This window comes from Listeria valentina (genome assembly GCF_011800755.1).
Taxonomy (GTDB): domain Bacteria; phylum Bacillota; class Bacilli; order Lactobacillales; family Listeriaceae; genus Listeria; species Listeria valentina.
Window position 1 is genome coordinate 1 of sequence record NZ_JAATJW010000010.1, and the last position, 57,671, is coordinate 57,671.

Here is a 57,671-nt window from a genome sequence, read left to right on the forward strand (position 1 = left end):
CTGAAAAAGCTTGCTTTATGGACATGGAAGAAGTCCTGTTTGGCTTCTTCTTTTTCCATTTTTATAGAAAAAAACGCCCATCCCTCTTCTTTCTCATGGAGGGATGGGCGTTTTTCGACAGTCTGAGACAAGAAGTCCCTTTTGGAACTTCTTGTCTTTTATTTAAATAGCTTAAATATAGAACATGTAACCTTCTTGTAGCATAGTTTCTTCTGATGTATTTTCGAGCGCAATCAAATCCTCGAGTGAAGTTTGATCCAGTACATTTTTTACAGCATCACGCATTCGTGTCCAAAGTTCGCGCTGAGCGGCTTCTTCGTTTTCAATGCTTTCGACAAGTACAATCGGTCCTTCAAGTGTCCGAATGATATCGCCAGCAGTGATTTGCTTTGGATCCCCATTTAAAATGTAACCGCCGTGAGCCCCGCGAATACTTTTGACTAGTCCGGCATTTCGAAGTGGTCCGATGAGTTGTTCTAAGTAATGTTCAGATAAATTCTTTTTCTTTGCAATGCTTCGGAGGGAGATAGGTCCATTTCCAACCTCGCGCGCAAGTTCAAGCGCAATGGTTAACCCGTAGCGACCTTTAGTAGTAATTTTCATTTTTGATAAACCTCCATAATTCGGATAAGTAAACTTTGAATTCTCTTTTAATTATAGCGAACTCAGAAGTTAGTTTCAATGAAAGAACTGCTTGTTTTCTTATGATATAATAGAAATAAGAGAAAAATTGGAGGAATTTTGTGTTATGGCAATGGAACCTTTAGCATACCGGATGCGCCCAAGAACGCTTGATGAAGTGATTGGGCAAGAACATCTAGTTGGAAAAGACAAAATTATTTATCGTATGGTTCAAGCGAAAAAGTTGTCGTCGATGATTTTATATGGTCCGCCAGGAATTGGAAAAACATCAATTGCGAGTGCGATTGCTGGTAGTACCGAATATGCTTTTCGTACGCTAAATGCGGTGACGAATAACAAAAAAGATATGGAAATTGTGGCAGCAGAAGCGAAAATGAGCGGGACCGTTATTTTGCTATTAGATGAAGTACATCGGCTTGATAAGGCTAAACAAGATTTCCTACTTCCTCATTTGGAGAGTGGTGCCATCATCTTGATTGGAGCTACAACAAGTAATCCTTATATCGCAATCAATCCAGCGATCCGCAGTCGAACGCAAATCTTTGAATTAAAGCCGCTGTCGATTGCAGAGATTGAACTGGCCATTGACAGGGCACTCTCGGACACAGAACGTGGTCTTGGGGAGTATGACGTCACGCTAGATGAGGAAGCGAGAACGCATTTTGCGACAGCGAGTAACGGAGATGTTCGAGGAGCGTTAAATGCGCTTGAACTAGCTATTGTTTCATCACTACCTGATGAATCAGGTAGTATTCACATAACGATTGAAGTGGCGGAAGAATGTCTGCAGCGTAAAAGCCTCGCACATGATAAAGACGGAGACGCTCACTATGATGTTTTGAGTGCTTTTCAAAAGTCTGTACGTGGTAGTGATGTAAACGCAGCTCTTCATTACATGGGTAGGCTAATTGAAGCCGGAGATCTTGTCAGTATTACTCGTCGGCTGCTTGTGATGGCTTATGAAGATGTAGGACTTGCAAGCCCACAAGCAGGAGCACGTACGCTTGCGGCGGTTCAAACGGCTGAAAAAGTTGGATTTCCTGAAGCGAGGATTCCGCTAGCAAATGCGGTTATTGAACTTTGCCTTTCGCCGAAATCAAACTCGGCGATACTGGCTGTTGATGCGGCACTTAGTGACATTCGAGCAGGGAAAAGTGGGGAAGTTCCGGATCATTTGCGTGATGGTCACTATTCTGGGGCGAAAAAGCTAGGAAGAGCGATCGATTATAAATATCCACATAACTATGAAAATGCTTGGGTGGATCAACAGTATTTACCAGATTCGATCAAGCAACAGCAATACTATGAGCCAAAAACAAATTCAAAATTTGAACAAGCGCTTGCGGAAGTCTATCAAAATATTAATCGAAATAAGAAGTAAAATAAATTACTTTTTACGGTTTTCCAAAATTGCTATTTTACCAAAATTGTGCTATTCTATCAGTATTAAAAGAAACCCTAATGTATTCGTATAGTGCCTACTATTTTTGAACCGAACAATCTTTATTACCTTGGGAACTCGGTGTTCGAACGCGGCGCACATGCCTTTTCACGAGGACTTGCAAAACGCTCGACAGAGTACCCACCTGCTTATACAGCGGGTTCAAAGGATGGGGCTCCAAACGGTACGATTGGGGTTTCTTTTTGTTTTACAACTAACATTTTGTAAGCGAATAAGATTGCTTTCGCGGTGATTTGTTGTTACAATAAAAAAACGATTAAAGAAAGGAAACGATGTGTTGTGAAAAAAACAATTTATCTTGATCATGCAGCGACAAGTCCCATTCATCCGGATGCGAGTCAAGTTATGCTTGATGTGATGACAAGCGAATACGGGAATCCATCAAGTATCCATGCAGCTGGAAGGTCGGCTCGAAAAAAACTAGATGAAGCGAGACAGTTTTTTGCCGAGGAGATCGGGGCGCAGGAACGAGAGATTGTCTTCACGAGCGGTGGAACGGAAAGCGATAATACAGCTGTCATTGGAGCTGCGCTTGCAAATGCCGTAAATGGACGCCACATCATTACAACGAGTATTGAACATCATGCGGTTTTGCATGCGATGGAATATTTGGAGAAAAAAGGGTTTCAAGTGACTTATTTGCCCGTGAATTCAGAGGGACAAATTGAGCTTCGTGACTTTGAAGAAGCTCTCACAGACGAAACGATTCTAGTTTCCGTTATGTATGGAAATAACGAAGTGGGCGCGCTCCAACCCATTGCTGAAATCGGACAGTTGCTTAAGTCTCATCAAGCACTTTTTCATACGGATACGGTTCAGGCTTTTGGTCTGATACCTCTGGATGTAAGGGAACTGGGCGTTGATTTATTGTCTGTATCGGCCCATAAAATAAATGGACCACGAGGCGTCGGCTTTTTATATGTCAAGGAAGGCACGAAACTCGAATTTCCGTTTCATGGCGGTGAGCAAGAACGAAAGCGACGGGCAGGAACGGAAAACCTAGCAGGAATTGCTGGATTTAAGGAAGCTCTAGCCATTATGCGGGCGGAACGAATTGATAAGGCGAAACTTTACCGCGACTTTAAAGAAACTATGGCGGCTATTTTTCAAAAAAATGGTTTAGCTTTTGAAATAAACGGATCAGCAGATCAAACGTTGCCTCACGTGTTTAGTGTACGTTTTTTCGGCGTTCAAATTGAACAATTATTAATGAACTTGGATATGGAAGGCATTGCTGTTTCAAGCGGTTCGGCTTGCACGGCGGGTTCGGTCGACCCTTCCCATGTACTTGTTGCGATGTTCGGAGAAGACCATCCAGGGATTACCGAGACGTTACGAATTAGTTTTGGTCTTGGAAACAATCAAGCAGAGATTAAGCAAGCTGCTGAAACGATCAGTCAAGTAGTGTTGCGTCTTGCAAAAAGAAAGGAAGAACGAGTGTGACAAATGCAAATAGTCAAATTCGTGTTGTAGTGGGTATGTCTGGCGGAGTGGATTCTTCTGTTACGGCTTATCTCTTAAAGCAACAAGGGTATGATGTGATTGGTATATTTATGAAAAACTGGGATGATACGGATGAATTCGGTGTTTGCACGGCGACAGAAGACTATGAAGATGTTATCCGTGTCGCCAATCAAATTGGAATTCCTTATTACTCTGTGAATTTCGAAAAAGAATATTGGGATAAAGTATTCCGTTACTTTTTAGAAGAATATGAACTAGGCCGCACGCCTAATCCCGATGTAATGTGCAACAAAGAAATTAAATTTAAAGCTTTCTTGGAACATGCAGAAAGCCTCGGGGCGGATTATGTGGCAACAGGGCACTATGCGCGTGTTGAAAAAGTAGATGGTGAAGTGAAGCTACTTCGTGGCGTAGATGAAAATAAGGATCAAACTTACTTTTTAAATCAACTTTCTCAAGAACAGCTTTCTCACGTAATGTTTCCGCTTGGGGGCATGGAAAAAAGTGAAGTGAGACGAATTGCTGAAGAAGCTGAACTTGCAACGGCTAAGAAAAAAGATAGTACGGGAATTTGCTTTATTGGAGAACGAAACTTCAAGGAATTTCTGAGTGCATATCTACCTGCAAAACCTGGTTCTATGCAGACTTTTGACGGAAAAGAAATGGGTAAACACGATGGATTGATGTATTATACAATTGGACAGCGTCATGGTCTTGGAATTGGCGGAGACGGCGACCCGTGGTTTGTTGCTGGAAAAGATTTAAAGCGAAACGTACTTTATGTGGTACAAGGGTTCCACGATGACAGCTTATATTCCAGTTCGTTAATGGCGACGGATGTTTCGTTCACATCGAATGAACCCAAACCCGCTACTTTTCGCGCGACTGCTAAATTCCGTTACCGGCAAAAAGATACTGGCGTAACAGTCAATCTTTTAGCAGATGGAAAAGCAGAAGTCGTGTTTGATGAACCGGTACGAGCAATTACACCTGGTCAAGCTGTTGTATTCTACGACGGGGAAACCTGTCTTGGCGGCGCGACGATTGATACGGTTTGGAAAGATGCAAAGCAATTAGATTATGTAGGTTAATGATTTGGAAATCCATTTTTAAAGTGGATTTCCTTTTTTTATGCATGGCTCACGGTTTTTTGAGGTGAAATATGGTAAAATGTTAAACGAACAGGTGAAAAGAGGTTGGATATGAAAAAATTAATCGGGCTTTCAAGTATTGTTGTTCTTGTCCTGCTTATTGCGTGGGGCTATTTTTATTTTAATACGTCACCAAGTGATTATGCAGAAAAGAAAGCGCAAGAAACTAAGCAGGTGGCTATTTTTGAGTCAAATGATACTTTGATCTTTGAACCGAAAAGGAGCGCCGAGAAAATCAGTGTTATTTTATATCCAGGCGCTTTTGTAGATGCCCTTAGTTACGCACCACTTGCTCGTTCACTTGCAGATGCTGGCTATAAAACCTATATACCTGAGATGCCGCTTGATTTAGCAGTTTTTGGGAAAAACAAAGCGGAAGAGATTGTCAAACAAAATAGTGACGAACACTTTGTGATTGGTGGACATTCACTTGGAGGTGTGATGGCTTCACGTTTTGCCAAAGAGCACGCAAAAGACTTACAAGGCGTTTTCTATCTTGCGAGCTATCCAGATAAAAAGGGAAGCCTTCGAAAAACAAAACTAGAAGCACTTTCCATTACAGCGACGAATGATGGTGTTTTGAATTGGAAAAAATATGGTCAAAGCAAGCGCTATTTGCCGGAAAAGACCACCTTTTTCAAAATAAAGGGTGGCAATCATGCACAGTTTGGCGCTTATGGTAAACAAAATGGAGACCGGAAAGCAAAAATTTCTGTAGAACAGCAAACAAAGGAAACGAGTGCTGCGATTATTTCGTGGCTCAAGTACGATGAAATGAGGGATTAGACACATGGATAAAAATCAAGTAGGAATTAAATATATGCAAGAAGGAAAACTAGAAGAAGCTGTTAAAATGTTTACGGAAGTGATTGAAGAAAATCCAAGTGACCCTGTTGGTTATATTAATTTTGGAAATGTCTTATTGTCACTCGATGATTTTGACCGAGCGGAACAGTTTTACAAACGAGCAATTGAACTCGATGACCATGTTCCAGCGGCTTACTATAGTTTAGGAAATCTTTACTTTGAACTAGAGCGTTATGAAGATGCGGTTAATGCTTTTAAAGAAGCTACAACTGAAGGAATGGAAAATAGCGATGTCTTTTTTATGCTCGGACTTAGTTTTACGAAAATGGATCAAAATGCGCTGGCACTCCCGTATTTCTTACGAAGCGTAGAACTTAATGAAGAGGATGCAGAAGCTGTCTTTCAGTACGCGATTGCACTTGCAAAAGAAGGTGTATATGAAGAAGCCGTGACACAACTTGAACGAACATTAACGCTCAAGCCAGGAGATGCGGATGCCCTTTATAATCTTGGTGCTGTTTATCTTGCATGGCAAGGCGATTTGAAACTTGCGGAGGAATACTTTGAACAAGCGCTTCAAAGTGAGCCAGAGCATTTACTTGCGCAAAATGCTTTAGACGCTATTCGTGAGCTTCCAAACGACACAGAATAAAAATGAAAAAGGAGATGGGAAAATGAACAATCAAGAAACACTTGCTCTGTTTGGTGATGAAGCAAATGAAAAGTTCATAAAGGGCGAAGTTTTACAGATGATTTTCCATAATCCTGATAATCTATTTTCTGTTGTGCGTATTGAAGTAAAAGAAACGAACACGGACTGGGATGAGCGCGATATCATCGTAACAGGAGTCTTTCCGAAGCTTGAACCGCAAGAAATTTATCTTTTTTATGGAAAAATACAAGAACATGCGAAATTTGGGCAACAATTTAAAGCAGAGCGGTTTCATAAAGAGATGCCACAAACAAGAGAAGGTGTTGTTGCATATCTTTCAGGGGAACTTTTTAAAGGTATCGGCAAAAAAACAGCGGAAAATATCGTTGCTGTTTTGGGTGAAGATGCGATCAGCATCATGCTAAATGATCCTGATCGGCTTAGCGAAGTACCGAAGTTACCCAAAAACACTGCAGATTCATTGCTTGCTACTCTTCACGAAAATCAAGGATTAGAACATGTCATGATTGGTTTAAATGATTACGGTTTTGGACCACAACTTTCGATGAAAATTTTTCAAGTTTACAAACAAAATGCACTTGAAATACTTGAAAAAAACCCCTATAAGTTGATTGAAGATGTGAAAGGAATTGGCTTTCAGCGAGCTGATGAACTAGGCCGCAGATTAGGCTTAAATGGCAATCACCCCGACCGTATTCGAGCTGGGTTGCTTTTTTCGCTTGATACGGATTCTATTCGAGATGGCAATGTGTATACGGAACGAGACGAACTTATTGAAAAAACCCGAAGCCTGCTAATGGAAAGTGCACCAGAACCAGTTTTGCAAGAAGAAATAGACCGAGAATTAACCGCCCTAGGGGACCTAGATAAAGTCGTAATGGAAAATACGCGAATTTATTTGCCATCCCTTTATTTTGCCGAAAGCGGATTCGCGCACCACATGAAACGAATTATGAAGCAAACAGAATACGAAGAACAATTTCCTGAATCTGAATTTTTACTTGCACTAGGCGAACTTGAAGAGCGAATCGGAGTTTCGTATGGAAATTCCCAAAAAGAAGCCCTAAAAACGGCTTTAACTTCTCCAATGCTAGTATTAACTGGTGGACCTGGTACTGGGAAAACGACAGTAATCAAAGGGATTGTAGAACTCTTTAGTGAACTGCATGGGGTTAGTCTTGATCCCCATGCCTATAAAGATGGAGACGCATTTCAAGTCTTACTGGCTGCACCAACTGGGCGTGCAGCTAAGCGAATGAGTGAATCAACGGGACTTCCAGCCATGACTATTCACCGGTTACTTGGAATGAATGGGCAGGAGGATTTAAGTGATGATTCTGAGCGGGCGATTGAAGGACGACTTTTGATCGTTGATGAAATGTCGATGGTCGATATTTGGCTCGCCAATCAGCTATTCCGAGCGCTTCCAAGTCATATCCAAGTGGTTCTTGTAGGAGATGAAGACCAATTACCATCGGTTGGTCCCGGTCAAGTGTTACGTGATATTTTGCGTTCGGAAGTTGTGCCGACAGTTGAGTTGACAGATATTTATCGTCAAAAAGATGGGTCCTCCATTATCCAAATAGCACACGATATTAAAGCAGGTTTTTTACCAGCAGATTTTACTAAAAATAGTAAAGATCGTTCTTTTTTTCATTGTTCAGTCAATCAAATTGCTGAGGTCGTAGATCAGGTTGTTCAAAACGCTAAAGAAAAAGGGTTTCGTGCTCGTGACATTCAAGTTCTAGCTCCAATGTATCGTGGCCCTGCGGGGATAAACGTTTTGAATCGAAATTTACAAGAAATTTTTAATCCTAATGACTCAGGAAAGCGTAAGGAGATTGCCTATGGCGATGTCAAATATCGCGTGAATGATAAAGTACTGCAACTCGTCAATCAACCGGAGAAAAATGTGTTTAATGGAGACATTGGGGAAATCGTTTCAATGCAATATGCTAAAGAAAATACAGAGAAGCAAGATATGATTACAGTTCAGTTCGATCAAACAGAGGTGAGTTATTACAAGCAGGAATTTAATCAACTTACACATGCATATTGCTGCTCGATTCATAAAGCACAGGGAAGTGAATTTCCGATTGTGATAATGCCAGTTGTGCGTAGCTATTATCGGATGCTTCGACGAGATTTACTTTACACAGGGGTGACGAGAAGCGAACAGTTTTTGATTCTCTGCGGGGAAGAAGAGGCATTTCGGATGGGAGTAGAACGTGAGAATGATACTTCTCGCAAAACAACGCTTGAGAGCAGGCTTGTGAGTGAAGAAGACCTTGCAAAGCAGTCTAGCCTCAAAATTTTGACGACAGAAAATTTGACTGAAATCGATCCGATGATTGGAATGGATGAGATTTCGCCTTATGAATTTATGGGGTAAAGAGTTTGGACCTAAAACAAAAAAGAACAGAATCGTCAATGAAGCCATTTTTGCAAATGAATTCATTTGAACGATTTCTGTTCTTTTACTTTTGGCTAGTTAGTCTCATTTTTTATTTAGTCAAAGTTTCTTTTTAATATTCTTCTAGATCAGAAAAATTTGGCAGTCGAATTACAAAAGAGGTGCCTTGATTTTGTTTACTTGTTACTGTAATACTGCCGTCATGTGCTTTTACGAGTTGTTTTACAATGGAAAGACCAATACCTGATTCTCCGAAACTCGTACTTGTGCGAGATAAGTCCGCTTTATAGAAGCGATCCCAAATTTGTTCCAATTCTTTTGGGTCCATGCCAACTCCAGTATCAGTAATTTCTAGTATTGTTTCTTTATAATCGCTTCGTCCGGATAATGTTATGCTACCATTCTCTGTAAATTGAATGCTATTTTTTAAAATGTTTAATAAAATTTGAGTTAGGCGATCATAATCGGCAAAGACAAGGAGATCGGTTTCAATGTCAAGTATAAGCTGATCACTTTTCAGATGAGCAAGTGGTTCAAGCTGTTCAACTAACACATCCGATAAAGCCTGAACAGAAAAGCGGGACTTTTCCAGTTTGATTTTATTGGCACGAATTCGTTCATAATCCAAGTTTTCATTAACAAGCTTTGTCAAACGACGTGATTCTTTATCAATAAGATGAATAACACGATTAGTTTCACTTTCCGGAATGACATTGTTAACAAGTCCTTCAGTAAGTCCGGAAATTGTTGTAAGCGGTGTTCGCATTTCATGAGAAACATCTGCGATAAACTGTCGGCGTCGTTTTTCTTGACGTTCTATTTCCTCCTTAGAGGCGGCTAATGTTTCTGTCATTTTATTAAAATCTGAGGAAAGTGCACCAATTTCATCCCAGTTATTTTCGTTTAAACGAGTTTCATAATCTCCACTAATTACTCGTTTCGTTGCTTCACGTAAGCGATTAATTCGATTCACTTGCAATTTGGCTAAAATTGCACTTAAAACAAGCGCGATGATTACCGATAAAAGAATCGTGAAAAACATGTACCGATTAATTGTTCCGATGACTTTTTCTGTCCCGCTGATCGGAGAGTTCAAAATGACCGAGCCAAGAAAAGTTTTGCCTGATAAAATAGGGACATACACAACAGACATTTCTTGATTAAAACGATTATCGACTTTAATCGTGACAGTTTCGCCTTTTTTGAGATTTTTAGAAGCCTTTTTTGAAATTTTAAAATCTGGCGGGAGTGGTCTATTAGAAGTGGGAAACACAATTTGTTCATGATTATTAAGAATTGTATATCGAATATTGTCAACATCAAGTACATGCTGATAAGCTTCGAGTGAAGTCGTCCGCATATCCTCATCCCCAGGAAAACGAATTTCACTACTGATTTTTTCTCCATATTTTGTTAATAGCTCCACTTGTGATTCATACAAATAATCTTTTAGAAAATTAGAGATAAGCAAGCCGATAAGTAAACAAGTAGCTAGCAAAATAATAAATTGCGTTGCAAACAGTTGATAAACATATTTAAATTTCAACTCACATCAATCCGTTTCATCAAATTTATAGCCCACACCCCAAATGGTATGCAAAAATAAATGTTCATCCGTTGCGATTTTCTTGCGTAGGCGTTTAATGTGCACATCAACAGTTCGTTCGTCTCCGTAAAACTGATATCCCCAAACTCGCTCTAGTAATTGTTCACGCGAAAAAACTTGGCGAGGATGCTCTATCAGAAAGTAAAATAAATCGAATTCTTTCGGTGTAAGTGCTTCAAGTGGGACGTTTTTATAAAGAACTTCACGGGTTGTCTTATCAATTTGAAAGTATTCGGTTTGAAGTGAATGTGTAGTTCCACTCTGTGTCCTATCATCAGTAGAGGCTGGAGCTAAACGCCTTGAAACAGCTTTAATTCGGGCAATTAATGCAAGCGGACTAAATGGTTTTGTCACATAATCATCCGCCCCGAGATCAAGTCCAAGTACTTGATCTGATTCAGATTCTTTTGCTGTAAGTATGATGATCGGAATATCACTTACTTCTCGAACTTTACGACAAATCGTCATACCATCCATTGAAGGAAGCATCAAGTCTATAATTAATAAGTCGAATGTTTCTTTCAAAAATCGCTCATAGCCCACTTTACCATCATGAACAAAAACCACATCAATTTGTTCTTTTAAGAAAAATAATTCCATCATTTGAGTAACACTTTCATTGTCTTCAATCATTAATAGTCGCATCAGCTACACTCCTTACTCTTTAAAAGTATCTTAAAAGTATTCATTTCGCAAGTCTTTACGATAAGTTTAAAAGTATGACCACAATTTGTTCATGCTTTTTTCATAAATTGTGCTTAAGATAAAATTTGTAACCGAAGAAATGGAGGAACGAATATGAATTTTATCAAGCGTGCTTATTGGAGTTTAAAAGTAAGAATAGGTCGGTCTATTTTACTTTTTATCATTTTTACGATTGTTTCCGTTTTAGTTTTATCTGGCTTTACAATTCAATCAGCTGCGAATAAAGCAAGTGAATTAGCAAGAAAAGAACTTGGGGGAACGGTAACCCTTAGCTACAATAGAGAAAAACAGATGGAGCAAGCAGAACAAAATTCAGAAAACTCATCTTCTAATTCTAGTGAAAGAAAAGCTCCTTCGTTTAACACAACTCCTGTAAAGACTTCAGCGGCTGAAAGTTTGGCAAAATTAAATCATGTTACTAGTTACAATCTTTATTCAAGCACTCAGGCGCTTGCGGAGGATTTTGATCCAGTAAAATCAGAGGGTGACAGTTCGCAAGAGGAAAGTAGTGATTCGACAAATAATACGAGTGAAGAAGATAAGCTAGGAGGCGGAAATTCAACTGAAAATCGTCCACAGATGATTCAAGCAGATTTAAGCGTAAATGGCGTACTGGACTCGGCTAGTTCTACAGATTTTAGTGAAGAATCTGCAAAATTAACAAGTGGGCGAGCGTTAACTGAAGCCGATAAAAATAAAAAAGTTGTTCTTGTTGAAAAGACCCTTGCAAGCCAAAATGAGTGGAAAATTGGTGATTCTATTAAAATTAAGTCTAGTGATGAAGAAACTTCTGTTACTTTGAAAATCGTTGGCATTTATAAAACAAGTGACTCTTCAAGTAGTAATAACGGAATGGCAAATAATTTTTCATTTTTAAATCCCTACAATAAAATCTACGTACCTTATACCATAGCTAATACGCTTAAGGGTTCCAAGTATGAAGGAACAGTCGACTCTGCTGTTTATACGATGGATGATGCGGCTAATATTAATGCCTTTCAAAAAGAAGCAAAGAAGATGAATACGATTGATTGGGACGAGTTTAAGCTTGATGCAAACGACAGTTTATATAAACAGATGATTGGACCCATTGAAAACGTTGCATCTTTTTCAAAAAATGTCGTTTATATCGTTTCTATTGCAGGTGTTTTGATGTTGGCGCTACTCGTGATGATGCAAATTCGTGAACGAAAATATGAAATGGGTGTGTTGCTTTCTATTGGTGAAAAGAAAACAAAATTGTTAGGGCAATTTTTTGTAGAGATTTTTATTGTAGCATTGATATCGTTTATTGTGGCAGGTCTTGCTAGTCCATTTGTGGCACAAATAGCGGGAAATCAATTACTTAATCAAGAGAATAGTCAAATAGCGGAAATGAGCTCAACATCGGAGAATTCAACTGGACAAAGTGGCCAAGATCATCGTGGGAATGGACCTAGTGGAGATAGCGGAGGAGGCCCATTTGGAAGCGTCTCTAGCAGTTTCGAAAACTTAACGAAAAATCAAGAGGAAATCAAGAAATTGGATATACAGGTGACTCCGGCTGAAATTGGTAAGATGGCAGGAATTGGATTTTTAATTGCTTTTATCTCTGTTGTCATTCCAGGTACTAGCATTTTACGTATGAATCCCAAAACGATATTGACTAAACAGGAGTAGTGATGAAGATGAAGAAAATTTTAACCTTCGAAAAAATTAGTTATTGGTATAAAACTAAGAGAGAAGCAATTCTTGAGGATTTAGATTTTTCCTTCTATGAAGAAACTTTTTATACAGTAGTGGGAAGTTCTGGCTCTGGAAAAACGACTTTTTTGTCCCTTGCAGGTGGTCTCGATAAACCTAATGAAGGCGAAATTTTTTATGAAGGAAATTCACTTTCAGAGATTGGTCTTTCAACTTATCGTAATAAATTTGTTTCGATTGTTTTTCAGAGCTATAATTTGTTAACATATATGACGGCACTACAAAATGTGATAACGGCTATGGAAATAACTAAAGTTTCTTATACAAATAAAAAAGAAGTTGCACTTGAACTTCTTGAAAAAGTTGGGATTGATGAAGTTCAAGCAAAGCAAAAAGTACTGACTTTAAGCGGTGGACAGCAACAACGCGTCGCGATTGCACGGGCTCTTAGCACAGAGACAAATTTAATTGTTGCAGATGAGCCAACTGGGAATCTAGACGAGCGGACTAGTAAGGAAATTGTGAAACTGTTTCAAGATCTCGCACATGTAGAAGGGAAAACCGTGATCATGGTAACGCATGATCCGGAGATCGCCAAGGTTTCCGATGTGAAATTAACACTTCGAAATGGACAATTTCAAACAGTAGGAATGAAAGATTCTGCTATAATTAACGGTTGACAACAAGCATAAGCTTCTCTATAATTTTAGATATAGAAATATGGTTATTTTTGTAAGAATATGATTTTAGTAATTGAACCTTAGAAGAGAACTTTTCCACGGCTGAAAGAAAAGTAGGGAAGAACTAAAATTGCTCTCTTACGCAAAAAAAACGTAAGTCTTGCGTTAAAGACATGAAGAGGTAATGATACAAGTCTTGTGTCGTTGCAAACAGGGTGGTACCGCGAAAATTTCGTCCCTGATGCAACGATTGCAAGGCTTTTTTTATTTGTTAAGGGAGGAAATTGAAATGAAAACATTATCAAGCAGTGAAGTTAGACAGATGTTTCTTGACTATTTTAAACAACACGGACATACCGTTGAACCAAGTGCATCGCTTGTTCCAGTGAACGATCCCACACTTTTATGGATCAATAGTGGGGTTGCAACGATGAAAAAATATTTTGACGGCTCTGTGATTCCTGATAATCCACGTCTTGTTAACGCTCAAAAATCTATTCGTACTAACGATATTGAAAATGTCGGCAAAACCGCCAGACACCATACTTTTTTTGAAATGTTGGGGAATTTTTCAATTGGGGATTATTTTAAGGAAGGCGCCATTACATTTGCTTGGGAATTTCTAACGAGCCCTGAGTGGATCGGCTTTGACCCTGATAAGTTGTACGTGACAGTTTATCCAAAAGATACGGAAGCGAAAAAGATTTGGAAAGAAAAAATTGGCTTGGCTGATGATCGAATCGTTGAAATTGAAGATAACTTTTGGGATATTGGCGGCGGACCTTGTGGGCCAGATAGCGAAATTTTTTATGATCGCGGGGAAGCATTTGGAAACGACCCGAATGACCCTGAACTTTACCCAGGTGGCGAAAACGAACGCTACCTAGAAATTTGGAATTTGGTTTTCTCACAATTTAATCACAATCCAGATGGCTCCTATACGGAACTACCCAAACAAAATATTGATACGGGGATGGGACTGGAGCGTATGGTTTCGATCATTCAAAATGCTCCGACAAATTTCGAAACAGACCTTTTCATGCCAATTATCCGTGAAGTTGAAACGATTTCTGGTGAGAAATACGGAGTCGTTCCAGAAAAAGATGTTGCTTTTAAAGTGATTGCAGATCATATCAGAACAGTGGCTTTTGCAATTGGAGATGGTGCACTCCCATCGAATGAAGGAAGAGGCTATGTGCTACGTCGTTTGCTTCGTAGAGCTGTTCGTTATGCAAAAGTTCTTGGAATCAATGAGCCGTTCATGTACAAACTTGTACCCACGGTGGGAAGAATCATGAATTCCTTCTATAAAGAAGTGGAAAATCAACAAGACTTTATTGAAAAAGTGATTCGTACAGAAGAAGAACGCTTCCACGAAACGCTTAATGAAGGGCTTGCGATTCTTGAAGAATTGATTGCAGATGCGAAAACAGGTAATCAAACGATTGAAGGGAAAGATATTTTCAAACTCTATGATACGTACGGATTCCCTGTAGAACTGACTGAGGAATATGCGCTCGATCATTCACTTCAAGTGGATCACGCAGGCTTTGAAAAGGAAATGGAAGCACAGCGCGATCGTGCAAGAAAAGCACGTGCAGATGTTCAGTCTATGAAAGTCCAAGGGGAGCTTTTACAAAGTTTAACCGAAGAAAGTGTTTTTGTCGGGTATGAAACGACTGTTCATGCTTCTGAGATTCTTTATTTGATTCAAAATGATGAACTTGTAGAGGAAGCAAAAGCTGGAGAAGAAGTAGAAGCGATTTTCAAAGAAACACCATTTTATGCTGAAAGTGGTGGTCAAATAGCCGATCACGGAACTGTTCAAAGCGAAACAGGACTCGCATTCGTTAAAGACGTGCAAAAAGCGCCTAACAAGCAAAATATTCACCGAATGGTAGTTGAAGAAGGTGTTTTGAAAACTCACGATCATGTGAAACTAACTGTGAATGCGGAAGGAAGACGGAAAACCGTTAAAAATCATACTGCTACACATTTACTTCATCGTGCACTAAAAGATGTGTTAGGCGAGCATGTGAATCAAGCCGGTTCACTTGTTGCACCGGATCGTCTGCGGTTCGACTTTTCTCATTTTGGTCAAATTACTGAAGAAGAACTGCAACAAATGGAAACGATTGTGAACGAAAAAATTTGGGAACAATTGAAGGTTTCGATTAATGAAATGCCAATTGATGAAGCAAAGGCGCTTGGTGCAATGGCTTTATTCGGTGAAAAATATGGAGATATCGTCCGCGTGGTTCAAATTGGAGACTATAGCATTGAACTTTGTGGTGGCGTACATGTGAAAAACACAGCTGAAATTGGGCAGTTTAAAATTCTTTCAGAAACAGGAATTGGGGCTGGAACACGCCGTATTGAGGCGGTAACTGGTGAAGCGGCTTATCATTTTGTAACAGAGCAAGAACAACAACTAAAAGATGCCGCTTCGAAACTGAAAACGAATCCGAAAGAAGTTTTAACAAAAATTGAACAGCTACAACATGAACTCCGCGAGGTGCGCCGTGAAAACGAATCCCTACAATCGAAACTAGCAAATGCAGCAAGTGGAGCCATTTTTGAAAGCGGGGAAGATGTTGGCGGTATCAATGTGATCGCTAAACAAGTTGCAGCAAAAGATATGGCAGCTTTACGCCAATTTGTGGATAACTGGAAAGAAAAAAATATCGGTGGGGTTCTTGTTTTAGGAGCCGTTTCTTTTGAAAAAGTGAATTTAATCGCAGCTGTTTCAAAAGAAGCGATGGAAAGCGGACTTCATGCAGGAAACATCATCAAGCAAGTCGCGCAGCTTTGCGGCGGAAATGGCGGAGGAAAGCCTGATCTCGCACAAGCTGGCGGGAAAAATCCAGCAGAGTTAGAAAAAGCGCTTGCAGCCGTTCCAACTATTATTCAAGAGATGCAAGGCTAATCTCGGAAAAAAGAGCGCGATATTGCGTTCTTTTTTCTTGAAATATTAAAATTAGGTTAAGTGTGGCGTATTCCTTTGTCAATGTCGTAAGATTAGTGTAAAATAGATGGGAAAGTGAAGGAATAGAGGTGTAGACACGTTATGGGTACAAAAGATCAAACCATGTTCTATAATTTTGGCGACGATTCAATTGAAGAAGATGTCCGGAAAATTATGAAGCAAGTTTATCTTGCATTACAGGAAAAAGGCTATAATCCAGTTAATCAAATTGTTGGGTATCTTCTTTCTGGCGACCCGGCTTATATCCCAAGGCATCAAGATGCGCGTAATTTGATTCGCAAGCTAGAACGTGACGAAATCATCGAAGAGCTTGTTCGCGCTTATCTAAAAAACAATGAAATTGGTGACAAATGAGGATTATGGGACTGGATGTGGGCTCGAAAACAGTCGGCGTTGCAATTAGTGATGCGTTCGGTTGGACGGCTCAAGGAATTGAAACCATTTCGATCGATGAAGCAGCTAAACAGTTTGGCTATAATCGAGTGAAAGAGCTTGTGGAAGAAAATGAAGTTAAAAAAATTGTCGTTGGACTTCCCAAAAACATGGATAATTCACTTGGACATCGTGCTGAAAGCTCAAAAAAATACGCTGAAGTTCTTGAAGCAAGAACGGGGATTCCGGTAGTTTTGTGGGATGAACGACTTACAACGCAAGCTGCTGAGCGGACTCTTCTTGAAGCGGATGTCAGTCGAAAAAAACGCAAGCTTGTGATCGATAAGCTTGCAGCAGTGATGATTTTACAATCCTTTTTGGATGCAAATAATAAATGAGGTGAAAAGTAATGGGAGAAAACCATAATCACGAGCACAATCATGAACATAACCATGGAGAAGAAGAAAATATCATTTGGATTACAAACGAAGAAGGCGTAGAAGAGAAATACGAAATTTTGTTTGACTTTGATTCAGATGATTTTGGAAAATCTTATGTGCTTTATTTCCCTGCAGGGGCTTCTGAGGATGAAGAAATCGAAATTTTGGCATCTTCCTACGAACAAAGTGAAAACGGGAAAGAAGGTAACTTAAAACCTGTTGAAACGGACGAAGAGTGGGATATGATCGAAGAGCTTCTAGCTACTTTTTTAGCGGACGAAGACGAAGAATAAATAAAAGAGACATGTAACTTCAAGAAAATGCGGCTTGATCTTTTCAAGCCGCGGCGGAAGTTTACATGTCTTTTTTTGTTTCCTTACGAGCTCGTTTGTTCCAAATCTTATAGGCGAGCCAAATAACGAAAACGACGCAAAGCGCGAGAATTAGATAGCTAATAGGTCGTGTGTACTTCTCAACGACAGACCAGTTGGATCCAAGAGTGAATCCAAGCCAAGTCAAGAAAATATTCCAAGGAATACAGCCTAGGATCGTGTAAATGGTAAATTTAGTGATATTCATTTTGGCAATCCCAGCGGGTAAAGAAATAAAAGTCCGAATAACTGGCAAGACGCGTCCGAAAAAGACTGCTGATGCACCGTAGCGATTAAACCAGTGTTCAGCTTGGTCGAGATGTTTTACATTCAAGAAAATATACTTTCCGAATCGAAGAACAAGGGCGCGACCACCTTTTTTACCGATATAATAAGCAATCCAAGATCCGACTAGATTCCCTAAAATACCTGCAAAGACAACTAACCAAAAATTTAGTTTTCCAGCTTCTGCCATAAAGCCACCAAAAAGCATGATTACTTCACTCGGAAGCGGAATACAGACACTTTCGATTAGCATTGCAAGAAAAATGCCAAAATGACCAAGAGTATCAATCAAAAACATGACAAAATCTTGCAGGCTTTGGATTAACGTGTGTAACATGACAAGACTCCTTTAATACGTTCAGTTGTTAACTTTTTTATTATAGCACAAATGAATAAAAAACGATTAAATCTTTTTGAAGTGACGAATTTAAGAAACTTTGTTAGTATAAATATATTCGAAATTCGAAGAAAGAAGGCTAAAAATGGAAAAATTTGTTGTAACTGTACATATGGTAAGTGGACGTGCTTATGCTAAGACTGTTGAAAGTGATTCACAAAAACGAGCAATCACAGATGCACTCGTACCAACAGGAGAAGGGACCTTCTTGATTGATGATGATAAAGGACGTTCTGTTCGTCTTTATAAACGAAACATTGAATCTGTTGAATCTATTGAAGCTTAATTCAATCACGCGATCAAATTTCTGGAAGAGAGAAACTCTTTCAGAAATTTTCGTGTCTAGTAAAAAAGAGATAGTCACACGAGGAAAAAATCGTTATAATAAATTGAACAAAGATTAAGAAATGAGGGATTACGCTTGGCAAGCTCAAAAGGCAAAAAAATTACGATCATTATCTCGCTCATCGTACTCATTCTTGTTATCATCACGATTGCAGGCTATTTTTATGTAAAAAAACAATTGGATGCCAAAGATTCGGATAGCAAAGAAAAAATAGTAGTAGAAATTCCTTCTGGTGCAAATGCCAAAAAAATTGGGAACATTTTAGAAGATGAAAAAGTCATTAATAGCGCCACTTTATTTTCCTATTATGTGAAATATACCAATGAAATGAACTTAAAAGCCGGTAGGTATGAACTTAGTCCTTCAATGGACACTGAAAAAATTGTAAAGGTCTTAAAATCCGGGAAAACAGCCGTGCCAGATCGTTTAATCATTCCAGAAGGGTATTCACTTGATCAAATTGCAGAACGCATTGTTTTGTACGTGCCAACCATTAAGAAAAAAGATGTGCTCAAGAAAATGGACGATCAAGCTTTTGTCAAAAAAATGATTGAGAAGTATCCTGATACAGTAACAAAAGATGTATTAAACGCTTCTATCAAGCACCCGCTTGAAGGCTATTTTTACCCAGCAACTTATGAATTTAAAGAAGCAAAACCTCAAATTGACGCTATTCTTGAAGAAATGGTGAAAGCAACACAATTAAATCTTGCACCTTACCGCGAGGAACTCAAAAAACAAAAGAAAAGTGTTCATGAACTACTAACAATGTCTTCTATTATTGAAAAAGAAGCTACAGAAAATGTCGACCGGAAAACGATTGCAAGTGTATTTTATAATCGACTTAATAAAAACATGCGCTTACAGACTGACCCGACCGTTCTCTATGCCCTTGGAAAACATAAATCACGTACGCTTTATAAAGATTTGAAAGTAGAATCTCCGTATAATACGTACTTAAACAACGGGCTTCCGCCTGGACCAATTTCAAATAGTGGAAAATCTTCTATTGAAGCTGCACTTTACCCTGCAAAAACCGACTATTTGTATTTCCTTGCTAACACGAAAACAGGGAAAGTATATTTTTCCAAAACATTAGAAGAACATAATAAATTAAAAGCAGAACACATTAATGGAAATTAATTTTTTAACAGAATGGAAGGGATTTTTAAACTGATGGATGCGCTCATTCATGATTATTTATTGGACCAAATTCCTGTAAGCACACCTTTTTTTCTTGAAATAGAGGCGTATGCAAAGCGAGAAGCGGTTCCGATTATGGAAAAAGATTCACTACACGCCATGCTGCAAATCATGGCGATCCAGCGTCCTAAACGAATTTTAGAGCTTGGGACAGCAATTGGCTATTCGGCGCTCAGAATGCAAGAAACTTTGCCAGAGTCTGAAATTATTACAATCGAACGTGATGAAGAACGTTTTTCGATCGCGCAAGAAAATGTGAAGAAGTTTGGGGTTAACCAAGTGGAACTTGTGCTTGGCGATGCACTTTTAGATTTTGAAAAGCTTGTGAGCAAAGGACCATTTGATGCGATTTTTATTGACGCGGCCAAAGCTCAATATGAAAAGTTTTTTGATTTATACAGCCCGCATTTAACAGCTCACGGTGTGATTTATAGCGACAATGTTCTCTTTAAAGGACTTGCGCTGGATGAGCTTCCTGAGGTACAAAAAAAGGCAAGAATCGCGAAGAAAATACGTAAATTTAATGGCTTTTTGATGGATCAACCCGAGTTTGTAACGAGCATTATTCCGCTTGGTGATGGACTCGCGGTCACGAGAAGGAGAGACGGATGATGAAAAGAAAACCAGTGGTCGTCGGGGTAACTGGCGGTTCTGGCTCGGGAAAAACGAGTGTCTGCAAAAAAATTTATGAGCATTTTGGAGAATGCTCCATCCTAATGCTAGAACAGGATTTTTACTATAAAGACCAGTCAGACTTATCTTTTGAAGAACGACTTGAAACAAACTACGATCATCCGCTAGCTTTTGACACTGATTTATTGATTGAACATGTGGAACAACTGTTGAACTATCAGGCTATTAGTAAACCTGTTTATGATTATACGGTTCATAATCGTTCCGATGAAGTGATTCATCAAGAACCACGAGAAGTGATCATTTTAGAGGGGATTTTAATTTTAGAAGACCCTAGATTGCGCGATTTGATGGATATTAAAGTGTATGTGGATACTGATGATGATATCCGCATCATTCGTCGCTTGTTACGTGATATTAAAGACCGGGGACGCTCGCTTGATTCTGTCATCGATCAATATTTAAATGTCGTGAAGCCGATGCATAATGAATTTATCGAGCCAACAAAAAAATATGCGGACATTATCATTCCAGAGGGTGGACAAAATCATGTTGCCATTGACCTAATGACAACGAAAATTGCGGCAGTTTTGGAAGAAAATCTTCATGGCTAAAGGATGCTTGCTTGAAAAAGCAGAGCGTTTGCGGTAAAATGCTGATAGTAAACAAGATAATCACTTGAAAAAGCATGTAGTTTTTTCTAGAACAACAGATTTTCAAAAAGTGCGGGGCGCTGATCTCCGTACTTTTCTATACTTATCGATACGATATCAAAGGAGAGAACAAATTTGGCAACTGAAAAAGTATATCCCATGACGCTTGAAGGGAAAGCAAAATTAGAACAAGAATTAAACGAACTAAAAACAGTAAAACGGAAAGAAGTTGTAGAACGAATTAAAATCGCACGTGATTTCGGGGATCTTTCTGAGAACTCTGAGTACGATTCCGCGAAAGATGAGCAAGCTTTTGTGGAAGGTCGAATCACGACGCTTGAAAATATGCTTCGTAATGCACATATTATTGATGGTTCAGAAGTCGATAATGATACGGTTACACTTGGAAAGAAAGTTACTTTTACTGAAATTCCTGATGGCGATGAAGAATCTTATACCATCGTCGGAAGCGCGGAAGCGGATCCGTTTAATGGCCGAATTTCTAATGATTCCCCCATTGCAAAAGGTCTTTTAGGACATAATGTGGGTGAAGAAGTCGCTATTCAAACTCCCGGCGGCGAAATGACTGTTAAAATCGTTAAAATCGAAGCTTAATACCCGGGTATCTGTGAATAAGGTGGTGAAATCCTATGGTTGAAAGACAATCTAAAAACAAAAATCGCTGGGTCAAACAAAACAATGTAGAAGGCTCTCGGATGCAGACAAATACCAAGCGTAAGAAAACAAATTTGGTTTTAAATATTTTAATCATCATTGTTTCTTTACTTATTGTCGGTTCTGTTTACTTTGTCATTTTTGCGACTGGAGATAAAAATGATGCACCAGCAACGAAAACGGCATCTTCCGTTCAGAAGAAGGAAGATGCCAATCTTTCAAACAAGGATAAAAAAGATCAAGCAAAACCTGAAAAAGACCAATCAGATGAAAAAGAGACAACTACGAAAAGCAATGATCCAAATGTCCAAGAAGTTATTAAGAAAAAGTGGAAACCAGTTGGAACGAGTCAATCGGGAGAACATGTGAATTCTTATGATGCAACGAGTATGGACTGGAAAGAAAAAATTAAGGCTTTCTCGGAAGCTACAGATATTGCAAGTGATAATATGACGCTTTGGTTTGTTGGACGGGGAAATGATCCAGCAACGGAATCGATCGGAACCATTTCAAGCAAAGACAAACCAGATGAGACTTACCGCGTTTATATCAAGTGGAAAGACGGCGAAGGCTGGGAACCAAAAAAGGTTGAAAAACTGAAAGAAAACGACAAGCGATAAACGTCTGGTTGCGACCTGGCGTTTTTGTTTGCATGAGGAGGATCATAATGATTGGAATTATCGGTGCGATGCAGGAGGAAGTTCAAATTTTACGTGATGCGATGACAGAACGTAAAACCGTGGAAATTGCAGGTGCACAGTTTTATGAAGGGAATCTGGAAGGACAAAGAGTCGTTCTTGTCGAATCGGGGATTGGAAAAGTGAATGCGGCAGTTTCGACAGCGATTCTTTGTGATCGTTACGCACCTAAAGTAATCATTAATACTGGATCTGCGGGTGGAATCGGGTCAGACTTAAAAGTAGGCGATGTGATCTTATCTGATCGACTGACTTATGGCGATGTGGATGCCACCGTTTTTGGCTATAGTTTTGGGCAAGTTCCACAAATGCCAGCTATTTATGAAGGCGATCGCAGTTTACTAAAAAAGGCGGAACAAATTTACGCGGAGCACTTTAAAGAAACATCAAACAAGGCGGTTTATGGACTTGTAGTAACGAATGATTCTTTTATTTCGCAAGAAACGCAAAAAGAGGCTTTGTTTGCTTCATTTCCTGATATGTGTGCTGTTGAAATGGAAGCAGCAGCGATTGCACAAGTTGCTTACCGGTTCCAAGTACCATTTCTTGTGATTCGAGCTATTTCGGATGTTTCAGATCAAGAAGCGGCGATGTCATTTGATGAATTTTTAGAAATTGCTGCTAAGGCTTCTTCTGAGTCGATTTTAGCGCTTTTACGTAAAGGAATCTAAAAGACAAAAAGAAACGCGACAATGCCCATTGTCGCGTTTCTTTGCACCTTTTTAAAGATCTTTCGTCAGTTCCAAGAATTCCTCTACATCTTTAATGGTAATATCAACAGCTTCTCGCCAAAAATCTGGTTTAGTTAAATCAACGCCCAAATGTTTTTGTGCAAGTTCTTCTGTCGTCATCGCGCCGGTGTCTTTTAAAAGCGCAATGTAAGCATCTTCATAGCTTTCGCCGCTATTTATAGCACGGCTATAGATGCCAAGTGAGAAGAGATAACCAAACGTATAAGGGAAATTATAGAAAGGCACATCTGCGATATAAAAGTGTAGCTTCGATGCCCAAAATTGCGGATGGTATTCATCAAGGGAATCCAAGTAAGCCTCACGTTGGGCTTCTTCCATCAGGCGATTCAAATCATCCACTGAGAGAATCCCTTTCTTGCGTTCTTCATAAAAACGAGTTTCAAAGAGGAAACGTGCATGAATGTTCATGAAAAAGGCAATACTCCGACCAATTTTGTCTTCTAGAAGAGTGATTTTCTCTTCCTTCGAATTCGCTTCTTTTACGGAAGCATCAGCAATGATCATTTCTGCAAAAGTAGAGGCCGTTTCAGCCACATTCATCGCATAATCCGTATTTTCATAAGGCTCATCCCGGATCACGTACGAGTGAAAAGCATGTCCCAGTTCGTGCGCGAGCGTTGCAACTGTCGACGGCGCACCATCATAAGTCATGAAAATGCGACTTTCCTTTTCAACTGGAAAATCTGTACAAAAGCCTCCGGGACGTTTGTGATCTCGGTCTTCCGCTTCGATCCAGCGACTTGAAAAAGCGTGTTTAGCGAATTCAGCCATTTTCGGACTGAATTTATTAAACTGAGTTAAAATAAAATCTGCGCCTTCTTGATACGTATATTTTTTTGGAGTTCCCGAAAACACAAGGGGAGCCTCGACATCAAAAAAGCTCAATTTGGAAATGCCTAGTAACTTTGCTTTTCGATTTAAAAAGTTTACGAAAGTAGCTTTATTATCCCGAATCACATTCCACATCGCGTCAAGTGTTTCTTGCTGCATACGGTTGATTGTAAGCGGCTCACTTAGAACGTTGTCCCAGCCACGTGTCTTATAAGTTTGCAAGCGGAATCCAGCTAAATGATTGAGCGTATCCGCAAATAGTCGGCTTTCTGCTTGGAAGCTTTCCGTATAAGCTTTAAAAACGGCTTCCCGGACTTCACGCTTCGGATGGTTTAGCATATTTAAAGCTTGACCAGCAGACAAGTCTTGTTCTTTACCGTCAATCGTTACTTTGACACGAACCGTGCCAATAATTGTGTCATAGTGATCTGACCAACCTTGATAGCCATCAACAGAAAGGGCATTAATGAGAGCTTCTTGCTGTTTACTGCCTTTTTTACGGCGATTGTCACGTGCTTCATTTAACACAAAAGCAATTTGACTAAAGCCGTTTTCCTGTAAAATTTCGTTCCAAACGCGATCTTCAATTTGAATAAATTTATCATGCCAATCATCTTGTGCGGTTTGAAGTAAAGCAGCATAACCATAAACGCGTGCTGCAAGAGTGGCCGCACGTTCATCGCGAATATCAGCAGATTGCAAGCATTCCAAGTAAGAACCGGCGTTCATAAATCCTTTTGAGAGATCGGCATTTTGATTAATTAAGAGAAGAAATTCAGCAGCATCATTTTTGCTTTCTGGAACTGCCCATTCTTCTACATTTTTAATAAAAAGATCCAAGTCGTCTTTTAGCGCTTGCAAAGTTTCATGCAGTTCTTCTGATGCACTGCCACCTTGATAGATTGAATCTAGATCCCAAACTTCTGAATAGGGTTTTGTCATCCATTTCTCCTCCTTGATATCAAAAAATGTTTCATACTATTCCGTTTTCACTTCTTTATTATAGCAGTATCTCAGGTTTTTTTGTAAAATAAATCAAAACATGATAAAATTTGTAGGTTATCTCCTCTCCGTAATCCAAGAGGAGCAGAAAAAGAAAATGAGGTGCGGGGTTTGTTAAAGCAATTTTCACCAGATAAAATGCTCGATTCACCGTTTGGAATTACAGCGGAACATTTGAAAAAAATGGGAAAAACAACGATCTTAACGGATCTTGATAATACGCTTCTTGCGTGGGATGAAATGGATGCAACACATGAAATTATCAACTGGTTTTCGCTTCTTGAAGCTTCAGGAATCAAAGTGATGATTCTTTCGAATAACTCAGAAGAGCGTGTGGAACGTGTAGCTAAATCGACTCGAATTCCATTTCTTGCAAGAGCACGAAAACCTTTAGGTAAAAACTTTAAAAAAGCACTCAAAGAACTGGATTCAACACCAGAAGAAACCATTATGATTGGTGACCAAATTATGACAGACATTTTTGGCGGGAACAGACAGAAACTCTTCACGGTTTTTGTACGGCCTGTAAAAGAAACAGATGGTCTTGCTACGAAATTTAACCGCTTTATGGAGCGGATTATCTTAAAACGTCTTTCGAAAAAACAAAAATTAGAATGGGAGGATTCACTTTGACAGAAACGCTTAGATGTATTGGCTGTGGTGCGATTATTCAATCTGAAGATAAGTCAAAACCAGGCTATGCACCGAAATCATCGCTTACAAAAGAAACGGTTATTTGCCAGCGTTGTTTTCGTTTGAAGCATTACAATGAAATTCAAGATGTTCCTTTAACGGATGATGACTTTTTGAAGATTTTAAATGAATTAGGATCGAAAAAAGCACTGATCGTCTATGTCGTAGATATTTTTGATTTTGATGGCAGTTGGCTTCCTGGGTTACACCGCTTTGTTGGAAATAATCCAGTCCTTCTTGTCGGCAACAAAGAAGATTTACTGCCGAAATCTCTGAAGCGAGATAAATTGACACGCTGGATGAGACGACGGGCAAAAGATCTTGGTTTGCTTGCAGAAGACGTAACCCTTGTCAGTGCACAAAAGGGAAGCGGTTTTGAGACTTTGCTTGACCGAATTGAGGAGTTACGTAATGGACATGATGTCTATATTGTCGGCTGTACCAACGTTGGGAAATCCACGCTTATCAATCAAATCATCAAACGTGCTTCTGGAGAAAAAGATGTGGTTACAACTTCTCAATTTCCTGGAACAACGCTTGATAAAATTGAAATTCCGCTTGCTGGCGGGAGTGTGCTAGTTGATACACCAGGAATCATTAATCATCATCAAATGGCTCACTTTATCGGTACAAAAACACTTAAAAAAATTACGCCAAAAAAAGAAATCAAGCCTCTTGCTTACCAGCTTAACGAAGCGCAAACTTTGTTTTTTGGCGCATTAGCACGTCTCGATTTCACATCTGGTCCGCGCAGCTCATTTATCGTCTATATGTCGAACGAATTAGAGCCACACCGAACAAAACTTGCGAATGCCGATCATTTATATGAAACGCAGAAAGGGGAAGTTCTAGCCCCTCCGACAAAAGAAGAGTTAGCCGATCTTCCAGAACTTGTTCCACACCCGTTCACAATTCGTGAGAAGACCGATATCGTCTTTTCCGGGCTTGGCTGGGTAACCGTTCCGGAAGGCGGCGTAAAAGTGACTGCTTGGGTTCCAGAAGGCGTTTCCGTTTCCATTCGCGAACCACTTATTTGAGGTGAATAAAATGAAACATTTTGCTGTTATTGGAAACCCGATTGTGCATTCACTTTCGCCAATTATGCACCAGGCAGCCATTCAAGACTTGCAGCTTGACGCTATTTATACACGAAAAAAATTAAGCAAAGAATTATTTGACCAAGAAATAACGGATTTGCTTCTTTCCGATTTAGATGGCTTTAATGTTACCATTCCTTTTAAAGAGCGAATCCTTCCTTATTTGGATGAAGTGGATTCGTTTGCGAAAAAGTGTGGAGCGGTAAATACAGTCGTTCGGAGACAAAATAAGTGGGTCGGTTATAATACAGACGGTCGAGGTTTTTTAGAAGGATTGACAGAAAAAAGACCATTACAAGATTCAGATCGTGTGTTAATTATCGGAGCCGGGGGAGCAAGTAAGGGCATCTATCTCGCGCTAAAAGAATCGTATAACGGTGAAGTGACAGTCGCCAACCGAACGCTTTCAAAAGCAGAAGAGATGCTAGAACCACGAAGTAAGGATCGAGCGATTACGCTCACAGAAGCTGCGAATAAGCTTTCTCAGTTTACGATTATCATTCAAACAACAGCGGTTGGCTTAAACGCAGAAAATAGCGATTTGCCGCTTGCGCTCGATTTGCTTTCTTCGGGCACACTTGTTTCAGATATCATTTATAATCCATTTGAAACGCCTTTTTTACAAGAAGCCAAAAAAAGAGGAGCGATTACGCAAAACGGCCTAGCGATGTTTGTGAATCAAGGCGCGCTTGCGTTTAAACTTTGGACAGAAGAAAATCCGGATCGGGCTGTCATGCGGCAAGCCGTACTCGATTCATTTGAGGAGGAATAGAAATGCTAACCGGGCCACAAAAACGCTTTTTACGTAAAGAAGCACACAACTTACAGCCGATTTTTCAAGTTGGAAAAGGAGGCGTAAATCCGAATATGGTAAGCCAAATTAGCGATGCGCTTCTAGCGCGTGAATTGTTAAAAGTATCCGTTTTACAAAACTGTGAAGTGCCAAAAGAAGAAGTAGCAGAAATGCTTAGCGAACGAACTGGAAGTGAACTAGTACAAGTAATTGGCAGAACGATTATTTTGTATAAAGAATCCAGTAAGAATAAACAAATCGAGCTGCCTTAATCAGCTGAGGTGATAAAATTGACGGAAAAAATTGGAATACTTGGGGGAACCTTTGATCCACCGCACATCATTCATTTGATCATAGCGAATGAAGTTTACGCGCAACTGGGCTTAAAAAAAGTTATCTTTTTACCGAATAAAATTCCTCCCCACAAAAAAGAAAGCGGGTTTGTAGAAGCAAAAGACCGGGTGCATATGCTTGAACTCGCAACGGCATCCAATCCGCATTTTGAAGTGGATGCGCGTGAACTTTCCCGTGAAGGAAAAAGCTATACGTTCGATACCATGCTTGAAATGACAAAAGAAAAGCCCGATCAAAGCTTTTATTTCATCATCGGCGGCGATATGGTTGAATATCTTCCCAAGTGGTATAGAATTGAAGAGCTGCTTCAACTAGTAACGTTTGTTGGTGTCAATCGACCGGCATACTCCCTAAATTCCGAGTATCCAGTTCTAAATGTAACCGTTCCGGAAACGGATATCTCTTCGTCATTAATCCGAGAAAAATGTTGGAAGAAAAGCCCGATTGATTATTACGTTCCTGAAAAAGTAGCCGCCTATATAAAGGAGCATCATTTTTATGAACCGTGAAGAAATGCTAGAAAAAATTAAACAAGCCATGCCAGAAAAACGATTTCAACATACATTAGGGGTTGAAAAAACAGCGATTCTCTATGCGGAAATTTACGGGGAATCGACGGAAAAAGCGAGCATTGCGGCATTGCTGCACGACTACGCGAAATATTATCCAGATGACCAAGCAGAAAAACTCATTCGATCCGAAAAAATGGATCCAAGGTTGTTAGAGTATAGCCATGCACTTTGGCATGCACCAGTTGGAGCCTATCTTGCTAAGCAAGAATTTGGCGTGACAGACGCTGAAATTTTAGAAGCAATCCGTGTCCATACAACCGGAAGTGCGAAGATGAACAAATTAGATAAAATTCTATTTTTAGCAGATTATACAGAACCTGGTCGTGATTTTCCAGGAGTAGAAGAAGCGAGAGCCTATTCGAAAACGTCACTTGACGCAGGAATGCTATTTGCACTTCGCCGTACAATCGCGTATATTTCGAGTAAGGAACACCCGATTTTTCCTGATACATTTGAAAGCTATAACGCATTCGCATTTTTAAAACAAGAAGGAGATGTTAAACGATTTGAATAGTCATGAAGTATTGATGCTCGTTGCACGCGCTGCAGATGACAAACGTGCGGAGGATATTCTCGCGCTAAACATGCAGGGGCTTTCAAGCATCGCCGATTATTTTGTGATTTGTCACGGTAATTCGGATAAGCAAGTGCAGGCGATTGCACGAGAAATTAAAGACAAGGCACAAGAAAATGAAATTGAAGTGAAACGCTTAGAAGGCTTTGACGCAGCGAAGTGGGTATTGATTGATCTAGGAGACGTCATTGTTCACGTCTTTCATCGCGATGAACGTTCTTATTATAATTTGGAAAAACTATGGGGAGACGCGCCGCTTGAAAACGTGTCGGAAGCTTTTTCCTATTAAGAAAGTGAAGAAGCAGCGAGGTTCCTCTTGCTGCTTTTTTGAATAGAGAGGAGAAACAAAATGAGTTACGAATTTTTCCCCGTTGTGTACGATGAACTGATGGACAGTGAACTCTATGATGCTTGGACTGATTTTGCTTTGAGGCATTTGCCAGAAGAAACCCGTTCTTTACTAGATCTTGCTGCTGGAACCGGTGAGTTTTCCTTGCGCATGGCACTTGCGGGACTTCAAGTTTCCGCGTTAGACTTAGCACCTGAAATGGTTCGCGTGGCCAAAGAAAAATTTGCTCAAATCGATCTTGATATCCCCGTCATTCAAGCTGATATGACTCATTTCGACTTAAAGAAAGAATTCGATGCCATCACGTGCTTCTGTGATTCTTTAAACTATCTAGAAACAGAAGAAGCAGTTCGCGCTGCCTTCCAACATGTCTTTCGTCATTTAAAGCCAGACGGCACTTTTTTATTTGATGTCCATTCCGTATATAAAATGGATTGCATTTTTCAAGATTATAGTTACGGGGAGGGGGATCCCTTTGTTGCGACCATTTGGAATTCCTTTCCAGGTGAGTATCCACATTCCGTCGAACATGAGCTAAGTTTTTTTATCCGAGAAGAAGAAGGAGAGCGCTACATCCGAAAAGATGAATTGCATAAAGAACGAACCTTCCCGATTTCAATCTATAAAAAAATGTTATTAGAAACAAATTTTCGCGATATTCAAGTTTTTGCAGATTTTAGTGATGAAAAACCAAATGAAAAAACAGAACGAGTCTTTTTTAAAGCCAAAAAATAAATTTTTGGCTTTTTCTTTTTGGAGGCTTGTAGGAGGAATGGGGAAATTTATGGCGAATAGAGAAGCAAGAGGAGGATCTTGCCGTGCTAAAACTAAAAGAATTCTACCAAAAAAATCAAAAATGGTGCTTGATTGGAGCAGCTGGTTTGATTGCCGTGCTTGTGTTTTGCTTCTTTTTTGTTTTCCAATCAAACCACGAAGAGCAAAATGAATGGACGAGCGCTTCTAAGCCAGCCGCTACAAAACAGGAAGCGAAAACGCAAGAGAGTGAAACGACCAAAAAAGAAGAAAAACAAGCGGTTGTGTTTGTGGATGTGAAAGGTTCAGTTCGAGAACCAGGTGTTTATCAAATTGAAAAAGATGGTCGTGTAAAAGATGCAATCAAGCGAGCAGGGGGATTATTACCTGAAGCCGATCCAAATTCAGTCAACTTAGCTCAAAAGTTGAAAGATGAGATGGTTGTTGAGGTGGTTAGAAAAGGTGAAAAAAGTTCTTTGATAGTCGCTGATTCCTCTGGGAGCGCATCGGGACAAGCGGAGGCAACTAAGGTGAACATTAACCAAGCAACCGCACAAGATTTAGAACAAGTTCCTGGGATTGGTAAAGCAAAAGCAGCGGCCATTATTGAATACCGAGAAAAAGAAGGCCTATTCACTAAAATAGAAGATTTAACACAAATTTCAGGAATTGGAGAAAAGACGCTTGAAAAATTGAAAGCTCATTTAGAAGTTTAGATTTGATTGACGACTGTTCACTGTCGAATTATACTATTATGAGAGACGAAAGGAGTCGAAAAGATGAAACGAATTGAATGGGATCAATTTTTCATGGCGCAAAGTCATTTAATTTCAACAAGAAGTACATGTACACGACTGATGGTTGGAGCAACAATTGTTCGAGATAAACGAATGATTGCAAGTGGCTATAATGGTTCCATTGCTGGTGGGGATCATTGTACAGAAAAAGGCTGTTTGATCGTTGAAGGCCACTGCATTCGAACCATCCACGCTGAGATGAACGCACTTTTACAATGTGCGAAATTTGGCGCTTCCACCGACCAAGCAGAACTTTATGTCACACATTTTCCATGTGTGGCTTGTTGTAAATCGATTATTCAAGCGGGCATTAAAGCCGTTTTTTATGCAAAAGACTATAAAAATAATCCCTATGCGATCGAGCTATTTGAACAAGCGGGTGTCGAAGTAAAGAAAGTTCCTTTTGATCATGAAATTTTAAACGATGGACTACTTTCAAAACAACAACTGTTGGCGAATGTGACAGAGGCGATAAACGAACAAGACTTGCCAGAAGACAAAGCGAAAATCTTGCTTCAGTCGATCGAAACCAAATTATAAAAACAAATAGAGGAGGAAACAGATTATTGAACACTTGGCTATTTTCTGCGTTGTTGCAATCATCACTGGTGTTCTAGGGGTCTTCTGGACTCCTCTTTTTCATTTAGCTGGTTTGCTATTTTGCGGCTACTTACTTTCACGTAAACAAATCAAGAAAGCTCTTTTTTTCTTTTGTATTTTAGTATTTGCAGCTTTCTACTATTTTTTAACTGACACTTTGAATGTCTCCGGGCAAGAACAAACAGCCAAGTCCGCAACTGTCCGCATTATTCAGTCTTTACAAATAGATGGCGATCGTTTTTCAGCCGTGGTAAATTTAAATCATGAAAAAAGCGTTTTGCATTATCAAATAAAAAGTGAAAAGGAAAAAGAACAGCTTAAAAAAATTCGTTATGGCACCATTTTTCAGGTTTCAGGTCAAATCGAAAAACCAAACGTGGCACGGAATTTTAATCAATTTGATTATGCAGATTATCTCAAACGACAAAAAATCCATACTATCTTTCAAGCTGAAAAACTAATTCCTGTGGGGATGAAAAAAACCTTTGCATCAAGCATTCAAAATTTTCGTTTAAATCTACTAGAATATATCCATGAACATTTCAGCAAACGAACTGCGCCTTACGTTGCGGCACTGATTACTGGAGATAAATCAACTTTTGATCAAGATCTTTATACGGAATACCAGAAACTAGGTGTGGTTCATCTTTTGGCGATTTCGGGTCTTCACGTTAACTTATTTGTTGGTTTATGTTATTTTTTGCTTCTTCGCTTTGGTGTTACCAAAGAGACAAGCCAAACGCTTCTATTTGGGATATTGCCTTTTTATGCACTGATCGCTGGATTTGGCGCGCCAGTCATTCGTGCATGCGGAATGACACTATTTATCTTAACAGGGGTAAAATTAAAACGCCCTATATCTCCTATTTGTGCAATTTCACTAGTCTTTTTATTTAGCTTTCTTGTAAATCCCTATGTAGTATTTAATGCAGGCTTTCAACTCTCATATGCAGTTTCTTTTGCTATTTTGTTAGGAAGGCAATTGATCGAAAGAGCTACTAGCAGTTTCGGGAAAGCTTTTATTATTTCAATCATCTCGACACTTGCCTCAGCCCTTATTTTATTATTCCACTTTTTCGAATTCTCTTTAATAGGTATTCTCCTCAATATCTTGTATGTTCCTTTCTTTTCAAGTTTTCTTGTTCCCTTTATTTTTATTTGTTTTTTATTTTCAAAGATTCCCATACTGTTAACACCGTTAAATATTTTACTTGATTTTTTTGTTACCATCATGGAACAAGTAACTGAGTTCTTTCAAATTTTTAATGGAACGATGTTTACAACAGGGAAGCCAACTGGTTTATATACTTTACTGCTTGTTTTTATTACATTTCTTATTTTTCTATGCTGGGAAAAGCGCTATTTCAAAATTGTGTTTTTCTTCACAATGTTATTTTTTCTAAGTGCTAAATTGAGTAACTTTCCATTTTCTGGTGAAGTGAGTATGATAGACGTAGGGCAAGGCGATAGTATTTTGATCCAACTTCCTCGAAATAAAGGAAACTATCTAATTGATACAGGCGGGCAAATAGCTTTTCCAAAAGAAGATTGGCAAAAGCGCAAGCATCCCTTTTCGATTGGTCAAGATCTTTTAACTCCAGTTTTAAAATCGAAGGGAATAGCTAAGCTCGATAAAGTTTTTATTACGCATGCTCATGCAGATCATATGGGAGCTTTAAAAGAGCTCGCTACTGAAATTAAAATCAAAAGAATTTATTTTGCTAAAAATGCTGCCAAGAAGAAAATTTTGCAGGAGGCACTTCTCAAACTTCAAGATATCCCAGTGATGGAGCTCGAGAAGGGAGACCAAATCGGTGGCAAAGACTATCGTTTCCAAGTTTTGTCTCCTTATAGAGAAGTATCTAATACGAATAATAATTCACTTGTTCTGAAAGTGAAGCTAGGAGGACTTGTTTGGCTCTTCACGGGGGATGCTGAAAAGGAAATTGAACAGGAACTCTTGGAAACAGAAGATATACAAGCAGACGTACTTAAAGTAGGACATCACGGAAGTAAAACTTCTTCCACACGAGCTTTTATCGAAAAAGTGAATCCGAATTTTGCGCTTATTTCTTGCGGTGTGAAAAATCGATTTGGGCACCCTAACACAGAAACTTTAGTGACACTACAAAAAAAGAACGTTCAAATTTTGCGGACGGATCAAAATGGGATGATTGTTTACCACTTTTTAAAAGGGTTTAAAACAAAGCTGCAATAAATGCTTGAAAACAAAGATTAGTTCGATTACGATTAATGGAAGAGGTGGGGAAATTGATTAAAGAATGGAAAGCCATAGAGCAAAAGAAATTAGCACAAGTCTATCTTATTATCGGAATTGAAGATTATGTAATCAATCAAACGAAAGAAAAGCTTTTAAATGCTGTTTTAGCAGAAGATGAACAAGAATTTAATTATGCGAACTTCGATTTAGAAGAAACCCCTATTGAAACGGTCATGGAAGAAGCAGAAACCCTTCCATTTTTCGGAGATAAGAGATTAGTTATCGCTAGCAATCCTACTTTCCTAACAAGTGAAAAAACCAAAAGTAAAATTGAACATCAAACCGCGCGACTTGAGCAATATTTGGCGCAACCAGCCGATTACTCAATTCTTTGTTTCGTAGCCCATGTTGAAAAACTAGATGAGCGAAAGAAACTAACGAAATTACTAAAAAAACAAGCAGTTGTAATTGATGCTAAAAGACCAAGTGAAGTTGAATTTTTAAAATGGATCGAAACAAAAGCACAAGAAAATGGTTTTACAATTGAACAAGCAGCCGATAAACGCTTGATGGAACTAACAAGTGGGAATCTCACTACAGCGATGAACGAACTCGATAAATTGATGCTCTATCAATTTGAATCCAAAAAAATCGCACTGGATGATGTCGAGAAACTTGTCGTCCGGTCTCTTGAGCAAAATATCTTTTTACTTCTCGATAAGTTGATTGCACGCGACACAGCGGGAGCACTTCGCATTTATTATGATTTATTGAAACAAAAAGAAGAGCCTATCAAAATTGTGGCGCTTGTTGCGAGTCAGTTTCGTCTAATGAACCAATTAAAGTTGCTCGAGAAAAAAGGAGTAAGCGCACAGCAAGCAGCTGGAATCTTAAAAGTGCATCCATTTCGAGCGAAAATGGCAGCTAAACAAGCCCGTGGTTTTGGAAAAGAAGAGCTTGATTTCGCACTTTTGAAATTAGCAGCAAGTGATTTTGAGTTGAAAACTGGATTTGGAGAAAAAACGCAAAAACTAGAATGGTTTTTATTCGAACTAGAAGATTTTAGAAAAGCAAAAAGGGCCTGAAATTAGGCCCTTTTGACAAACAAAAAACACCACAACCGTGATGTTTTCATTGCTTACTTGATTTTAGCTGCTAGGCGAGATTTGTCGCGAGCTGCTTTATTTTTATGAATCAAGCCTTTGGATACAGCAGTATCAATTTTTTTAGAAGCAGCTACGAATAATTCTTCTTTGTTGTCAGCATTGTTTGCTGCAGCTTCCTCTACTTTTTTGATAGCTGTACGCATCGCAGAACGTTGAGCAACGTTGCGGTTGTTGCGAGTTTCAATTGTTTTAACACGTTTGATAGCAGATTTAATATTTGGCATTCCATTCACCTCCGTCCAAACTAATCGAGGTAGTACTTATTTCAAACATACCCTTTAAAATACTTCAGAACAAATGCTATTATACCTAAATATGAATGAATTTGCAATAAGACAAGCTAAATTTCTTAGAATTTCCGCCAGTTTTGTAAAAGAGTCATTGAATAATCGCTCATCTATTGATATAATCAATTTTAGCTTGCCATTCTGATTTGAATGAGCCGAGGAGCAGGAGCTGGGAAAATGGATAAAAATGAAATGCAAAAACGAACGAATAAAATTAGAAATTTTTCGATCATCGCCCATATTGACCACGGGAAATCAACCTTAGCGGATCGAATTTTGGAAGAAACACATGCATTAAGTCATCGTGAAATGAAAGCTCAATTATTAGATTCAATGGATTTAGAACGTGAACGAGGCATTACGATTAAATTGAATGCTGTTCAACTTGCTTATACAGCTAAAGATGGTGAAACGTATATTTTTCACTTGATCGATACACCGGGGCACGTCGACTTTACGTATGAAGTGTCGCGAAGCCTTGCTGCTTGTGAAGGAGCGATTCTTGTTGTGGATGCTGCTCAAGGGATTGAAGCACAGACGCTTGCAAATGTTTATTTGGCACTTGATAATGATTTGGAAATTCTTCCAGTTATTAATAAAATTGACTTGCCAGCAGCTGATCCTGAGCGAGTTCGTGCTGAGATTGAAGATGTCATTGGGCTCGATGCAAGCGATGCAGTACTCGCTTCCGCTAAAGCAGGGATTGGTATTGGTGAGATTCTTGAACAAATTGTTGAAAAGGTGCCAGCTCCACAAGGAGACTTAGATAAACCGCTAAAAGCACTGATTTTTGACTCTGTTTATGATGCTTATAGAGGTGTAATTGCCAATATTAGAATTGTTGACGGTACTGTAAAAGCCGGAGACCGTATTCGCATGATGTCGAATGGCAAAGAATTTGAAGTAACGGAAGTAGGAGTCTTTAAACCGAAAGCTACGCCACAAGATACACTTATGGTGGGAGATGTTGGGTATTTAACGGCATCGATTAAAAACGTTGGCGACACACGTGTTGGGGATACCATTACACTTGCAAATAATCCTGCTGAGGAAGCTCTACCAGGTTACCGGAAATTGAACCCTATGGTCTATTGTGGTCTTTATCCGATTGATTCTGCCAAATATAATGATTTACGTGACGCGCTTGAAAAGCTGGAGCTGAATGATTCGGCTTTGCAATTTGAAGCGGAAACTTCGCAAGCACTTGGCTTTGGATTCCGTTGTGGTTTTCTTGGCCTTTTGCACATGGAAATTATTCAAGAGCGGATTGAACGTGAATTTAATATTGATTTGATTACGACGGCACCAAGTGTTATTTATCATGTACAGCTAACGGATGGAAGTGAAATTGTTGTCGATAATCCATCTGAGATGCCAGAACCAGGTGTGATTGAATCCATTGAAGAGCCTTATGTCAAGGCTACAATCATGGTTCCAAATGATTACGTAGGGGCAGTTATGACGCTTGCGCAAAATAAACGTGGGAACTTTGTCACAATGGAGTATCTGGATGATATTCGAGTAAGTGTTTTGTATGAAATTCCACTTTCAGAAATTGTGTATGACTTTTTTGATCAACTGAAATCGAGCACGAAAGGTTATGCATCATTTGATTATGAACTACTTGGATACAAACAATCGAAACTCGTGAAAATGGATATTCTACTGAATAGCGAGAAAGTCGATGCACTGAGCTTTATTGTTCACCGTGATTTTGCCTATGAACGCGGGAAAGCCATTGTTGAGAAGCTGCGCGAACTGATTCCAAGGCAACAATTTGAAGTGCCGATCCAAGCAGCTATTGGCACAAAAATTGTGGCTCGTTCGACGATCAAAGCGTTGCGGAAAAATGTTCTGGCCAAGTGTTATGGCGGGGACGTTTCACGGAAACGAAAACTGCTTGAAAAACAAAAAGAAGGTAAAAAACGAATGAAACAAATTGGCTCCGTTGAAGTTCCTCAAGAAGCTTTTATGGCAATTTTGAAAATGGACGAAGACGAGCCGAAGAAATAATTTGAATAAAAAAGTGTCTCCACGAGGAGGCGCTTTTTTACAGGCAGAAGATGTTACATGCTGTTTTTAAAAGAGAGAAAAACACCAATTTTAAAAAAATTCAAGAAATCGTTTGCATTTTCTGTGAAAGCCCTGTACAATGAATTCATTACATTAAACAAAGGAGGTATATGTTATGCAAAACAATCAACCACAACCCAGCCAGCAACAACAATTTACAAAACCATTATTACTTAAAAGCAAATTATTTGTTTTTCATTCCTATACTGTGCCTTTGGAAAAATTTAGGCAAAGTTAGCTTCTTTTTTATTGCTTTTTCGCGTGAGAAAATGAAGACAAATATTCTTTTATGTAGTAATGGGCGAAATTTAATGTCCATTATTTTTTATTGTCTAAAATAGGGAGAGGAGTTAACCATTTGAGAATTTTTAAACAGTTAGCTTGGTTTTTTAAAGAACAAAAGAAACAATATATTTTTGGAATTAGTATTTTATTTATCATTGCATTATTACAACTTGTGCCACCATATGTGATTGGAAAAGTAGTGGATGCAATAACCAATCAATCACTCACAAAGGGCAGTCTCACACAGTGGATGATCCTTCTAGCCACTGTTGCTATTTTAACTTATTTAGGACGTTACGTTTGGCGCCTGATGATTTTTGGATCAGACAATTTGCTTCAACGAACGTTGCGTTATCGCTTATTCGAACATCTGACAAAAATGTCGTCTTTTTTCTTTCAGCGATACCGGACAGGTGATTTAATGGCACGTGCAACGAACGATATCACAGCTGTTCAACAAGTTGCGGGTTCAGGCGTACTTACGCTAGCAGATTCACTATTAACCGGTGGGACCGTGATTTTGATGATGGCAATTAGCATCGACTGGAAATTAACGTTGATTGCTCTTTTGCCAATGCCGCTTATGGCGCTCAGCACATCCATTCTCGGGAAAAAATTACATAGTCGTTTTCACGAAGCGCAAGCGGCTTTCTCGAGACTGAACGATAAAACGCAAGAAAGCATTTCAGGGATTAAAGTCACTAGAACCTTTGGGCAAGAAACGGAAGATATCGCTGATTTTTCAAAACAAGCGAAAGACGTTGTTTCAAAAAATGTCTCAGTGGCAAAAGTGGATGCTATGTTTGACCCTGTCATTTCAATTATCGTCACACTTTCCTTCGTGCTCTCCATTGGTTTTGGTTCCAAGTTTGTATCGGATGGAACTTTGACCGTCGGCCAAGTGGTCGCGTTTGTGAACTATTTATTCTTACTAGTTTGGCCAATGCTCGCTTTCGGTTTCTTGTACAATATTATCCAGCGAGGAAGTGCCTCTTACGACCGCATCACGAGCTTATTTGATGAAAAGGCTGACATTGTTGACCTTCCTGGCGCACACACTGAGCCGCCACAGGGAGACATTGAAGCGTCCATCAAAAGCTTTAGTTATCCAGAAGAAAAAGTTCCTGCTCTTTCAGATATTGCTTTCACACTTCGAAAAGGTGAGACGCTTGGCATTGTGGGGCGAACAGGCGCTGGAAAAACGACTTTGCTAAAACTACTGCTTCGTGAATACGATCAGTATGAAGGGGAGATTACTTTTGGAGGAAGTCGACTTCAAGCATATCAGCTAAAAGCGCTACATCAAGCGATTGGTTATGTTCCGCAAGATCAATTTTTATTCTCAACCTCTGTTTTGAACAATATTCGCTTCGGAAAGCCAGACGCATCGCGGGAAGAAGTTAAAGCGGTCGCGAAAACCGTAGCGGTTGCAGACGATATTGAAGGCTTTAAAGCGGGCTATGACACGATTGTTGGAGAGCGGGGAGTTTCGCTTTCAGGCGGACAAAAACAGCGGCTAGCAATCGCTCGTGCTTTACTCATGAATCCTGAACTATTGATTTTAGATGATGCACTTTCGGCAGTAGATGCCAAAACAGAAGAAAGCATTCTTTCGAACCTAAAAGAAACGAGACGCAATAAAACCACTATCATTAGTGCTCATCGTTTGAGTTCAGTTGAGCACGCGAACTTAATTCTTGTGATTGATAATGGGAAAGTCACGTCTTTTGGGACACATGCAGAATTAATTGCAGCAGATGGTTGGTACGCGGCGATGTATCGCGAACAAAAACTTGAAGAGAGGAGTGAGGAGGATGGCGACTGATTATCAAAATGAAGAACTAGAAACTATGACTGGAAAAGAGCATCGAGCGGTATTAAAACGCTTGATGAGCTATACGAAATATCACATTCCGCTGCTCCTTTTAACAGGCTTTCTTGTCTTACTTGTAACAGCTGCTGAAGTCATTTCTCCGCTTCTTGTCCGGGCTTTTTTGGATCAACACTTGACACCACTTAGCTTTGAGACGAAAGCAATCGTGATTCTCGCTTCCGCCTATATTGGGCTTGAAATTGGAAAATTTGTCGTTTGGTATTTCCAGCTTTTCTTTTTCCAAAAAATTGCCCTACAAATTGTTGAGCGAATTCGTGTTGATATTTTTTCGAAATTGCACTCGCTTGGGATGCGCTACTTTGATCAAACACCTGCTGGAGGCATCGTTTCGCGAGTCACAAATGATACAGAAGCGATTAAAGACATGTTCATCAACGTTCTTTCAACCGCTATCCAGAGCTTGTTTATGTTGATTGGGATGTACGTGGCGATGTTTTCACTCAATGTGCAACTAGCGCTTTACAGCTTGATTTTATTCCCAGTTATTGCCGGGATTGTGGTCGTTTACAGGAAATATAGTTCGAAGTTTTACCGTGCAAAGCGTGAAAAGCTTAGTCAATTGAATGCCAACATTAGTGAATCCATTTCTGGGATGTCAATTGTTCAGGAATTCAATCAAGAAAAACGACTAACCGATGAATTTGAAGTCATCAACAAGGATTACTATGACGTTGGGATAAAAAACATTAAGTTTAACGCGCTTTTGCTTGGTCCAGCGATTGACTTTCTTTATGCGATTGCGGTTGTAATTATACTGAGCTACTTCGGCGCAGAAGCATTGATTGGCCCTGTTGCGATTGGGACGATTTACGCCTTCATCAACTATTTTGACCGTTTTCTTGAGGCGATTTTTAACGTCATGGAGCGACTTGCTATGTATCAAGAAGCAATTACAGCAGCTTCTCGTGTATTTAAAATCATGGATGAAAAAGAAGAAGTGCCCGCTCAGCATCCTGAAAAAGGAGCCCAGATTCAAGAAGCGCAAATTGAATTTAAAGATGTTTCCTTTGCTTATGACGGCGAAAATAACGTGCTTAAAAATATTTCTTTTACAGCACAAACAGGACAGACTGTTGCCTTAGTGGGACATACAGGAAGCGGAAAAAGCTCCATTATCAATTTAATGATGCGCTTTTATGAATTTGAACACGGCGATATCTTGATTGATGGCCGGTCGATTAAAAATTATCCGATCACAGAATTACGTAAGAAAACAGGACTTGTTCTACAAGATAGTTTCATGTTTTACGGAAATATTCGCGATAACATTCGTTTATATAATGAGAAGATCACAGCTAAAGAAGTCGAGGAAGCGGCGAAGTTTGTTCAAGCTGACCGGTTCATTCAGTCGCTTTCTAGTGGCTACGATCATAAAGTGATTGAACGCGGGGCTTCGTTTTCAAGCGGGCAAAGACAACTGATTTCGTTTGCACGAACCATTGTGACGGATCCGCAAATTCTAGTATTAGACGAGGCAACTGCAAATATTGATACAGAAACAGAAAGTATGATTCAAATGGGACTTAAACGAATGCGAGAAGGCCGAACAACAATCGCGATTGCGCATCGACTTTCGACGATTAAAGACGCGGATTTAATTCTCGTATTAAGAAAAGGCGAAATCGTGGAACGGGGTACACATGCTGAGCTCTTTAAAGAGCGAGGTATCTACCATTCCATGTATCTTTTGCAAAACAGCGGAATGGATTTAGATGAAGTAGGCAGTTAAATAAAATTTGGCTTTTTTCCGAAAGAAGCGCTATAATGGTGAACGAATGAGCGCTTAGGAGGAATTAGAGTATGTCACTTTTCATATCCATTTTAATCACACTTTTATTCGGGACAATGATCATTGTCATCCGAATGAAAGCATCAAAACGCCCGGCATCCATAAAGGGAATTATTTTACCTCCCATCATGATGTCAACGGGTGCACTCATGTTCGTCATCCCTTATTTTTGGGTAACGGGAGTAGATATTTTAGAAGCCATTGGGATGGGACTTGTATTTTCCCTCATCTTAATTTGGACAACCCGATTTGAAGTACGAAATGAAGAAGTGTACATCAAACGGACCAAATCTTTCCCGATCTTGCTTATGGCACTGCTTTTGATTCGAATTATTTTGAAATACTGGATCAGTGGAAGTGTCGAAGTCGGCGAGCTGGCAGGTATGTTTTGGATTATGGCTTTTGCAATGATTGTTCCTTGGCGTGTTGCTATGTACTTTCAGTATAAGGCAGTTGCACGCGGTCTTGCAAAATCAGCTGAAATGTCTGAAAGAAGACTTAAGGATAACTTGTAAAGCTAAAGCCAAATAATATAAAAATGTAGTGTTCTAGCTACATAAAAAGATTTTAGGAGGAGAAGGTTTGAAAAAAATTGCGATTAGTTTGTTTATGGTTATTTTAGTACTTTCACTGGCTGCATGTTCATCGGGCGGCAAAGAAAGTAGCGACAAAAAAGAGGATAATAAAGCTACTTCGTCAAGCAAAGAAAAAGTTTTAGATTACTACATGGATCTTGTTTCAAAAATATCGGATAAAAACACGGATTTCAGTGCCTATACACAAGCACAAACGGCCGATCCTAAGCCAAGTGAAAAAGAACTTTCCGAACTTGCGAAAAAAGCATCTACTTCAGCTCAAGATGTGTCAGATATGTTAAAAGCGGAAAAAGTTCCAGATTTAGGTAAATCAACCAAGAAATTTGAAAAAGCTTTGAACGATTTAAGCGATGCTTATGGAAAAGAAGCAGAGGCTTTAAAAGCCGATCAACCTGACACAAAAGAAGCAGATAAAGCGCTTGAAAAAGCTTCGAAGGAAATCAAAACTATCTTAGAAGATAATAAACTAGCTGGCTCTGACATCTTAACAGATACGATGTAAGTCAAAAATAAAAGCATGTGGGCGATCTCGCCCACATGCTTTTATTTTTTTTTGCTAGCTTCAATCTCAGCTTGTAAAGTTTCAAAAGTTTTCATTAATTCCTCGGATTTTTGTTCCAAAACGAGTTTTTGTTCTTGTTCCGTATCATGAACTTGAATAGCGTCACCAAAACGGATAATGATTGGTTTTCGTTTCAGAATCTCTTTAAAGTTTTTCGGCCCATCATAAACTGCTGGAAGCATTGGGACATTTCCCTTATAAGCAATCATAACGGCGCCGTGTTTTAAATGAAGATTGGTTTGCTTACGAGTCCCACTTGGGAAAATCCCCACTACTTTACCTTGTCTAAGCAAGCGAATAGGGGCTTTGATGGCACTCGGTCCTGGATTGCTACGGTTAACTGGAAAAGCATTTAAATGTGTCATTAGCCAGTTCAACATCTTCCCTTTAAAAAGTTCCTGTTTCGCCATATAATGAATGGGCGTCGGATAAAGTGCAAATCCAAGATAGATGATTTCAATCCAAGAAGTATGTGTCGAAACCACAACATAAGGACCTTCGATGATCTTTTCTTTATTTTGTACTTGAAATCGTCCACCAATGATGGCTAAAATGAAGTGAACAAATCCTTTTGCAAATCGGTAAAACAACAGCTTCAACTCCCTAAAAAACCTAATTCATTACTAGTATACCAAAAAAGAAGGATTTTGCACCTTATAAAAAGAGAAAATAAAAGAAAAGAGGCTATTATGAAACTTTTACATACAGCAGATCTTCATTTAGGAAAAATTGTCTCAGGTGTATCTATGCTTGAAGATCAGCGTTATATTTTAAAGGAAATCACGAAAATCATTGAGCAGGAAAAAGTGGATGGAATAATTATTGCGGGTGATCTTTATGACCGTTCCGTGCCTCCAACAAGTGCCGTTAGTCTATTAAACGACACGCTTTATCACTGGAATGTGGAGCTTAAATTGCCTATTTATGCGATTAGCGGGAACCATGATAGCGCAGAACGACTGAATTTTGGTTCTGCTTGGTACAAGAATACAAAACTTTTCATGGCGGGTAAATTAATGAAAACGATTGAACCGATTTCGCTTCCTGAGGCGGAAATTTGGCTCGTCCCTTATCATGAGCCTGCGCTTGTACGAGAACTTCTGGAAGACGATGAAATTCGTAGTTATGAAGATGCGATGCAAGCGATTACGAAGCAAATTCGTTCGGTTTGGGACGCGTCAAAAGCTCAAATCCTTGTTGGGCATGCTTTTGTTTCGGGTGGCATTCCGTCAGATTCTGAGCGTCAACTTTCAGTCGGGAATGTAGACCGGGTTTCAACAAATGCCTTTGATGGCTTTCAATATGTAGCGCTTGGTCATTTGCACCATCCACATGCGATCACACACCAAACGATACATTATAGCGGCTCTCCGCTAAAATATTCGTTTTCAGAAAGTGCCGATCAAAAGAGCGTTCGAATCGTTTCCTTTTCTGGGAATGAGCTTACAGAAGTTCGAGAAGTTCCTTTGATCCCACAAAAAGATATGCGAATTGAAAGTGGGACGTTGCAAGATTTGACGACTCATATCTTGGATCATCCGGATGACTACTTGGCTATTCAGTTAGAAGATAAAGGAGCATTAATGGATCCGATCGGGAAATTACGACCATTTTATCCTAATATTTTACATCTTGAACGGCAAAAATTGGAAGTCAGCTCGCAAAATGAGGAACAGTTTGAAGAATTGATGAAAAAAGAGGATATTGAGCTATTCGATCAGTTTTTTGAACACGTTCGTGGTGAACATATAACGGAGAAGCAACATGATTTGATGACAGAAGTTTTTAATGAAGTACGAAAGGAGGAAGACTGATGCGCCCACTCAAACTGACTATGACAGCTTTTCTAGCTTATAAAGAACGAGAAGAAATCGATTTTAACAAACTCGGGAGTGAGCGAATTTTTGTGATTTCTGGGAAGACAGGGGCAGGAAAGTCAACTATATTTGATGCGATCAGTTTTGCTTTGTTTGGAATTGCTAACTTATCAGACCGAGATAGTACATCGCTTCGAAGTGATTTTGCGTCTGGAAGTGAGCTCACTTCTGTCGAATTAACATTCAAAATACATGATCAAATTTATTGGATCAAGCGCAGTCCGAAACAAGTTGTTCCAAAAGCGCGCGGTGAAGGAATGCGTTCGATTCCTCATAAGGTAGAACTTTATGAGATCAAGCAAGGCGAAAAAAAGCTATTAGCGAGTTCCGTTCAAGAAGCAGAACAGCAACTAAAAGATATTATTCAATTGAGTGTTGACCAATTTCGCCAAATTTTAATGATCCCACAAGGCGAATTTCGCGAATTATTAGTTTCAGATAGTAAGAAAAAAGAGCAGATTTTGCAGCGCCTCGCTCACACAGTTTATTATAAACGAGTGGAAGAGCGTCTGATTGAAAAGCAAAAAGAGCTCGAAGAAAAAGCAGGCCATGCGGAAGCAGAGCTCGTCAAAATTTTAGAGCGAGTAGAGTTAAACGATTCTTCGAAGACACTTGCTGAAAATTTAGCACAATTAGAAATAAAAGAACGGGAACTTGACCTTGCCCATTTGGATGCTGAACAAGCTTTGAAAGGTGCCCATCAAAAAGCCGAGGAAGCGCTGCAACAAGTTACTCATGCAGAAAATACCTTAATTGATTTTAAAGAACTTGAAACATCCAAAAAGAATGAGCAACTTTTAAATGAAAAACAAGATGAAATGACTGCAAGCGCTGTGAAATTGAAACAAGCTAGAAAAGCGGAACCACTTCGCGGGATGCGCGAACAGCTTCTTCGATTTGATGAAAAGCTTAAACAAGAAAACGAAAGAAAAGCGCAACTTAAAGAGCAGCTGCAAGCGTTCAAATTAGGGCAAGCTGAACTAGTAACTAAGCAAGCAGAACTTCAAAAAGAAAGTGAACATGCAGAAAAGTGGCGTCATAATTTATTTCAATTTGAAGAACTCGAGCCTAAATTAAAACAGCTCGAAACTAAAAAACAAGAATTTTTTAAGGCACAGCAATCTTTTGAAAAAATTGAGCGTCATTTCCAGGAAAAAGAAGAAGTTTTCCGGAAACTGAGCATGGAAACCGAACAACTGGCAAGGAAAATCGAGACAAAAACGGCTGTTCAAAACGCAAAATATGAACTTCTCATAGAGCAAAATAATGCTGAAAAAGAGTTAAGCGCACTAAATGAAAAGATGAAACAAGCAGAGGCTATCCAAACTTGGCAAAATCAACAACAAAAGGTTCTTGATGAATTAGAAATAAATCTACAACAGGAAAAGAAGCAAGCTCACGTGGTCGAGGAGAAGCTTAAGGCGGTACAAAAAGAACAGGCAGCGGTTTTAGCGATGCAACTTGTGGACGGGGAAGCATGTCCTGTCTGTGGCGCGCTAGATCATCCGCATCCGGCTGCTTTTCATGAGGCGAATGATGAAGCAGAAGCACTGGAGGCAGAACAAGCGAAACTCGAGGCACTTAAGAAAACATGCCAACAACTGGAAGAGCAAAATCGTCAGTTGCTGTGGCAAATGGATCAAGGTGAAAAATTAGATCTTGAGGAACTAGCAAATTGGCAAAAACGAGCCGAGGAGTTACAAACGCTTCTTAAAGAACAAGAGCAAGAAAAACAAAAAATGGAGCTTGCTAGTGAAGAAAAAGCCAGATTAACGGAAGAAAATGCTAAAAAACTGCAACAAAAAGAACGAGTGAGCGAGGAATTATCTGCACTTCAAATTGAAAAGGAGAGCAAAGAACGAATTCGTTATGCGACTGAAACAGAAATTCGCCTTCTAGAAAACGACATTCCAGAAAAACTTCAAAACGAAGAAACTTTTTTTACGATGAAAAACAAAATTAAACAAGCACTTGACCGTTTTCTCGAAAATGAAAAGAAAATTCAAGAAGATTTGAACGAACGAAATGAGCAAGTTGTTTCAGCGGAGACGGAACTTAAAAATCAGTATGCTTATGTGGAAAAACTTAAAGAAGAGCAAACGCAAGAAGCGGCTCGCTTACAAGAAGAGCTTTTAAACCGGCAATTTGCTGACATTGCTAGTTTGAAAGCGGCTCTACTTTCTGAAAGGGAGCAGGAAGCGCTCGAGACGCAAGTGAAGGCTTATGAAGATGAACGACTTGTCGTAAAAGAGCGTATTGTGCAACTGGAGCGTAAATTAAAAGAAATCGAAAAGCCCGATTTAGAACAAATACAAGCTGCATTTGAAGTTGCGAAGTCGGAGCGATCGGAAAAAGAAAAAGCGATGATGGAGAGTCGTGAAAATAAACGCTTTATTTCTGAACAAAGGCAAGCTTTTATTGAAGTCCAAAGTGAATTGAATCAAATTGCAGCGGATTATGCCGATGTGGGCTTACTTGCCGATACAACACACGGGAAAAATGAATTGCGATTGACGTTTGAACGCTACGTATTAGCGACGTTTCTTGATACAATTATTTATCATGCTAATACTCGCCTTGCCAAAATGACAAGTGGTCGCTTTGAACTAAAACGCAAGCTTGACCGGTCAAAAGGAAATGCACAAAGTGGTTTGGAACTAGAAGTGTTTGATGCATATACGGGCGCTTCTAGGCATGTAAAAACTTTATCTGGTGGGGAAAGTTTTAAAACATCTCTCGCCCTTGCGCTTGCTCTTGCGGAAGTTGTCCAAGAAATGGCAGGCGGGGTTTCTCTTGATACGATGTTTATTGATGAAGGCTTTGGCACACTTGATCCAGAATCGCTTGAGATGGCCATTGAATGTTTGATTGAGACACAAGAAAATGGTCGGTTAGTGGGGATTATTTCACACGTGCCAGAACTGAAAGAACGGATACCTGCTCGGCTTGAAGTTACAGCAACGAACGATGGCAGTAAAACAAAATTTTTCGGGATCGAGTAGAAGAAACCTTTTAGCAGATGAAACGTTCGTTTTATGCTAAAATGGAGTATTGAAAGATTTTTAGAGGGGGAAGTGAAGTTTTGAGTCAAAGCGTCAATATTCAAGATGAGATGATTCCCTATCAAATTAAACAAGCAGCGAAACAAATGCTCCGCGAAACGGTGATCGTAAAAGAAGACGACGATTATTATTTTGAAGATGGCGAGCACGTCCAAAAATTTGGTGAACACGTATTTGACTGCACTTGCTCCGCCCACCAGTACGGAGAACGTGTGTGCAAACATATTTATGCTGCTTTTTTGAAGGAAGAAGCATTTAAACACGAACTGAAAAAGCAAAGCTTAAAAGCTCGAATCTTGGAGCAAGAATCAGAAACCTTGCTTTCGCTCTTTAAAACGAATTCGGAGCAAAGCTTTAACGGGGAGATTCCGGTAAGTCGTGAACTTCTTCGCATTCAATTTATTGTCAAGATTTTTCCAGAGAACCAAATGAACCGGTTGTCGCTAGAAATAAAAGTTGGTCCAGAACGGGTCTATGTAGTGAAGCAAATCGGAAGCTTCCTTGATGCAATTAAAGAAGGACGTATTTTAGAATTTACGAGTCACTTCACCTATGATCCAAGTGACTATGAATTTGATGCAGATGATTGGGCCGTTTTGAAACAACTTACACATATTTATGAAGCTTCGAAACTCTATGATTCTGAACTGGATTCTTTTGCTCGAAATTATAGGGAAGACAAGCGACTGTTAATTCCGCCAAACGAAGCAAGAGCATTTCTTGAACAAATCAGCCACCGAGCGAGTGTTTTTCAAATTGTGACAGAACGAAATGAAGTCGCAATCCAGTACCCTGAATTTAAAGTGACTGAAGAAAACTTAGATTTTAGTTATCAGTTTATAGAAGTGGAAACGGGAGAGTATCAAATTGAATTTGAATCCTTACAACAAGCCGTTTTCCTCGACTTATATCGCGCGATTTTTCTTGATGGGACGCTTCATTTTGTCAGCGAAAAAAATTGGGAAGCGCTAGCACCGCTAAAAGAGTTTCAACAAATTGCTAAAAGTGATATTATCCAGTTTCCTGAGAAAAAACTGGGGGAAATGGTTTCTTATGTGCTGCCTATTTTGCAGCAAAGTGGCCATGTCGAAATGGATGAAAAAATTGAAACGAGAATTAAGCGAGAAGAGTTAGTTGCGGAACTTTATATCACACCTTTTGAAGCGGATAAGCACCAGCTCCAGTTGATTTATCGCTACGGTGACCAAAGTTTCGATCCTTTTCAAACCGAGGAACTAGAAGCGAAAGGCAGCCAGGTGATTTTGCGAGATATTGAAAAAGAAAACTACATCATGCATTTAATCGAGAACTCACCGATTTTGTTTTCTGCTGACCGAATGGTGCTTCAAGCGGATGATGAAAAGCTCTATCAATTTTATTACCGAGTGATCCCTAAACTTAAAAAATTTGTCACTATTCATATGGCTGAGGAATTAGAGGAAATGATTCAAAAGCAAGTCGAAGCGGTCACTTCCTTTGATTTAACGAAAGATAGTGGTTTACTTTCCATTTCCTTTGATTTTGAGGGGATTCCAGAAGATGAGATCCAAGATGTCCTTGCCTCATTAAAAGAAAAAAAGGATTTTCACCGCTTAAAAAATGGTCGTTTTCTTTCGCTCGAAGACAAAGTTTACCGTGAAATGGCTCGAATGATTGAATTTCTTGATTTACGGAAAAACGCCTTAAAGCCGACGATTCAGGTTCCTGTTTACCGGGGAATTCAACTGTACGAAACGTTTTCAAAGGATCAAAAACTGCACAGTCAGTTTAGCAAAAGTTATCATGAGTTGTTAGAAATGATTCAGCATGAAAAAGATACTCAATTCGATTTGCCAGTGGGATTAAATGCTTCTTTACGCGACTATCAAGTGACGGGATTTAATTGGATGAAATCTCTTTCGAAATATCGCCTTGGTGGGATTTTAGCTGATGATATGGGACTTGGGAAAACCATCCAAACGATTAGTTATTTGCTTTCTGAACTGGAAGAAAATAAACAACTTGATCCAATCCTGATTGTCACACCAGCTTCGCTTCTTTATAATTGGTTGAATGAATTCAATAATTTTGCTCCAAAGATCGAAGTATCGATCATCCAAGGCAATAAAGAAAAGCGTGAAAAACAAATTAAACTTATTGAAGCGAATCAAGTTTATTTGATTTCCTATCCAACTTTGCGGCAAGATCAAGATTTATTCCAAGAAAAACAATTTCACACGGTTATCTTAGATGAGTCACAAAACATTAAAAACTATAATACCAAGGCTTCACAAGCCGTTCGGTCTGTTCGCGCTCGAACGCACTTTGCGCTCAGTGGAACGCCGCTTGAAAATTCGACTGATGAGCTTTGGGCTGTTTTTCAGACAATTATGCCGGGGTTTTTCCCACCGCTTCGTAAATTTAAGGAACTCAAACATGAACGAGTAGCTGAACTTATTCGTCCGTTCCTGCTTCGTCGGTTGAAACGGGATGTTGTAAAAGAGCTTCCGGAAAAAATTGAAACGAATCTCTATTCAGAACTCACAACGGAACAGAAAAGCTTGTATCTCGCTTATTTAGAACGCATTCAGCATGATTTAGCGCGCGCGTCACTGACAAGTGGAGCGGAACGAATCAAGTTACTAGCGGGACTCACGCGCTTGCGGCAAATTTGCTGTGATCCGCGTATGTTTGATGCAAGTTATATCGGGGAATCTAGTAAGTTGAATCAACTGATGGATACAGTCCGAGCAGCCAAAGAAAATGGCCAACGAATTTTGATTTTTTCACAGTTTACTTCCATGCTGAAATTGATTGGTAAAGAACTTCAAAAAGATGAGCTTGATTTCTTTTATTTAGATGGAAAAACTTCGAGTAAGTCACGGGTTCAGATGGCAGATGCCTTCAATCAAGGCGAAAAAGATTTATTTTTGATTTCGCTTAAAGCGGGCGGAACAGGATTAAACTTGACCGGTGCAGATACCGTCATTTTGTTTGATCTTTGGTGGAACCCAGCAATTGAAGAACAAGCTGCTAGCCGTGCGCATCGTATCGGCCAAAAACGTGTAGTCCAAGTGATTCGGATGATTACAAAAGGAACGATTGAAGAAAAAATTTATGATTTGCAGAAAACGAAGCAAGCTTTAGTGGATCAGTTGATCAAGCCGGGTGAACAATTCTTGCATCAGCTTTCAACGGAAGAAATTAAAGCGATTCTTGATATGAATGAGGAGGGACTCGGATGAAAAAATGGGAAGTTTTTGTGGCGGATACAGAAGAAGATGCCAAAGCTCGAATTGAGCAATTGATGAAAGATGGCTATTCCAAAGAAGACTTTATCTGTTTTGGCCAAACAAAAGAAAGTGAGCCGTGAAGTAGCTGAAGAGACCGATACGGAAATTGAACGGCCTGTGAATGAAGAAGCTTTTGGTGCGATTTCAGGCATTTTACAATCATTAAGTGGAGGACTTGTGATCCCGCAAGTTTATCGTCCAGAAGGCGGTTCACTTTATGCTGCGGGTCCATTTGCAAAATGGTTCTCACGGACAGATGATAAATCCGTTACAAGACTATTAGAAGACTTTGATTTGACGGAGCAGCAAATAGAAGATTTTGTTCAGGGACTCGAAGTTGGTAAAATCTTGATTTTGGCTCGATAAAATAATATCAAGCGAAAAAACCGACAGGAAGCTGTCGGTTTTTTTGAAAGAAAAGCACTTGTTTTATAAGAAAAAGTTATTAAAAACAAAAAGTTTATCCTAGTTTACTTATCGCAGAAATTCCAGTACAATGAAGTGGAGAGGGCTTCGATTAAGGAGGAGACGAAGATGACGAACTGGAAAGAAAAAGCCAAAACATCCTTTGAGCTAAATGGAGAAACGATTTATTATTATGATTTGAAAGTACTTGAAGAAAATCCAAATGTGAAAATTAATCGATTGCCGTATTCAATTCGAGTGTTGCTTGAATCTGTATTGCGGCAAAATGATGGACGTGTTTTAACCGATCAACACGTGGAGCATCTTGCGAACTGGTCCAAAGATCCACAAAAAAATCAAGGAGATGTTCCTTTTAAACCAGCACGTGTCATTTTACAAGATTTTACAGGAGTTCCAGCTGTCGTGGACTTAGCGTCACTTCGAAAAGCGATGCATGACATGGGTGGAGATCCAGAAAAAATCAATCCAGAAATTCCAGTTGATCTGGTTGTCGATCACTCAGTCCAAGTGGATAGTTATGCAAACCCAGAAGCATTAAAAATCAACATGGAACTTGAATTTAAGCGCAATATGGAACGGTATCAATTTTTAAACTGGGCACAAAAAGCTTTTGATAATTACCGTGCTGTTCCTCCAGCAACAGGGATTGTTCACCAAGTCAATTTAGAGTATCTTGCAAATGTGGTGTTGAAAAAAGAAAGCGGCGGAGAAGTGACGGCTTATCCAGATAGTTTAGTTGGAACAGATAGTCACACTACGATGATCAATGGGATTGGTGTCCTTGGATGGGGTGTAGGGGGCATTGAAGCAGAAGCTGGCATGCTCGGACAGCCTTCTTATTTTGCTGTACCAGAAGTCATCGGCGTTAGACTAACGGGTGAACTACCAGATGGTGCGACAGCGACTGATTTCGCATTAAAAGTGACACAAGTCTTGCGGAAACAAAAAGTGGTAGGGAAATTTGTTGAATTCTTTGGTCCGGGAGTTGCCACACTTCCGCTAGCAGACCGCGCCACCGTTGCCAATATGGCTCCTGAGTACGGAGCAACTTGCGGCTTTTTCCCTGTCGATGAGGAGTCGCTTGACTATTTGCGCCTTACAGGTAGAAGTGAGGAACAAATTAAACTCGTGGAAGAGTATCTTAAAACCAATCATTTATTCTTCACTGATGAAGAACCAGAATACACGGAAATTGTTGAAGTTAACTTAGCTGAAATTGAAGCGAATTTATCTGGTCCGAAGCGTCCTCAAGATTTAATTCCACTTTCAGAAATGAAGCAAACTTTTGAAGACTCGATTACAAAGCCTGCTGGAAATAGCGGATTTGGTCTTGAAGCGAGTGAATTTGATAAACAAGCAAAAGTAGTTTACGGTAATGGCGATGAGTCGATCATGCGAACTGGAGCCGTTGCAATTGCAGCAATCACGAGTTGTACGAATACTTCAAATCCGTATGTGATGCTCTCAGCAGGGCTTGTTGCCAAGCGTGCAGTGGAGCTAGGGCTTGAAGTGCCGAAATACGTCAAGACTTCTCTTGCGCCAGGTTCAAAAGTTGTCACTGGATACTTGGAAAAAGCAGCTCTTTTACCTTATTTGGAAAAGCTTGGCTTTGACTTAGTCGGATATGGCTGCACAACTTGTATTGGGAATTCTGGTCCTTTAAAAGAAGAAATCGAACAAGCCATTTTAGATAACGATTTGCTCGTTTCAGCAGTTTTAAGCGGGAATCGAAACTTTGAAGGACGAATTCATGCCTTAGTAAAAGCAAATTTCCTTGCATCACCACCGCTCGTTGTAGCATATGCACTGGCTGGAACAACGGATATTGATCTTAAAAATGAACCTATTGGACGCGGGTCAGATGGGAAAGACTATTATTTGAAAGACATCTGGCCATCTTCAGAGGAAGTAAAGGCTCTTGTGCAAGAAACTGTCACACCAGAACTTTTCCGAGAACAATATGCTCGTGTATTTGATGATAATTCGACTTGGAACGCAATTGAAACAACAGATGAACCACTTTATAGTTGGGATGAATCTTCTACGTATATTGCGAATCCACCTTTTTTCGAACACCTGTCGAAAGAGCCTGGACTTGTCGAACCTTTGTCTGGCCTTCGCGTGATCGGAAAATTCGGGGACTCGGTTACAACTGACCATATTTCACCAGCAGGAGCAATCGGGAAGGATACACCAGCAGGAAAATTTTTGCGTGAGCACGACGTCGCAATTCGCGATTTCAATTCATATGGCTCAAGACGCGGTCATCACGACGTTATGATGCGCGGAACTTTTGCCAATATTAGGATCAAAAATCAAATTGCTGAGGGGACTGAAGGCGGCTATACGACTTATTTCCCAACAGGAGAAGTAATGTCCATTTACGATGCGGCTGAAAAATACGCCAAGACAGGTACAGGACTCGTCATTTTAGCGGGTGATGATTATGGCATGGGCTCATCGCGTGACTGGGCGGCGAAGGGAACAAATTTACTTGGAATTAAGACTGTTATTGCGAAAAGCTATGAACGGATTCACCGGTCGAATCTTGTGATGATGGGAGTTTTACCACTCCAATTTATGTCTGGTGAGAGTGCGGATACACTTGGTCTGACGGGGCGCGAAACGATTTCTGTTGAAGTAGGGGAATCAGTTGAACCCAAAAGTATAGTTAAGGTAACAGCCGTCTCAGAAGATGGTTCTTTTCAAACTTTTGATGCGATCGTTCGGTTTGATTCAGAAGTCGAAATTGATTACTACCGGAATGGCGGCATCCTACCAATGGTCTTGCGAGAAAAATTAAGCTAACTTAACAAGGGATCGTTTGCTTTGGCAAATGATCCCTATTTGACTTGTAAAAAGAGAACGAATGTTCTATACTGATAGTAGGTTAAAGAAAGTGAGAATTAAAATGAAAAAAGAGATTTGGCAGATTATTGCCGTCATTGTTTTAGGTGTGTTTCTTGCGAGTGTGTGTCTTTTCTTTGGAATAAACTTGCAATTGAACCGCTTTTTGCTCTTGCTTTTTATTGCGGTAAGTTTGACAGTTGGCATTACCGAGAGACGCAGCGAACGCTTGCTTTTTTCTTTATGCGGTTTTTTTGTGGCTGCTTTTATGAGTACATATTATATTTTAATTCACTAAAGAAAGGACGTGGAATAAGTGGGAGAAGAAGCGGGGTGTAACTGGGCTAGAAGTAGTGAACGCGAGCAGGTTTATCATGATGAGGAGTGGTGTGTTCCGAGCTATGACGACCGCTATTTATTTGAAATGTTAAATTTAGAAGGGGCGCAAGCTGGGCTTTCCTGGCGAACGATTTTAGATAAACGGGATGCATACAAACAAGCATTTGCCAATTTTGATATTAAAGCATGCGCACATTTTTCAGAAGACGATTTAGAACAGTTGAGACAAAATGAAGGAATCATTCGAAATCGCTTAAAAATCCGTGCAGTTAAAACAAATGCTGAAGCTGCACTTAAAGTTCAAGCGGAGTTTGGCTCATTTTCTTCCTATGTTTGGCATTTCACTGACCATAAACGGATTATTCATCACTTTGAAAACGAATCAGACATGCCGGCTCAAGATGAGTTGTCAGAACGAGTGAGTCGTGATATGAAAAAACGGGGTTTTAAATTTGTTGGACCGGTCATTATTTATTCTTATTTACAAGCTGTTGGAGTGCTTGACGATCATGTTGTTTCATGTCCATTCCACAGTTTGAACCGAGCTTAAAAAAAGAGAGAAAATCTTTTCGATTTTCTCTCTTTTGGTTTCTTTTTTAGTTAGCTTAAAGCTACATCGCGTTTTTTAAAGATATAGAAAGTGAAACCAAGAATGACTATAATGTAAGCAAATAATGTGAGAATCACTTGCCACATCGCAAGTCCTCCTGCTATTTCATTTCCAAGTGCCAGTGAATTTAGCTGGAAGAGATTAAAAATTAACCACTTCAACCAATCATATTTCGCAATTGCCAGTGGCAGAAAAGCAGAAATGATGTTTCCTGAAAATAAAGCTCCAATCCCAACGCCGACAGCAAGAGCTTGCGAACGGACAACGGATGAGAACAAGAAAGCGATACTCAGGAAAGTAAGCATTAACACAAAGTTCGTTCCAGTTAGTTTAAGTGCCATTTCGAAAGCATTTAAGCCCCCGGTTTCTGGAGAAATCGGCAAGCTATAAGATCCACCGCCTAGCATAAACGAGAAGAGAAGGGAAGAAGCAAACAGCACGATGCTCGAAATGATTGCATAAAGAATACAAACAATCAGTTTGGAAGCAAGAACCTGCGAGCGAGAATACGGTCGCGTTAGAAGCAACTTAATGGTCCCGCCAGAAAACTCAGAAGCTACGATGGTGCTTGCTACAATGACCACTAAAATAGTTGCGATACTTGCTTCCTGGGCTAAATTCCCGAAAAATTCCGCCCCTGAAGGGCTACTAGCGGATTCCTTAGGTGTTTTTCCTTTATCTGCATAAACTTGATAATAGTCAATTTGACGCTGAATTTCTTTTTTAGTTTGTGTATCAGTAACGGCTTTCTTTTGCATTTTTAAAGCAGCTACTGATTCTTTTGGTGAAAGAACCGTTCTTTGAACTTGTTTTGCTTTTTCGCTACCTTGATCAACCATCTCATTGTACTGATCTTCCGAAATAGGCTGTCCAGAAGCATTCGTATATTGCGTCACACCGAGTGGCGATTCTGTAGGACGTTCCGTAGTGCTCATTGATTTATTGACAAAGAATAAAAGAAGTGCCATGAAAAAAACCATAAGAATAAGCACAAGTTGCATAATCCAACTGGATTTACGAAGAAATAATTTTTGCCATTCATTTTTTATTAAGTTCATTTAGTTTCTCCTCCGTTCGTTAATGCTAAGAAGCGATCTTCGAGCGAAACATGAACTTTTGCAAGTTCCAAAATATCAATATTAGCTTTTACGAGTGCTCTCGCAATTTCAGGGATGAGCTCGCTATTAAGTTCAAGCGTCAATTGTGTTTCCGTTTGCGCTTTTATTTCAAGTTCAAGCGATTCTAATACTAGTTTCGCAGCTTCAGGATCAGAAACTTCTAATTGAATCGTTACTTTAGCTTCTTTTTCAAGGTCACGGATACTTTCGATATGTGTCAATTTACCATGGTTGATGATAGCGAAGCGATCTGTAATTTGTTGGATTTCACTAAGCAAATGACTTGAAATCAAAACAGAAGTTCCATTTTGTGCAAGCGAACGGATTAGTTCGCGAAATTCGCGCATTCCTTGGGGATCAAGTCCGTTTGTTGGTTCATCTAAAATAAGTAAATCAGGTTCGTGAATAAGCGCTTGGGCAAGTCCAAGGCGTTGCCGCATCCCAAGGGAATATGTTTTTACTTTGTTGTGAATCGCATGACCAAGTTTTACTTGTTCTGCAATCTCCATCAAACGTTCTTGTGGGATCTCTTTGCGACTCATTCTGGCAAATTGCTTTAAGTTATTAAATCCTGACATATACATATAAAATTCTGGATTTTCAATGATAGCGCCGACATTTTTAATCGCATCTTTAAAATTTTCATCGACATTGACACCACTGATATGTACTTCACCACTTGTTTTTTTGATTAGTCGTACGATGGAACGAATAATCGTTGTTTTACCGGCACCATTTGGACCAAGTAAACCAAACACCTCTCCTTTTTGAACGTCAAAACTAATGTTATGTACAATTTCTTTTTGCCCAATTTTTTTTGAGACATTATCTAGCTGTAACACTGTTTCCGTCATTTTCTCACTCCTTTAGACAATTATGAATTAACTTCTATATTATATCTAAAACGAGAGAACCAAAACAATAAGCCTAAGGTTGAATTTATCTAGGACTTGAGCATGAGAAAACCCCTCTTTCAAATGAAAGAGGGGAGGAATTCTCTTATTTTGAAATTCAAACACCTTGGTAAGCTTTAAGATAGATTTCTTTTAGTTCGCTAACAAGTGGTTGTTTCGGATTAGCCGTTGTACATTGATCCATAAATGCTCGATCAGAAAGTGTATCAACAACAGCATCAAAGTCTTTCTTCGATACATTTTGACCTTTAAGACTCATATCAATCCCGACATCTTTTCCAAGCTTGATAACAGCATCTACAAGAGACTCAACACCTTCTTTTGTTGTCGTTGCTTTTAGACCGATTATTCGTGCAATTCGTGCATAATCCTCATCGGCTTTAAAGCTTTCATATTTAGGGAAGAGGGCATGTTTTCTTGGTTTTTCGGCATTATAACGAATAACATGCGGCATCAAAATGGCATTTGCACGACCATGTGGGATGTGGAATTCTGGTCCAATTTTGTGAGCAAGACTATGGTTGATTCCTAAGAAAGCATTCGCAAATGCCATCCCAGCAAGAGCGGAAGCATTGTGCATTTTTTCGCGAGCATCTTCATCGCCAGTCAAAACAGAATCACGTAGATTTTCAAAAACAAGCTCAATTGCGCGAATAGAAAGACCTCTTGTATAGTCACTTGCCATAACAGAAACGTAAGATTCAATCGCATGGGTTAATACATCCATTCCAGTATCAGCAGTGATATGTGCAGGGACAGTCGTTACATATTGACTATCAACAATCGCTACATCTGGCGTTAACTCATAGTCAGCGAGTGGA

At 39.5% G+C, this 57,671-nt stretch carries 53 protein-coding genes, 1 other RNA gene and 1 pseudogene (1 of these 55 running past the window's edge); 45 read left to right on the forward strand and 10 right to left on the reverse strand.

Going from position 1 to position 57,671, the window contains the following annotated elements; genetic code table 11:
* Nucleotides 1–171 precede the first annotated feature (171 nt).
* Complete coding sequence (cymR, locus tag HCK02_RS04255; protein ID WP_167628884.1) at nt 172–603, reverse strand: cysteine metabolism transcriptional regulator CymR; 432 nt, start codon at nt 601–603, stop codon at nt 172–174.
* 145 nt (nt 604–748) lie between these two features.
* Here cymR and HCK02_RS04260 point away from each other — a divergent pair, with 145 nt between their 5' ends.
* The 7 genes from HCK02_RS04260 to recD2 all read left to right on the forward strand — a co-directional run bounded on the left by HCK02_RS04260 (nt 749) and on the right by recD2 (nt 8,591).
* Nucleotides 749–2,023 (forward strand): replication-associated recombination protein A, encoded by a 1,275-nt coding sequence (locus HCK02_RS04260; protein ID WP_167628885.1) that lies wholly within the window; start codon nt 749–751, stop codon nt 2,021–2,023.
* A gap of 71 nt (nt 2,024–2,094) precedes the next feature.
* A non-coding RNA gene (ssrS, locus tag HCK02_RS04265) (6S RNA) lies at nt 2,095–2,284 on the forward strand.
* 99 nt (nt 2,285–2,383) lie between these two features.
* The gene (locus HCK02_RS04270; protein WP_167628886.1) at nt 2,384–3,547 is read left to right on the forward strand and encodes a cysteine desulfurase family protein; all 1,164 of its coding nucleotides are present in this window, start codon (nt 2,384–2,386) and stop codon (nt 3,545–3,547) included.
* A complete protein-coding gene (gene mnmA, locus HCK02_RS04275; protein WP_167628887.1) occupies nt 3,544–4,659 on the forward strand; it encodes a tRNA 2-thiouridine(34) synthase MnmA in 1,116 nt (371 codons plus the stop codon). Before HCK02_RS04270 ends, mnmA begins: the two co-directional genes overlap by 4 nt.
* 111 nt (nt 4,660–4,770) lie before the next feature.
* Nucleotides 4,771–5,505 (forward strand): alpha/beta hydrolase, encoded by a 735-nt coding sequence (locus tag HCK02_RS04280; RefSeq protein WP_167628888.1) that lies wholly within the window; start codon nt 4,771–4,773, stop codon nt 5,503–5,505.
* A 4-nt stretch (nt 5,506–5,509) separates the two neighbouring features.
* Nucleotides 5,510–6,178 carry a tetratricopeptide repeat protein gene (locus HCK02_RS04285; RefSeq protein WP_167628889.1) on the forward strand — a complete coding sequence of 223 codons (669 nt, stop codon included), beginning with the start codon at nt 5,510–5,512 and terminating at the stop codon, nt 6,176–6,178.
* A 22-nt stretch (nt 6,179–6,200) separates the two neighbouring features.
* Nucleotides 6,201–8,591 carry an SF1B family DNA helicase RecD2 gene (recD2, locus tag HCK02_RS04290; RefSeq protein ID WP_167628890.1) on the forward strand — a complete coding sequence of 797 codons (2,391 nt, stop codon included), beginning with the start codon at nt 6,201–6,203 and terminating at the stop codon, nt 8,589–8,591.
* A 133-nt stretch (nt 8,592–8,724) separates the two neighbouring features.
* On the opposite strand, the gene pieS is transcribed toward recD2, so the two are convergent.
* The gene (gene pieS / locus HCK02_RS04295; protein WP_167628891.1) at nt 8,725–10,158 is read right to left on the reverse strand and encodes a two component system sensor histidine kinase PieS; all 1,434 of its coding nucleotides are present in this window, start codon (nt 10,156–10,158) and stop codon (nt 8,725–8,727) included.
* A 6-nt stretch (nt 10,159–10,164) separates the two neighbouring features.
* Entirely contained in the window at nt 10,165–10,863 is a 699-nt protein-coding gene (gene pieR / locus HCK02_RS04300) for a two component system response regulator PieR (protein WP_167628892.1), read from the reverse strand.
* A 153-nt stretch (nt 10,864–11,016) separates the two neighbouring features.
* Between pieR and HCK02_RS04305 the strand changes: the two genes are divergently transcribed.
* The 6 genes from HCK02_RS04305 (at nt 11,017) to HCK02_RS04330 (ending at nt 17,377) form a co-directional block, all read left to right on the forward strand.
* Nucleotides 11,017–12,582, forward strand: a complete 1,566-nt coding sequence (locus HCK02_RS04305) for an ABC transporter permease (protein WP_167628893.1) — start codon at nt 11,017–11,019, stop codon at nt 12,580–12,582.
* 8 nt (nt 12,583–12,590) lie between these two features.
* Nucleotides 12,591–13,286: an ABC transporter ATP-binding protein gene (locus HCK02_RS04310; protein ID WP_167628894.1), complete on the forward strand. Its 696-nt coding sequence runs from the start codon at nt 12,591–12,593 to the stop codon at nt 13,284–13,286.
* Nucleotides 13,287–13,575: 289 nt separating this feature from the next.
* Entirely contained in the window at nt 13,576–16,212 is a 2,637-nt protein-coding gene (alaS, locus tag HCK02_RS04315; RefSeq protein ID WP_167628895.1) for an alanine--tRNA ligase, read from the forward strand.
* A 141-nt stretch (nt 16,213–16,353) separates the two neighbouring features.
* Nucleotides 16,354–16,626 (forward strand): IreB family regulatory phosphoprotein, encoded by a 273-nt coding sequence (locus HCK02_RS04320; RefSeq protein ID WP_115752526.1) that lies wholly within the window; start codon nt 16,354–16,356, stop codon nt 16,624–16,626.
* Nucleotides 16,623–17,042 carry a Holliday junction resolvase RuvX gene (ruvX, locus tag HCK02_RS04325; protein ID WP_167628896.1) on the forward strand — a complete coding sequence of 140 codons (420 nt, stop codon included), beginning with the start codon at nt 16,623–16,625 and terminating at the stop codon, nt 17,040–17,042. The genes HCK02_RS04320 and ruvX overlap by 4 nt, the downstream gene beginning before the upstream one ends.
* An 11-nt stretch (nt 17,043–17,053) precedes the next feature.
* Nucleotides 17,054–17,377: a DUF1292 domain-containing protein gene (locus tag HCK02_RS04330; protein ID WP_115752524.1), complete on the forward strand. Its 324-nt coding sequence runs from the start codon at nt 17,054–17,056 to the stop codon at nt 17,375–17,377.
* Nucleotides 17,378–17,438: 61 nt separating this feature from the next.
* Here HCK02_RS04330 and HCK02_RS04335 read toward each other — a convergent pair whose 3' ends face one another.
* Nucleotides 17,439–18,077, reverse strand: a complete 639-nt coding sequence (locus HCK02_RS04335; RefSeq protein WP_167628897.1) for a DedA family protein — start codon at nt 18,075–18,077, stop codon at nt 17,439–17,441.
* A gap of 145 nt (nt 18,078–18,222) precedes the next feature.
* On the opposite strand from HCK02_RS04335, the gene HCK02_RS04340 reads away from it, so the two are divergent.
* The 7 genes from HCK02_RS04340 (at nt 18,223) to HCK02_RS04370 (ending at nt 23,016) form a co-directional block, all read left to right on the forward strand.
* Nucleotides 18,223–18,423, forward strand: a complete 201-nt coding sequence (locus HCK02_RS04340) for a hypothetical protein (protein WP_115752522.1) — start codon at nt 18,223–18,225, stop codon at nt 18,421–18,423.
* A gap of 135 nt (nt 18,424–18,558) precedes the next feature.
* Nucleotides 18,559–19,626, forward strand: coding sequence for an endolytic transglycosylase MltG (gene mltG, locus HCK02_RS04345; protein ID WP_167628898.1), 1,068 nt, complete (start codon nt 18,559–18,561; stop codon nt 19,624–19,626).
* Between the two features lie 33 nt (nt 19,627–19,659).
* Nucleotides 19,660–20,298, forward strand: a complete 639-nt coding sequence (locus HCK02_RS04350) for an O-methyltransferase (RefSeq protein ID WP_167628899.1) — start codon at nt 19,660–19,662, stop codon at nt 20,296–20,298.
* Nucleotides 20,298–20,933, forward strand: a complete 636-nt coding sequence (udk, locus tag HCK02_RS04355) for a uridine kinase (protein ID WP_167628928.1) — start codon at nt 20,298–20,300, stop codon at nt 20,931–20,933. Before HCK02_RS04350 ends, udk begins: the two co-directional genes overlap by 1 nt.
* A 174-nt stretch (nt 20,934–21,107) precedes the next feature.
* Nucleotides 21,108–21,587 carry a transcription elongation factor GreA gene (greA, locus tag HCK02_RS04360; RefSeq protein ID WP_115752519.1) on the forward strand — a complete coding sequence of 160 codons (480 nt, stop codon included), beginning with the start codon at nt 21,108–21,110 and terminating at the stop codon, nt 21,585–21,587.
* A 35-nt stretch (nt 21,588–21,622) separates the two neighbouring features.
* Nucleotides 21,623–22,267, forward strand: coding sequence for a YrrS family protein (locus tag HCK02_RS04365; RefSeq protein WP_167628900.1), 645 nt, complete (start codon nt 21,623–21,625; stop codon nt 22,265–22,267).
* Nucleotides 22,268–22,311: 44 nt separating this feature from the next.
* Complete coding sequence (locus tag HCK02_RS04370; protein WP_246215524.1) at nt 22,312–23,016, forward strand: 5'-methylthioadenosine/adenosylhomocysteine nucleosidase; 705 nt, start codon at nt 22,312–22,314, stop codon at nt 23,014–23,016.
* 51 nt (nt 23,017–23,067) lie between these two features.
* Here HCK02_RS04370 and HCK02_RS04375 read toward each other — a convergent pair whose 3' ends face one another.
* Nucleotides 23,068–24,870: a M3 family oligoendopeptidase gene (locus tag HCK02_RS04375; protein ID WP_167628902.1), complete on the reverse strand. Its 1,803-nt coding sequence runs from the start codon at nt 24,868–24,870 to the stop codon at nt 23,068–23,070.
* 171 nt (nt 24,871–25,041) lie between these two features.
* Here HCK02_RS04375 and HCK02_RS04380 point away from each other — a divergent pair, with 171 nt between their 5' ends.
* The 12 genes from HCK02_RS04380 to holA all read left to right on the forward strand — a co-directional run bounded on the left by HCK02_RS04380 (nt 25,042) and on the right by holA (nt 34,818).
* Nucleotides 25,042–25,563, forward strand: coding sequence for a YqeG family HAD IIIA-type phosphatase (locus HCK02_RS04380; RefSeq protein ID WP_115752515.1), 522 nt, complete (start codon nt 25,042–25,044; stop codon nt 25,561–25,563).
* Entirely contained in the window at nt 25,560–26,660 is a 1,101-nt protein-coding gene (gene yqeH / locus HCK02_RS04385) for a ribosome biogenesis GTPase YqeH (RefSeq protein ID WP_167628903.1), read from the forward strand. Before HCK02_RS04380 ends, yqeH begins: the two co-directional genes overlap by 4 nt.
* 10 nt (nt 26,661–26,670) lie before the next feature.
* Nucleotides 26,671–27,492, forward strand: coding sequence for a shikimate dehydrogenase (aroE, locus tag HCK02_RS04390; protein ID WP_167628904.1), 822 nt, complete (start codon nt 26,671–26,673; stop codon nt 27,490–27,492).
* 2 nt (nt 27,493–27,494) lie between these two features.
* On the forward strand, nt 27,495–27,785 hold the full coding sequence (yhbY, locus tag HCK02_RS04395) for a ribosome assembly RNA-binding protein YhbY (protein ID WP_115752512.1): 291 nt from the start codon (nt 27,495–27,497) through the stop codon (nt 27,783–27,785).
* Between the two features lie 18 nt (nt 27,786–27,803).
* Complete coding sequence (locus HCK02_RS04400; protein WP_167628905.1) at nt 27,804–28,376, forward strand: nicotinate-nucleotide adenylyltransferase; 573 nt, start codon at nt 27,804–27,806, stop codon at nt 28,374–28,376.
* The gene (gene yqeK / locus HCK02_RS04405) at nt 28,366–28,953 is read left to right on the forward strand and encodes a bis(5'-nucleosyl)-tetraphosphatase (symmetrical) YqeK (RefSeq protein ID WP_167628906.1); all 588 of its coding nucleotides are present in this window, start codon (nt 28,366–28,368) and stop codon (nt 28,951–28,953) included. Before HCK02_RS04400 ends, yqeK begins: the two co-directional genes overlap by 11 nt.
* Entirely contained in the window at nt 28,946–29,302 is a 357-nt protein-coding gene (gene rsfS, locus HCK02_RS04410) for a ribosome silencing factor (protein ID WP_036073463.1), read from the forward strand. The genes yqeK and rsfS overlap by 8 nt, the downstream gene beginning before the upstream one ends.
* A gap of 60 nt (nt 29,303–29,362) precedes the next feature.
* Nucleotides 29,363–30,097, forward strand: a complete 735-nt coding sequence (locus tag HCK02_RS04415; protein ID WP_167628907.1) for a class I SAM-dependent DNA methyltransferase — start codon at nt 29,363–29,365, stop codon at nt 30,095–30,097.
* Nucleotides 30,098–30,180: 83 nt separating this feature from the next.
* On the forward strand, nt 30,181–30,831 hold the full coding sequence (locus HCK02_RS04420; protein WP_167628908.1) for a helix-hairpin-helix domain-containing protein: 651 nt from the start codon (nt 30,181–30,183) through the stop codon (nt 30,829–30,831).
* A 63-nt stretch (nt 30,832–30,894) separates the two neighbouring features.
* On the forward strand, nt 30,895–31,452 hold the full coding sequence (locus HCK02_RS04425) for a ComE operon protein 2 (RefSeq protein ID WP_167628909.1): 558 nt from the start codon (nt 30,895–30,897) through the stop codon (nt 31,450–31,452).
* 34 nt (nt 31,453–31,486) lie between these two features.
* Complete coding sequence (locus HCK02_RS04430; RefSeq protein WP_167628910.1) at nt 31,487–33,730, forward strand: DNA internalization-related competence protein ComEC/Rec2; 2,244 nt, start codon at nt 31,487–31,489, stop codon at nt 33,728–33,730.
* Nucleotides 33,731–33,783: 53 nt separating this feature from the next.
* Nucleotides 33,784–34,818: a DNA polymerase III subunit delta gene (gene holA, locus HCK02_RS04435; RefSeq protein WP_208970439.1), complete on the forward strand. Its 1,035-nt coding sequence runs from the start codon at nt 33,784–33,786 to the stop codon at nt 34,816–34,818.
* A 53-nt stretch (nt 34,819–34,871) separates the two neighbouring features.
* Here holA and rpsT read toward each other — a convergent pair whose 3' ends face one another.
* On the reverse strand, nt 34,872–35,123 hold the full coding sequence (gene rpsT / locus HCK02_RS04440) for a 30S ribosomal protein S20 (RefSeq protein WP_036073473.1): 252 nt from the start codon (nt 35,121–35,123) through the stop codon (nt 34,872–34,874).
* A gap of 240 nt (nt 35,124–35,363) precedes the next feature.
* On the opposite strand from rpsT, the gene lepA reads away from it, so the two are divergent.
* The 6 genes from lepA to HCK02_RS04465 all read left to right on the forward strand — a co-directional run bounded on the left by lepA (nt 35,364) and on the right by HCK02_RS04465 (nt 42,325).
* Nucleotides 35,364–37,199, forward strand: a complete 1,836-nt coding sequence (gene lepA / locus HCK02_RS04445) for a translation elongation factor 4 (RefSeq protein ID WP_167628912.1) — start codon at nt 35,364–35,366, stop codon at nt 37,197–37,199.
* A gap of 175 nt (nt 37,200–37,374) precedes the next feature.
* Nucleotides 37,375–37,497, forward strand: a complete 123-nt coding sequence (locus HCK02_RS14185; RefSeq protein ID WP_281348869.1) for a hypothetical protein — start codon at nt 37,375–37,377, stop codon at nt 37,495–37,497.
* A 120-nt stretch (nt 37,498–37,617) separates the two neighbouring features.
* On the forward strand, nt 37,618–39,369 hold the full coding sequence (locus tag HCK02_RS04450) for an ABC transporter ATP-binding protein (protein WP_167628913.1): 1,752 nt from the start codon (nt 37,618–37,620) through the stop codon (nt 39,367–39,369).
* Entirely contained in the window at nt 39,359–41,167 is a 1,809-nt protein-coding gene (locus HCK02_RS04455) for an ABC transporter ATP-binding protein (RefSeq protein ID WP_167628914.1), read from the forward strand. The genes HCK02_RS04450 and HCK02_RS04455 overlap by 11 nt, the downstream gene beginning before the upstream one ends.
* A 71-nt stretch (nt 41,168–41,238) precedes the next feature.
* Entirely contained in the window at nt 41,239–41,742 is a 504-nt protein-coding gene (locus HCK02_RS04460; protein WP_167628915.1) for a CcdC family protein, read from the forward strand.
* Between the two features lie 67 nt (nt 41,743–41,809).
* Nucleotides 41,810–42,325, forward strand: a complete 516-nt coding sequence (locus HCK02_RS04465) for a hypothetical protein (protein WP_167628916.1) — start codon at nt 41,810–41,812, stop codon at nt 42,323–42,325.
* Between the two features lie 41 nt (nt 42,326–42,366).
* On the opposite strand, the gene HCK02_RS04470 is transcribed toward HCK02_RS04465, so the two are convergent.
* Entirely contained in the window at nt 42,367–42,975 is a 609-nt protein-coding gene (locus HCK02_RS04470) for a lysophospholipid acyltransferase family protein (RefSeq protein WP_167628917.1), read from the reverse strand.
* A gap of 99 nt (nt 42,976–43,074) precedes the next feature.
* Here HCK02_RS04470 and HCK02_RS04475 point away from each other — a divergent pair, with 99 nt between their 5' ends.
* The 7 genes and pseudogenes from HCK02_RS04475 to HCK02_RS04505 all read left to right on the forward strand — a co-directional run bounded on the left by HCK02_RS04475 (nt 43,075) and on the right by HCK02_RS04505 (nt 54,758).
* Nucleotides 43,075–44,199 carry an exonuclease SbcCD subunit D gene (locus HCK02_RS04475; RefSeq protein ID WP_167628918.1) on the forward strand — a complete coding sequence of 375 codons (1,125 nt, stop codon included), beginning with the start codon at nt 43,075–43,077 and terminating at the stop codon, nt 44,197–44,199.
* Nucleotides 44,199–47,264: an SbcC/MukB-like Walker B domain-containing protein gene (locus tag HCK02_RS04480; RefSeq protein ID WP_167628919.1), complete on the forward strand. Its 3,066-nt coding sequence runs from the start codon at nt 44,199–44,201 to the stop codon at nt 47,262–47,264. Before HCK02_RS04475 ends, HCK02_RS04480 begins: the two co-directional genes overlap by 1 nt.
* Nucleotides 47,265–47,344: 80 nt before the next feature.
* A complete protein-coding gene (locus HCK02_RS04485) occupies nt 47,345–50,548 on the forward strand; it encodes a DEAD/DEAH box helicase (protein ID WP_425482852.1) in 3,204 nt (1,067 codons plus the stop codon).
* Nucleotides 50,545–50,962: pseudogene (locus HCK02_RS04490) on the forward strand (general stress protein). Before HCK02_RS04485 ends, HCK02_RS04490 begins: the two are co-directional and overlap by 4 nt.
* A 168-nt stretch (nt 50,963–51,130) precedes the next feature.
* On the forward strand, nt 51,131–53,830 hold the full coding sequence (gene acnA, locus HCK02_RS04495) for an aconitate hydratase AcnA (RefSeq protein WP_167628920.1): 2,700 nt from the start codon (nt 51,131–51,133) through the stop codon (nt 53,828–53,830).
* 103 nt (nt 53,831–53,933) lie between these two features.
* Nucleotides 53,934–54,167, forward strand: coding sequence for a hypothetical protein (locus HCK02_RS04500; protein ID WP_167628921.1), 234 nt, complete (start codon nt 53,934–53,936; stop codon nt 54,165–54,167).
* Nucleotides 54,168–54,185: 18 nt separating this feature from the next.
* A complete protein-coding gene (locus tag HCK02_RS04505) occupies nt 54,186–54,758 on the forward strand; it encodes a DNA-3-methyladenine glycosylase I (RefSeq protein ID WP_167628922.1) in 573 nt (190 codons plus the stop codon).
* A 50-nt stretch (nt 54,759–54,808) separates the two neighbouring features.
* Here the strand turns inward: HCK02_RS04505 and HCK02_RS04510 are convergent, their stop codons facing one another.
* The 3 genes from HCK02_RS04510 to adhE form a co-directional block, all read right to left on the reverse strand.
* Nucleotides 54,809–55,876: an ABC transporter permease subunit gene (locus HCK02_RS04510; RefSeq protein ID WP_167628923.1), complete on the reverse strand. Its 1,068-nt coding sequence runs from the start codon at nt 55,874–55,876 to the stop codon at nt 54,809–54,811.
* On the reverse strand, nt 55,873–56,790 hold the full coding sequence (locus HCK02_RS04515; RefSeq protein ID WP_167628924.1) for an ABC transporter ATP-binding protein: 918 nt from the start codon (nt 56,788–56,790) through the stop codon (nt 55,873–55,875). The genes HCK02_RS04510 and HCK02_RS04515 overlap by 4 nt, the downstream gene beginning before the upstream one ends.
* A 157-nt stretch (nt 56,791–56,947) precedes the next feature.
* Nucleotides 56,948–57,671, reverse strand: the 3' portion of a protein-coding gene (gene adhE / locus HCK02_RS04520; protein WP_167628925.1) for a bifunctional acetaldehyde-CoA/alcohol dehydrogenase. The gene runs 1,877 nt beyond the window's last position; only the last 724 of its 2,601 coding nucleotides appear in the window; the start codon falls outside the window, past its right edge; its stop codon occupies nt 56,948–56,950.

What these genes read in the sequence shown, in the direction of transcription:
- HCK02_RS04365 (WP_167628900.1), top strand. Translation starts at nt 21,623, where the DNA reads ATGGTTGAAAGACAATCTAAAAACAAAAATCGCTGGGTCAAACAAAAC.
- HCK02_RS04350 (WP_167628899.1), top strand. Translation starts at nt 19,660, where the DNA reads ATGGATGCGCTCATTCATGATTATTTATTGGACCAAATTCCTGTAAGC.
- udk (WP_167628928.1), top strand. Translation starts at nt 20,298, where the DNA reads ATGAAAAGAAAACCAGTGGTCGTCGGGGTAACTGGCGGTTCTGGCTCG.
- HCK02_RS04475 (WP_167628918.1), top strand. Translation starts at nt 43,075, where the DNA reads ATGAAACTTTTACATACAGCAGATCTTCATTTAGGAAAAATTGTCTCA.
- lepA (WP_167628912.1), top strand. Translation starts at nt 35,364, where the DNA reads ATGGATAAAAATGAAATGCAAAAACGAACGAATAAAATTAGAAATTTT.
- pieR (WP_167628892.1), bottom strand. Translation starts at nt 10,863, where the DNA reads ATGCGACTATTAATGATTGAAGACAATGAAAGTGTTACTCAAATGATG.
- HCK02_RS04515 (WP_167628924.1), bottom strand. Translation starts at nt 56,790, where the DNA reads ATGACGGAAACAGTGTTACAGCTAGATAATGTCTCAAAAAAAATTGGG.
- HCK02_RS04340 (WP_115752522.1), top strand. Translation starts at nt 18,223, where the DNA reads ATGGAAAAATTTGTTGTAACTGTACATATGGTAAGTGGACGTGCTTAT.
- ruvX (WP_167628896.1), top strand. Translation starts at nt 16,623, where the DNA reads ATGAGGATTATGGGACTGGATGTGGGCTCGAAAACAGTCGGCGTTGCA.
- HCK02_RS04510 (WP_167628923.1), bottom strand. Translation starts at nt 55,876, where the DNA reads ATGAACTTAATAAAAAATGAATGGCAAAAATTATTTCTTCGTAAATCC.
- yhbY (WP_115752512.1), top strand. Translation starts at nt 27,495, where the DNA reads ATGCTAACCGGGCCACAAAAACGCTTTTTACGTAAAGAAGCACACAAC.
- HCK02_RS04335 (WP_167628897.1), bottom strand. Translation starts at nt 18,077, where the DNA reads ATGTTACACACGTTAATCCAAAGCCTGCAAGATTTTGTCATGTTTTTG.
- HCK02_RS04285 (WP_167628889.1), top strand. Translation starts at nt 5,510, where the DNA reads ATGGATAAAAATCAAGTAGGAATTAAATATATGCAAGAAGGAAAACTA.
- HCK02_RS04280 (WP_167628888.1), top strand. Translation starts at nt 4,771, where the DNA reads ATGAAAAAATTAATCGGGCTTTCAAGTATTGTTGTTCTTGTCCTGCTT.
- aroE (WP_167628904.1), top strand. Translation starts at nt 26,671, where the DNA reads ATGAAACATTTTGCTGTTATTGGAAACCCGATTGTGCATTCACTTTCG.
- HCK02_RS04500 (WP_167628921.1), top strand. Translation starts at nt 53,934, where the DNA reads ATGAAAAAAGAGATTTGGCAGATTATTGCCGTCATTGTTTTAGGTGTG.
- HCK02_RS04320 (WP_115752526.1), top strand. Translation starts at nt 16,354, where the DNA reads ATGGGTACAAAAGATCAAACCATGTTCTATAATTTTGGCGACGATTCA.
- HCK02_RS14185 (WP_281348869.1), top strand. Translation starts at nt 37,375, where the DNA reads ATGCAAAACAATCAACCACAACCCAGCCAGCAACAACAATTTACAAAA.
- yqeK (WP_167628906.1), top strand. Translation starts at nt 28,366, where the DNA reads ATGAACCGTGAAGAAATGCTAGAAAAAATTAAACAAGCCATGCCAGAA.
- HCK02_RS04415 (WP_167628907.1), top strand. Translation starts at nt 29,363, where the DNA reads ATGAGTTACGAATTTTTCCCCGTTGTGTACGATGAACTGATGGACAGT.
- HCK02_RS04260 (WP_167628885.1), top strand. Translation starts at nt 749, where the DNA reads ATGGCAATGGAACCTTTAGCATACCGGATGCGCCCAAGAACGCTTGAT.
- HCK02_RS04455 (WP_167628914.1), top strand. Translation starts at nt 39,359, where the DNA reads ATGGCGACTGATTATCAAAATGAAGAACTAGAAACTATGACTGGAAAA.
- HCK02_RS04305 (WP_167628893.1), top strand. Translation starts at nt 11,017, where the DNA reads ATGAATTTTATCAAGCGTGCTTATTGGAGTTTAAAAGTAAGAATAGGT.
- rpsT (WP_036073473.1), bottom strand. Translation starts at nt 35,123, where the DNA reads ATGCCAAATATTAAATCTGCTATCAAACGTGTTAAAACAATTGAAACT.
- acnA (WP_167628920.1), top strand. Translation starts at nt 51,131, where the DNA reads ATGACGAACTGGAAAGAAAAAGCCAAAACATCCTTTGAGCTAAATGGA.
- HCK02_RS04425 (WP_167628909.1), top strand. Translation starts at nt 30,895, where the DNA reads ATGAAACGAATTGAATGGGATCAATTTTTCATGGCGCAAAGTCATTTA.
- cymR (WP_167628884.1), bottom strand. Translation starts at nt 603, where the DNA reads ATGAAAATTACTACTAAAGGTCGCTACGGGTTAACCATTGCGCTTGAA.
- HCK02_RS04460 (WP_167628915.1), top strand. Translation starts at nt 41,239, where the DNA reads ATGTCACTTTTCATATCCATTTTAATCACACTTTTATTCGGGACAATG.
- HCK02_RS04480 (WP_167628919.1), top strand. Translation starts at nt 44,199, where the DNA reads ATGCGCCCACTCAAACTGACTATGACAGCTTTTCTAGCTTATAAAGAA.
- HCK02_RS04375 (WP_167628902.1), bottom strand. Translation starts at nt 24,870, where the DNA reads ATGACAAAACCCTATTCAGAAGTTTGGGATCTAGATTCAATCTATCAA.
- HCK02_RS04330 (WP_115752524.1), top strand. Translation starts at nt 17,054, where the DNA reads ATGGGAGAAAACCATAATCACGAGCACAATCATGAACATAACCATGGA.
- HCK02_RS04310 (WP_167628894.1), top strand. Translation starts at nt 12,591, where the DNA reads ATGAAGAAAATTTTAACCTTCGAAAAAATTAGTTATTGGTATAAAACT.
- recD2 (WP_167628890.1), top strand. Translation starts at nt 6,201, where the DNA reads ATGAACAATCAAGAAACACTTGCTCTGTTTGGTGATGAAGCAAATGAA.
- alaS (WP_167628895.1), top strand. Translation starts at nt 13,576, where the DNA reads ATGAAAACATTATCAAGCAGTGAAGTTAGACAGATGTTTCTTGACTAT.